32 protein-coding genes, 1 tRNA gene and 1 riboswitch (1 of these 34 cut by a window edge) are annotated in these 44,133 nt (G+C 46.9%); of the genes, 26 read left to right on the top strand and 7 right to left on the bottom strand.

What is annotated here, in order from left to right:
• The first annotated feature begins 65 nt into the window (after positions 1 to 65).
• The 18 genes from KTG12_RS05295 (at position 66) to KTG12_RS05210 (ending at position 22,741) form a co-directional block, all read left to right on the top strand.
• Positions 66 to 1,589, top strand: coding sequence for a S41 family peptidase (locus KTG12_RS05295; RefSeq protein ID WP_005641563.1), 1,524 nt, complete (start codon positions 66 to 68; stop codon positions 1,587 to 1,589).
• 139 nt (positions 1,590 to 1,728) lie between these two features.
• A complete protein-coding gene (locus KTG12_RS05290; RefSeq protein WP_173022561.1) occupies positions 1,729 to 3,195 on the top strand; it encodes a glycosyltransferase family A protein in 1,467 nt (488 codons plus the stop codon).
• A 100-nt stretch (positions 3,196 to 3,295) separates the two neighbouring features.
• The gene (locus tag KTG12_RS05285) at positions 3,296 to 4,231 is read left to right on the top strand and encodes a DUF4922 domain-containing protein (RefSeq protein WP_046452542.1); all 936 of its coding nucleotides are present in this window, start codon (positions 3,296 to 3,298) and stop codon (positions 4,229 to 4,231) included.
• Positions 4,228 to 5,535 (top strand): MFS transporter, encoded by a 1,308-nt coding sequence (locus KTG12_RS05280; protein ID WP_155144123.1) that lies wholly within the window; start codon positions 4,228 to 4,230, stop codon positions 5,533 to 5,535. The genes KTG12_RS05285 and KTG12_RS05280 overlap by 4 nt, the downstream gene beginning before the upstream one ends.
• Before the next feature lie 15 nt (positions 5,536 to 5,550).
• Positions 5,551 to 6,402 carry an ATPase gene (locus KTG12_RS05275; protein WP_046452540.1) on the top strand — a complete coding sequence of 284 codons (852 nt, stop codon included), beginning with the start codon at positions 5,551 to 5,553 and terminating at the stop codon, positions 6,400 to 6,402.
• Between the two features lie 29 nt (positions 6,403 to 6,431).
• Positions 6,432 to 7,712: an acetylxylan esterase gene (locus KTG12_RS05270; protein ID WP_022322763.1), complete on the top strand. Its 1,281-nt coding sequence runs from the start codon at positions 6,432 to 6,434 to the stop codon at positions 7,710 to 7,712.
• An 87-nt stretch (positions 7,713 to 7,799) separates the two neighbouring features.
• Positions 7,800 to 8,861, top strand: coding sequence for a lactonase family protein (locus tag KTG12_RS05265; RefSeq protein WP_227225991.1), 1,062 nt, complete (start codon positions 7,800 to 7,802; stop codon positions 8,859 to 8,861).
• 46 nt (positions 8,862 to 8,907) lie between these two features.
• Positions 8,908 to 9,723 (top strand): N-acetylmuramic acid 6-phosphate etherase, encoded by an 816-nt coding sequence (gene murQ / locus KTG12_RS05260; RefSeq protein WP_005641542.1) that lies wholly within the window; start codon positions 8,908 to 8,910, stop codon positions 9,721 to 9,723.
• A 63-nt stretch (positions 9,724 to 9,786) separates the two neighbouring features.
• Positions 9,787 to 9,984: riboswitch (cobalamin riboswitch) on the top strand.
• 282 nt (positions 9,985 to 10,266) lie between these two features.
• Positions 10,267 to 11,022 (top strand): hypothetical protein, encoded by a 756-nt coding sequence (locus tag KTG12_RS05255; RefSeq protein WP_036724676.1) that lies wholly within the window; start codon positions 10,267 to 10,269, stop codon positions 11,020 to 11,022.
• A gap of 31 nt (positions 11,023 to 11,053) precedes the next feature.
• On the top strand, positions 11,054 to 11,620 hold the full coding sequence (locus KTG12_RS05250) for a YIP1 family protein (RefSeq protein WP_005641535.1): 567 nt from the start codon (positions 11,054 to 11,056) through the stop codon (positions 11,618 to 11,620).
• 12 nt (positions 11,621 to 11,632) lie between these two features.
• Positions 11,633 to 12,094, top strand: coding sequence for an SsrA-binding protein (gene smpB / locus KTG12_RS05245; RefSeq protein WP_005641532.1), 462 nt, complete (start codon positions 11,633 to 11,635; stop codon positions 12,092 to 12,094).
• A gap of 9 nt (positions 12,095 to 12,103) precedes the next feature.
• The gene (metH, locus tag KTG12_RS05240) at positions 12,104 to 15,799 is read left to right on the top strand and encodes a methionine synthase (RefSeq protein WP_216945413.1); all 3,696 of its coding nucleotides are present in this window, start codon (positions 12,104 to 12,106) and stop codon (positions 15,797 to 15,799) included.
• Positions 15,800 to 15,852: 53 nt separating this feature from the next.
• Positions 15,853 to 16,833, top strand: coding sequence for a DUF3810 domain-containing protein (locus tag KTG12_RS05235; protein WP_371745253.1), 981 nt, complete (start codon positions 15,853 to 15,855; stop codon positions 16,831 to 16,833).
• A gap of 85 nt (positions 16,834 to 16,918) precedes the next feature.
• Entirely contained in the window at positions 16,919 to 20,344 is a 3,426-nt protein-coding gene (ileS, locus tag KTG12_RS05230; protein WP_022322767.1) for an isoleucine--tRNA ligase, read from the top strand.
• A gap of 140 nt (positions 20,345 to 20,484) precedes the next feature.
• Positions 20,485 to 20,865 (top strand): TraR/DksA C4-type zinc finger protein, encoded by a 381-nt coding sequence (locus KTG12_RS05225; RefSeq protein WP_005641525.1) that lies wholly within the window; start codon positions 20,485 to 20,487, stop codon positions 20,863 to 20,865.
• Positions 20,866 to 21,480 (top strand): lipoprotein signal peptidase, encoded by a 615-nt coding sequence (locus tag KTG12_RS05220; RefSeq protein WP_005641523.1) that lies wholly within the window; start codon positions 20,866 to 20,868, stop codon positions 21,478 to 21,480.
• Between the two features lie 8 nt (positions 21,481 to 21,488).
• Positions 21,489 to 22,298, top strand: coding sequence for a DUF4296 domain-containing protein (locus tag KTG12_RS05215; protein ID WP_005641521.1), 810 nt, complete (start codon positions 21,489 to 21,491; stop codon positions 22,296 to 22,298).
• Between the two features lie 8 nt (positions 22,299 to 22,306).
• Positions 22,307 to 22,741 carry a hypothetical protein gene (locus KTG12_RS05210; protein ID WP_005651096.1) on the top strand — a complete coding sequence of 145 codons (435 nt, stop codon included), beginning with the start codon at positions 22,307 to 22,309 and terminating at the stop codon, positions 22,739 to 22,741.
• Here the strand turns inward: KTG12_RS05210 and KTG12_RS05205 are convergent.
• A complete protein-coding gene (locus tag KTG12_RS05205) occupies positions 22,661 to 23,431 on the bottom strand; it encodes an RNA methyltransferase (RefSeq protein ID WP_005641520.1) in 771 nt (256 codons plus the stop codon). The two genes, KTG12_RS05210 and KTG12_RS05205, sit on opposite strands and share 81 nt — an antisense overlap.
• Before the next feature lie 141 nt (positions 23,432 to 23,572).
• Between KTG12_RS05205 and KTG12_RS05200 the strand changes: the two genes are divergently transcribed.
• The 3 genes from KTG12_RS05200 (at position 23,573) to speA (ending at position 28,399) form a co-directional block, all read left to right on the top strand.
• Positions 23,573 to 25,921, top strand: coding sequence for a BamA/TamA family outer membrane protein (locus KTG12_RS05200; protein ID WP_005641519.1), 2,349 nt, complete (start codon positions 23,573 to 23,575; stop codon positions 25,919 to 25,921).
• Positions 25,922 to 26,031: 110 nt separating this feature from the next.
• Positions 26,032 to 26,105: transfer RNA gene (locus KTG12_RS05195), tRNA-Arg, on the top strand.
• A 401-nt stretch (positions 26,106 to 26,506) separates the two neighbouring features.
• The gene (gene speA / locus KTG12_RS05190) at positions 26,507 to 28,399 is read left to right on the top strand and encodes a biosynthetic arginine decarboxylase (RefSeq protein WP_005641518.1); all 1,893 of its coding nucleotides are present in this window, start codon (positions 26,507 to 26,509) and stop codon (positions 28,397 to 28,399) included.
• On the opposite strand, the gene dinB is transcribed toward speA, so the two are convergent.
• From dinB to KTG12_RS05175, 3 genes are read right to left on the bottom strand one after another with little or no spacing between them, the layout of a single operon-like run.
• A complete protein-coding gene (gene dinB, locus KTG12_RS05185; RefSeq protein ID WP_005641516.1) occupies positions 28,387 to 29,481 on the bottom strand; it encodes a DNA polymerase IV in 1,095 nt (364 codons plus the stop codon). The two genes, speA and dinB, sit on opposite strands and share 13 nt — an antisense overlap.
• Positions 29,481 to 31,064 (bottom strand): YfcC family protein, encoded by a 1,584-nt coding sequence (locus KTG12_RS05180; protein WP_005641514.1) that lies wholly within the window; start codon positions 31,062 to 31,064, stop codon positions 29,481 to 29,483. The genes dinB and KTG12_RS05180 overlap by 1 nt, the downstream gene beginning before the upstream one ends.
• A complete protein-coding gene (locus KTG12_RS05175; RefSeq protein WP_122205716.1) occupies positions 31,061 to 32,335 on the bottom strand; it encodes a DNA recombination protein RmuC in 1,275 nt (424 codons plus the stop codon). The genes KTG12_RS05180 and KTG12_RS05175 overlap by 4 nt, the downstream gene beginning before the upstream one ends.
• Positions 32,336 to 32,495: 160 nt before the next feature.
• Here KTG12_RS05175 and tpx point away from each other — a divergent pair, with 160 nt between their 5' ends.
• Positions 32,496 to 32,999, top strand: coding sequence for a thiol peroxidase (gene tpx / locus KTG12_RS05170; protein ID WP_005641510.1), 504 nt, complete (start codon positions 32,496 to 32,498; stop codon positions 32,997 to 32,999).
• A gap of 269 nt (positions 33,000 to 33,268) precedes the next feature.
• Here the strand turns inward: tpx and KTG12_RS05165 are convergent, their stop codons facing one another.
• Positions 33,269 to 33,961, bottom strand: coding sequence for a response regulator transcription factor (locus KTG12_RS05165; RefSeq protein WP_005641507.1), 693 nt, complete (start codon positions 33,959 to 33,961; stop codon positions 33,269 to 33,271).
• Positions 33,930 to 35,447, bottom strand: coding sequence for a cell wall metabolism sensor histidine kinase WalK (locus KTG12_RS05160; protein ID WP_005641505.1), 1,518 nt, complete (start codon positions 35,445 to 35,447; stop codon positions 33,930 to 33,932). Before KTG12_RS05160 ends, KTG12_RS05165 begins: the two co-directional genes overlap by 32 nt.
• Before the next feature lie 152 nt (positions 35,448 to 35,599).
• Here KTG12_RS05160 and KTG12_RS05155 point away from each other — a divergent pair, with 152 nt between their 5' ends.
• The 4 genes from KTG12_RS05155 to KTG12_RS05140 all read left to right on the top strand — a co-directional run bounded on the left by KTG12_RS05155 (position 35,600) and on the right by KTG12_RS05140 (position 42,179).
• Positions 35,600 to 37,744: an outer membrane beta-barrel family protein gene (locus KTG12_RS05155; RefSeq protein ID WP_155144127.1), complete on the top strand. Its 2,145-nt coding sequence runs from the start codon at positions 35,600 to 35,602 to the stop codon at positions 37,742 to 37,744.
• A gap of 300 nt (positions 37,745 to 38,044) precedes the next feature.
• Positions 38,045 to 38,431: an HU family DNA-binding protein gene (locus tag KTG12_RS05150; protein WP_005641501.1), complete on the top strand. Its 387-nt coding sequence runs from the start codon at positions 38,045 to 38,047 to the stop codon at positions 38,429 to 38,431.
• 158 nt (positions 38,432 to 38,589) lie between these two features.
• The gene (locus KTG12_RS05145; RefSeq protein ID WP_046452549.1) at positions 38,590 to 40,665 is read left to right on the top strand and encodes a BT4734/BF3469 family protein; all 2,076 of its coding nucleotides are present in this window, start codon (positions 38,590 to 38,592) and stop codon (positions 40,663 to 40,665) included.
• A gap of 218 nt (positions 40,666 to 40,883) precedes the next feature.
• Entirely contained in the window at positions 40,884 to 42,179 is a 1,296-nt protein-coding gene (locus KTG12_RS05140) for an MATE family efflux transporter (protein ID WP_022322771.1), read from the top strand.
• Between the two features lie 527 nt (positions 42,180 to 42,706).
• Here KTG12_RS05140 and KTG12_RS05130 read toward each other — a convergent pair.
• A protein-coding gene (locus KTG12_RS05130; protein WP_022322773.1) for an acyl-CoA dehydrogenase family protein crosses the window boundary here: on the bottom strand, positions 42,707 to 44,133 show its 3' portion. The gene runs 280 nt beyond the window's last position; the window shows 1,427 of its 1,707 coding nt (coding positions 281-1,707); its start codon lies beyond the right edge, outside the window; it ends in the stop codon at positions 42,707 to 42,709.

Raw genomic sequence — 44,133 nt, 5'->3', positions numbered from 1 at the left:
ATGGGCCAAGTTTATTTAATTTTTAATTCGTCCCAATTTTAATGGGACACTAATGATAAGTAATAGTGAATAAAGCAAAAAAGGAAGAGTCGGATTTGGAAATCAGGAAAGAGATGGAGAGAAGGGTGTTGCAGGATAGGCCTATTCGCTTTGACTGGGTCATCAAACGTTTGTTGTACCGGAAGGCCAACTTCAATGTGCTCAATGGTTTTGCCGTCCTCGCGGGATTGCTGGCTATCCTTTTGCTTGTACCGTCTTGTACGACGGAGGATGAGGTTCCGGATCTCTCCGACGAGGGTACGAATGGTTGGATCTATAAGATTATGGCGGATTACTATTTGTGGAATGAGGATATGCCCGGCAAAGGAAATTTGAACTTCTCACAATCTCCAGATAAGTTCTTCGATTCATTGTTGTCTGATCAGGATGGCGTAAAATACGGAGACGGATGGCTCACTTTTTCCCGGATAGAGAAAAAGGAAGAGGAGACGAAATCTGTTTCGGAGTCCGATTCGTATGGTTTTGAGTTTGCATCATATAAAAACGGCAACCTTTATTATGCCTGGGTTTTATATGTCTTGCCTGGCTCTCCTGCTGCCGAGGCCGGATTGGAACGGGGGGACTGGATTATTGCTGTTGGTAGTGAGACTCCGAATGTGACGAACTTGTCTGCTTTTTATAGCGGAGGTGAAACTACTTTCTTATTGGCAGATGCGGTAAGAAAAGGCAATGAGGTCACTTTTTATAAAAGAAAAACTATTTCGGTTGCAGCTTCCCGTGCAGTGGAAGACACGCCTTTTCTGAAAGATTCTGTCTATACGGTGGGTGGCAAGAAGGTTGGTTATTTGGTTTACAACAGTTTTTCTTCCGGTCCGGACGATGAAAGTACAATCTATGACGACCGGATGAAACAGGTCTTTGCCGGGTTTAAGGTTGAAAATGTGGACGAGTTTATATTGGATTTGCGATATAATCAGGGAGGTTTGGTCACTTGTGCGCAGTTGATGACCTCTCTTCTGGCTCCGGCCGATGCTTTGGGTAAGACATTCTGTATTATGGAGCATAACGAAAAGCAATCAAAAAGTGATGAAACTTTGCTGTTGAGAAAAAATTCTGAAATAGGAAATGCTAATCTGGACTTAAAACGCATTTACGTGCTGACAGGAAGTGTGACCGCATCTGCTTCGGAGGCCGTGATCAATTGCCTGATCCCTTATCTTACCCGTAGTAACATTACGATCATAGGAGAAAAAACGATTGGCAAGCGGGTGGGCAGCAACACTTTCGGAACCAAAGAAAAATATGGCTGGCTGTTGCATCCGATTACATTACGCATTTATAATGCCGATCACGAAGCTGACTATGCAAATGGTTTTGAACCGGATGTAAAGATCGAGGAACTGGTTATAGGAAATGATTTGTTGCCCTTCGGAGATACGAACGAGAGGCTGCTGAGTGAGGCGCTTTCGCGGATAAGCGGATTGAAGAGCCTGCCGGTACATGCGGAAAGCGAAGGTCGTATTTTGCTCACCCCGTCATCTCTCGAAAGAAAACAAACGAAAGGTCTTATCTTCGAGGAGGGAAAATAAGGCCTCTTGTGCCGTCTATAATTGAAGGTCTTCTGCCAGCTTGGTTTTATTTTTGATATACTTACAAAGATATTTTTCTCTTCCGGCAAAAGCTCATATTTTATCCTTATTTTTGTTTCCGGTATCAACTAATTACGTTATGAAAATGATAAATTGTTTCATTCCGTTCCTTTCTTTACCCCAGGCCAGGCAAACCGTAAGAGCGTTGGGGTTATGTGACCGGATAAAGAATATCTACTTGTTAGCGACGGAAAAGATTCCCGATGAGGTCGAGGGTTGTGAGATGCTGATGATCGATTCGCCCGCCAGTACCGCTACTTTCCGGACGATTGCTTTACATGCAGATACGGCCTATACATTGTTATATACCAAATATACGGCATTCGAGCCGGGGCAGTTCGCCTTCGAACGCCTGTTGGCTATTGCCGGCGATACGAATGCCGGAATGCTTTATGCGGATCGTTACCTGTTAAAAAACGGCAACAGCCAACAGGCTCCTGTCATAGACTATCAGAAAGGAAGCTTGCGTGATGATTTTGATTTCGGCTCCCTGCTGTTTTTCCGTTCGTCCGTTTTGAAGCAGGCGGTCCGGGCGATGGATGCTGATTACCGTTTTGCCGGGCTGTATGACCTTCGCCTTCGTGTCTCGGAGCTGGCCGAACTGGTTCATGTCAATGAATATTTGTACTCGGAAGTGGAGACGGATATCCGCAAGAGCGGAGAGAAGTTGTTTGATTATGTTGATCCGAAAAACCGGGCGGTGCAGATCGAGCTGGAAGCTGTTTGTACGGCCTACCTGAAACGGGTCGGCGGTTATCTTGCCCCGGACTTTGAACCGGTCACCTTCGATGCCGGCGGTTTCGAGCAGGAAGCCTCCGTTATCATCCCGGTCCGCAACCGTATCCGTACGATAGAAGATGCTATCCGTTCCGTGCTGGCACAAAAAACGACCTTCCGTTTTAATCTGATTATTGTGGATAACCATTCGACAGACGGAACTTCCGAAGCAATCGGAAAATATACTGCAGACGGACGTGTGGTTCATTTGGTTCCGGAACGTTCCGATCTGGGGATCGGCGGTTGCTGGAACGTGGGTGTGCATCATCCGGCTTGTGGCAAGTTTGCCGTCCAGCTCGATAGCGACGATGTATATAGCGGTCCTGATACGTTGCAGAAGATCGTTGATGCTTTTTATGAACAGAACTGCGCGATGGTTGTCGGAACCTATCGGATGACCGATTTCAAGATGAACGAAATACCGCCCGGCATCATCGACCATCGGGAGTGGACGCTTGAAAACGGACGTAACAATGCGCTCCGCATCAACGGTCTGGGAGCTCCCCGTGCCTTTTATACACCTGTGCTCCGGAGGATCAACCTTCCGAATACAAGCTATGGAGAAGATTATGCTTTGGGACTGCGTATCTCCCGCACCTGGCGTATCGGGCGCATCTATGATGTCCTTTACCTCTGCCGCCGCTGGGAAGACAATTCGGATGCCGCGCTCGATGTCGTGAAAATGAACGGACATAATACCTACAAAGACCGTATTCGTACTTGGGAATTGCAGGCGCGGATTGCTTTGAACGCTCATTCGCCCAAATGATTTCTTCTTGGTCTTTTGGCCGTTTGCTCACTATGGATTCTTTTTTCACTACATTTGTGTTGCGGGACAAGTTGCCGGCAACCATGAAAACACGAAGCTTATGAATGATTTGGAACGAGAAATAGAATTCCTGCTGATAGACCAAAAGCAGGATTGGAAACTGGCAAGGGAGAATTATGGTTCTTTGACCAATGTGCAGACGCGTTATTTCCAGGATGATTACAGGACAACGATTCTTCAATTTAATCCGGAACGGATTCGTTCTTCCGCAGCTAAGATCGACAAGGCATCCTTGCTAGCGCGCCCCTGTTTTTTCTGCCATCGGCCGGAAGAACAAAAGGGAGTGATGTATAATGATGCGTTTGAAATACTGGTTAATCCATACCCTATTTTCGAGGACCATCTGACCGTTCCCCTGCGTTGGCATGAAAAGCAACAGATAAAGCCTTATTACGAGGATATGCTGGACATCGTTTCGGATTTATCTGACTATGCCTTGTTCTATAATGGTCCGAAATGCGGTGCTTCCGCTCCGGATCATATGCATTTCCAAGCTGGAAAGAAAGAGGAGTTTCCGGTTGTGAGAAATTGGCCGAACTTCCCGAAACAGGTCGTTTGGGAAAGTGAACGGACTGGTTTCTATGCTTCAGTCGATCTCCTTCCGGTCTGTTTTATCCTAGTGTCGAGGGATAAGGGTGAGGCGGCGGCCGTTTTCGAGTTGTTATACGACATGATGCCGATGGGACCGGATGATTACGAACCAATGATGAACCTGTTGGCCTGGAGGGAGGATGATGTTTGGATTACCTGTATCTTCCCCCGGCGGGAATTGCGTCCATCCTGCTATTATGCCGAGGGAGATGCCAATATTCTCATCAGCCCGGCGACGGTCGAGATGGCCGGTTTATTTGTCGTCCCTTTGGAAAAGGACTTTAAGAAAGTGACATTTGCAGATCTCGAAAAGGTCTGGGAAGAGGTAAGTATTACGGAGGATGAGGAGAATGAGCTCATCCGGAAAATAAGAGATGAAGTATGACATCATATAAGTCTATGTCTGATAAGCCATCTGTACGGTCTCCTTGGTTTTGGGTTCCTTCCCTGTATTTTGCGCAGGGAATACCTTATGTCGCGGTGATGATCGTCTCTGTCCTGATGTATAAGCGCCTGGGAGTTTCAAATACCGATATCGCCCTTTATACGAGTTGGCTGAATCTGCCCTGGGTGATCAAACCTTTTTGGAGTCCTTTTGTGGATTTGCTGAAGACCAAACGCTGGTGGGTGGTCACGATGCAGTTATTGATCGGGGCAGGACTTGCTGGAGTGGCGTTTACGATCCCAACGACGTTCTTTTTCCAGGCTTCATTGGCTGTATTCTGGTTGCTGGCTTTCAGTTCCGCCACACATGATATTGCGGCGGACGGCTTTTACATGCTGGCTCTCGATTCGCATGAACAGGCTTTCTTCGTCGGTATCCGGAGTACTTTTTACCGGATTGCGATTATTGCCGGACAGGGTGTGCTGGTCATGTTTGCCGGATTTCTGGAAAACAGTACGGGGAATATCCCGCTTGCCTGGTCTGTTACATTCTTTATTTTAGGCGGGCTGTTTTTGGCTTTGTTCCTGTATCACCGGTATATACTTCCTTTGCCGAAAGGGGATAAGCCATCGGCTACGGTGACTCCTTCCACAATCTTAAAAGAGTTTTTCGCGACTTTCGCCTCTTTTTTCAAAAAGAAACAAGCCTTTGTCGCGATTCTGTTTATGCTGTTATACCGTTTTCCGGAAGCCCAGTTGGCTAAATTGGTAACGCCTTTCCTGGTCGATCCCCGCGAAGTGGGTGGCTTGGGGCTTTCGACGGCTGAAATCGGACTGGTGTACGGGACGATCGGTACGATCGGTTTGACATTGGGCGGAATATTGGGAGGTATCGCCGCCTCGGCAGGAGGATTGAAGAAATGGATCTGGCCGATGGCGTTGGCAATTTCCCTTCCTGACGCTGTCTTTATTTATTTGAGCAGTGCGTCGCCTGATAATTTGTGGATAGTCAACATTTGCGTATTTATCGAACAGTTTGGATACGGCTTTGGCTTTACGGCCTATATGTTGTATCTGATTTATTATTCCGACGGAGAACATAAGACGGCACATTATGCGATCTGTACGGCTTTTATGGCTTTGGGCCTGATGCTTCCTGGAATGGCGGCCGGCTGGTTGCAGGAACAGATGGGTTACGAGAATTTCTTCTGGTGGGTGATGGGATGTTGCCTGGTGACGTTGCTTGTCACGGCCTGCCTGAAGATCGATCCCGAATTCGGGAAGAAGAAACAAGGAAATAACTAAATATATTTGCTTTGTATGGTGGCGAAAACGATATTGATAGCGGATGGCGGTTCCACGAAAACGGATTGGAGTATTGTGTCCGGCAATCGGGAGATAGACCGGATCAGGACAGGAGGAATTAATCCTTTTTTCCAGACGGAAGAGGAGATCTCGGCTGAGATAAGGGACAATCTGATTCCCCGGATAAGGGAGTCCGATTCTGTCGGGGCCGTTTACTTTTATGGTGCCGGATGTGCATTCACGGAAAAGAACGAGATTATACGCCGTTCTGTCACGCGCTATCTGCCGGTCCCGGTGGAGGTCGGCAGCGATTTGCTGGCAGCCGCCCGTGCCCTTTGTGGAGACAGCCCCGGCATTGCTTGTATTTTGGGGACCGGTTCCAACTCTTGTCTGTATGACGGAAAGGGTATTGTCAAGAGCATATCTCCGTTGGGCTTTGTCTTGGGTGATGAGGGGAGTGGCGCCGTACTTGGAAAATTGTTGGTTGGGGATGTGTTGAAGAACCAGTTGCCGGCAGCTTTGCAAGAGGCTTTTTGGGCGGAGTCCGGTTTGACACCGGCCATCATTATGGAAAAGGTTTATAAAGGGTCTTTCCCGAATCGTTTTTTGGCAAGCCTGTCTCCTTTTTTGCTCCGGCATATAGAAGAACCGGCAATACGTGATCTGGTGAGCAATAGCTTCCGGGCGTTCTTTACCCGCAATGTCATGCAGTATGATTACCGGGAGCATCCTGTCTATCTGACAGGCTCCATTGCTTGGTATTATCAGGATATATTGAAAGATGTTGCTCGTGAGTTCGAGCTTCGATTAGGAACGATCGTTCAAAGTCCGGTTCAAGGTCTGATCCACTATCACTGTGTTTTATAAATAATAAATTATCTAATTCGGTTTTTATCATGAAAAAATCTTTATTCTTATTGTGTTTGCTTCTGGGTATGTTGGGTAATTGTGCGTTGGTGTTGGCACAACCGGCCCAGAAGTTGGTCAATGTGGTGGTTTCGCCTGATCGTATCGATTGGAAATGCAAGGCGAAGGAAGAAGTCAAGTTTACGGTACAGGTTTTCAAGAATGAGAATTTGTTGAAAGATGTAGTTGTCGATTATGAGTTGGGACCGGAATATTTTCCGACGGTTGTAAAGAAAGACGTTCGTTTGGCGGATGGAAAAACAACGTTGAAAGCGAAGATGAATGAACCCGGATTCTTGCGTTGCAGGGTGACGGCCAAAGTGGACGGACGGAAGTATGAAGGGATGGCGACAGTTGGCGTGGATGAAACGAGGATTCGGCCGACGACGGTCAATCCGGAAGATTTTGATGCTTTCTGGACCGGTGCGATCGCTGAAGCCCGTAAGCAGCCGCTAGATCCCAAGATGACTTTGTTGCCGGAAAGATGCACTTCTACGCAGAATGTCTATCATGTCAGTTTCCAGAATGAACGCCCCGGTTCCCGTATATATGGCATTCTGATTGTACCGAAGAAAACTGGTAAATATCCGGCGGTCCTCCAGGTTCCAGGAGCGGGCATACGTCCTTATAACGGATTCAATTTGGGAGAAGATATCATTACGTTGGAGATTGGAATACATGGTGTTCCTGTGACGATGCCGCAGGAAGTGTATAACAACTTGGCTGCTGGAGCATTGAACGGATATAATGCAATGAACAAGAATAATCGCGATACGCATTACTACAAACGGGTCTATCTCGGTTGCGTGCGGGCTGTGGACTTCCTCTATTCTTTGCCTGAGTTTGATGGAAATACAGTCGGTGTGACCGGTGGAAGCCAGGGAGGAGCCTTGTCTATTGTCACGGCCGGACTAGACCCGCGTATCAAGTTTCTTGCTGCTTTCTATCCGGCCTTGTGCGATTATGCCGGCTATCTGCATAAACGTGCGGGAGGCTGGCCGCATTACTACCGGAATGCGCAGCCTGTGGCAAACGAAGTGGAAACGCTCGCTTACTTTGATGTCGTGAATTTTGCCCGCCGGGTGAACGCTCCGGGCTGGTATAGCTGGGGATATAATGATGTGACTTGTCCTCCGACATCCATGTATTCGGCCTACAATGTTATTCCGGGAGTGAAGGACTTGCATCTTTACCTCGAAACCGGTCACTGGACATATCCGGAACAGCAGTCGGAACGTATTGAATGGTTGAAAGATAAATGCGGAAAGTAAATATGTTTCCCGGTTAATAATAATGCATGTATGTCGAATTTAAAGTATTTTTTAGCGGGGGTGTTAATTATGGCAATAACATCGTGTATGCAAAAGGATAGTGAATTGTTTTTGTTTGTCGGATCGTATGCGGGTGCTACAGACCCTGGTATAAATCTGTTTCGCTTCGATGTGGAGAAAGGGACGGCTGTGCCGGTGAAAAGCCTGTCGGGCATTCAAGACCCTTCTTATCTGACAGTGAGTCGGGATGGCAAGTTTGTCTATTCGGTAAGTGAAACTGCTGTGCCGGACGCGAAAGTATGTGCCTATTCGTTTGACAAGCAAACCGGGACGCTTTCTTTGCTGAACGAGCAGCATACGGATGGGAGCGCTCCCTGCTATATCTGGGTGGACAGTAAACGCCGGATGGCTGTCACGGCCAACTACAACGGCGGAAGCATAAGTGTTTTCTCCATCTCGGCCGATGGAGCTTTGCTACCGGCTGAAGTATATGCGTATGAAGGAGGAAGCCCGGGGGCCGAACGCCAGGCGGTCCCGCATCTGCATTGCGTGTACGCTTCTCCGGATGAGAACTATCTGTATGCCAACGATCTGGGAACGGACCGGATTTATAAATACGAGATCGTTGCTTCCGATAAAGGCTTGAGTTTGCGGGAAGGGACGCCTTCCTCTTTTAGTTTGCCGGCGGGAGAAGGTCCGCGCCATACGGTTTTTCATCCGAACGGGAAATGGGCTTACCTGATTAGCGAGCTTTCGGGCCGCGTCGCTCTCATGTATTACGACAAGGGCAACCTGACCCCGGTCCGGTTTGTAGAAGCCGATACGTTACATGTCTCCGGTAGTGCCGATATACACATCACACCGGACGGTCGTTTCCTATATGCCTCTAACCGTCTGAAAGGTGACGGTATCGCGATTTTTTCTATCGATCTGGAAAACGGGCAATTGACAAAGATTGGTTATCAGCTGACCGGTATTCATCCGCGTAATTTCGTCATCACCCCCAACGGCAAGTTCCTGCTTTGCGCTTGTCGGGATAGTCATATCGTGCAGGTTTACGAAATAGACAAGCAAAGCGGTTTGTTGAAAGATACGGGAAAAGACATCCGAGTTAGTAAGCCTGTTTGCTTGAAGTTTACCGACATGTAAATGTGATATTTTTAGTAGCTTTGCAACGTGTAAATTGTAATAAGCTATGTCATTCATTAAGATAACGGAACAGAATTCTCTCTATAACGACCTGGAACGGAAGTCCGTCCGGGACTTGCTTGAAGATATCAATACGGAAGATCAGAAAGTGGCGTTGGCTGTCCGAGAGACAATCCCCAAAATAGAAGAATTGGTTTTGCAGATCGTTCCCCGCATGAAGCAGGGCGGACGGATCTTTTATCTGGGAGCTGGAACCAGCGGGCGGTTGGGAGTTTTGGATGCTTCCGAAATCCCCCCGACGTTCGGGATGCCTTCCACACTGATTGTCGGCTTGATAGCTGGTGGCGATACTGCCCTCCGGAATCCTGTGGAGAATGCCGAAGACGATGAGGAACGCGGCTGGCAGGAATTGTTGGAGCACCGGGTTAATACGAAGGATACCGTGATCGGCATTGCTGCTTCCGGGACGACTCCCTATGTGATCGGTGCCCTTCGCAAAGCACGTGAACAGGGCATCCTGACTGCCTCCATTTCCAGCAATCCAGATTCACCGATGGCGATGGAGGCCGATATCGCAATCGAAATGATTGTCGGGCCGGAGTTTGTCACTGGCAGTTCCCGTATGAAATCCGGCACGGGGCAGAAAATGATCCTGAACATGATCTCCACCTCCGTTATGATCCGATTGGGTAGGGTTAAAGGAAACCGGATGGTCAATATGCAGCTCACCAATCAGAAACTTATAGACCGTGGAACCCGCATGGTTGCCGAGGAATTGAATCTTCCCTATAACCAATCCCGCCATCTGCTGTTGATGTACGGCTCCGTTCAGGAAGCTGTCGAGGCTTACCGCAAAGCTTAACGGGTCTGGAGTCGGTTTCAGCTTTTTTCTGTAAGAAGATGAGAAATATATGGAAAATATCTTTATATTTGTCCCATGCATTGTTCCTGCTTCGCAATCTGCGGAAAAGGATTAAAAGGGAATCGGGTGCAAATCCCGGACAGTCCCGCTGCTGTAAGCTTCAAAACGGATTGGGCAATTCTTTTATGCCACTGACGCGAGTTGGGAAGGCGCTCATACCGGAAGTAAGTCAGAAGACCTGCAACGCATATTTTTTCGACGGCTTCGAGGATAGGCCGGAAGAGAACTGTGAAGCCGTAGGCTTTTGCCTTTCTTTATTTCCGTTTCCCGTAGCTATTTACTTGTTTTTAATTATTTTGCCATAATAATTAGGAAAAGAGGCATGAATCTGTGGGTGGGATGAGCTCCGCCTCGATTCATGCTTTCCTTTTATGAGTGTGATTAATCTTCCGGCTTTTGTCGTATAAACCTTTTTTTCGTACCTTTGTGCGTTTCCTCCATAAAGAGAGGAAGATAAATACGACTTCAAATTTGTATATGGAAATGAGAAAAACAGTATTATATGGCGTTTTGGCCTTTTGTTTGGTTGTGTTGAATTCTTGTTTGGGAGACCCGGCCACCCAATTGACGATGGCAAACCAGGCAGGGGTAGTGGTGACCGGTTACGGACCTGGTAAGGCTATTTATACCAAGGGGGACGTAGTGGTCTCTTCGGAAGACTTCCAGAATGCCAATGTGGAAAACGGAGAATGTATTTTGTTTGATTATTCCATCGATTACGGGGTCGCAAACAATATGGGGGCAGGGACGGATACCAGTTATACCGAGGCTATTATTTATGAAAATACGATCTCGGAGGTTAATCGTTGGAACTTCTATAATACGTTGACCGATACCTCTATTGTTGCAAAGGACGAACTGTTGCTTTCTTCCCTCCAGGCGCGTTCCGCTTATATCAGAGGCAATTTGTTCCTGTTCACGGAGATAAGCAATCACCCGGCAAACCAAGTGGACAGTTTCTCTTTGTCCTATAATTCGGATAAATTGTTGGGAGACGATAATATTTATAGCCTCTACCTCCGCACGATCAGAATCAAGGCGGACACGACAAGAGGCGAGGCGATGATTATTCCTTGTGCGTTCAATATCGAAGATCTGGTGAAAAAGGCGGAAAAGAATCATTCGGATGAACTGAAGTTCCGGATTAACTATGCATATTCGTTCGGGAAGGATTCTGCATCGATAAACTGGAAAAGTTCCGACGTGTTTACAATAGACTTGACAGGAAAAGGCAAATAAAATGATAAATAGCAAACGAGCGTATTGAAAAATGTATAAAGAGATATTTAAATTGGTTGTAGCCATCATCTCCCAGCCGGGAAAGGCGTGGGATATTCTGACGAGAAAAGAAGAAAAGGACGATGAGTTTTTATCCCGGTTTGTGTATCCTCTCATCGGATTCGTTACGGTTGCTGCTTTTTTAGGCGTGCTGTTCACTCGGAAGGAGTTTGATGTCGAACTGGCGTTGAAGTCGTCTATCCGGACATTAGTCGCTGCGTTCGGCGGCTTTTATCTGGCTTCCTATTTGCTGAATGAGATTTGGCAGGGATGGTTCAAACGGGAGAAGGATATGAAACTGTGTCAACGCTTTGTCGGCTATTCGTCTTCGTTGATGTTTGCATTGAACATCGTGTTGATGTTACTTCCGGAGTTTTTCTTTTTGCGTATATTTGTGTTATATACATTTTATATCGTATGGGAAGGGGCCGGCCCTTATATGCAGGTGGAGGAGAAGATACGCCTGAAGTTTGTCGGGACCGCGACCGGTCTGATTTTGCTGACGCCCTGGTTGATCGAGGTAATTCTTTCCATGCTGATGCCCGGTTTACGTTTTTGATAGGAGAATAAGATGAAAGAGAAGATTAGTAATAACATACAGATAAAGAACAAGCGGGCGACTTTCGATTATGAGTTGCTCGACACGTTTACGGCAGGGATCGTGCTGACCGGTACGGAGATCAAATCGATACGCTTGGGAAAGGCGAGTCTGGTTGATACGTTTTGTATTGTGGAGAAGGGGGAATTGTGGGTGAAGAATATGTATGTGGCAGAATATTTCTACGGGACATACAATAACCATACGGCTCGCCGTGACCGCAAGCTGTTGCTGACTAAAAAGGAATTGCGGAAGATTGAAAGCGCTGCCCGCAATAATGGCTTTACAATTATTCCGACACGTCTTTTTATTAATGATAAAGGACTGGCCAAAGTCGTTGTGGCTATTGCCAAAGGTAAGAAGGAATATGACAAACGCGACTCTATCAAGGAACGGGACGACCGCCGGGAGATGGATCGTGCATTTAAACGGTAACGAACCTTTATGGATAAAGAAATATTTTTGAATCTCCTGAAAGAACGCATTTTGATTCTGGACGGAGGAATGGGTACGATGGTCCAGGGATTTAAACTGACCGAGAAAGATTATCGCGGAAAACAGTTTGCCGATTGGATGAGCGACCTGAAAGGAAATAACGACCTGTTATGTATCACCCGGCCGGATGTGATCAAATCGATCCACCGTCAGTATCTGGATGCCGGTGCCGATATTTTTGCTACCAACACTTTCAATGCAAATGCTATCTCGATGGAGGATTACGGCATGCAAGGGCAGGTGAGAAATATCAATTTGGCTGCCGGAAAATTGGCGCGTGAGGTGGCCGATGGCTTTATGAAGGAGCATCCGGATCGCACGATCTTTGTAGCTGGTTCTGTCGGCCCAACTAATAAGACTGCTTCGATGAGCCCTGACGTGAGCGATCCGGCTTACCGTGCTGTCACCTACTTGGATTTGTATAGTGCCTATAAAGAACAGGTAGACGCTTTGGTAGACGGGGGCGTGGATATCGTTTTGTTTGAAACGACTTTCGACACGCTGAATGTGAAAGCCGGACTGGAAGCTGCCGAGGCTGTGTTGAAGGAAAAAGGCAAGGATTTACCGATTATGCTTTCTATGACGTTATCTGCCCAGGGAGGACGTACGTTTTCGGGGCAGACATTGCTTGCGTTTTTGGCTTCCGTGCAACATACCAATATTGTTAGTGTCGGTCTGAACTGCTCTTTCGGTGCTGCCGATATGAAGCCTTTTCTGGCTGAATTGGCAAAACATGCTCCCTATTATATAAGTGCTTATCCGAACGCCGGTCTGCCGAACAGTTTCGGTTCCTATGATGAGACGCCGGAAAAGATGGCTGTTCATGTAAAATCTTTTATTGACGAAGGGCTGGTGAATATATTGGGAGGCTGTTGTGGTACGACGCCGGCCCATATTACCAAATATCCCGAACTGGTGAAAGGGGCCAAGCCGCATGTACCGGCTCCGAGGCCCGATTGTCTTTGGTTGTCCGGTCTGGAGTTGCTGGAAGTAAAGCCGGAAAATAATTTCGTGAATGTCGGCGAACGATGTAATGTGGCCGGTTCACGTAAGTTCTTGCGCTTGATCAAGGAAGAAAATTATGAAGAGGCTTTGACAATTGCCCGCAAGCAGGTGGAAGACGGCGCGCAGGTGATCGATATCAATATGGATGACGGAATGTTGGATGCCGTGAAGGAGATGACGACTTTCTTGAACTTGATCGCATCCGAACCTGATATTTCCCGTGTTCCCGTGATGATTGACTCTTCTAAATGGGAGGTGATCGAAAAAGGTTTGATGTGCGTGCAGGGTAAAAGTATTGTGAATTCGATTTCTTTGAAAGAAGGAGAAGAGGTTTTCCTGCAACATGCCGCTCGCATCAAACAGTTGGGTGCAGCTACGGTCGTAATGGCTTTTGATGAAAAGGGGCAGGCAGACACGTTTGAACGGAAGATCGAGGTTTGCGGACGTGCTTACCGTCTCCTCCGGGAGAAAGTCGATTTCGATCCGAACGGAATTATTTTCGATCCGAATGTGCTGGCTATCGCTACCGGTATGGAAGAACATAACGGGTACGGACTTGACTTTATCCGTGCCGTGGAATGGATCAAGAAGAACCTGCCGGGGGCGAAGGTGAGCGGCGGTGTCAGCAATCTTTCCTTCTCTTTCCGTGGAAATAATTATGTGCGGGAGGCCATGCATTCCGTATTCCTGTATCATGCGATTAACAAAGGCATGGACATGGGGATCGTGAACCCGTCGTCGTCCGTACTCTATGAAGATATAGAACCTGCTTTCCGTATGTTGCTGGAAGACGTCATTTTGGCACGCCGTCCGGAAGCAGCTGAAGAACTGATTGCATATGCCCAGAACCTGCATGTAAAAGCGCAGGAGGGAGAAGGTGAAAAGCAGGAAGTCTGGCGTGAATATCCGTTGAAGGAACGTTTGGAAAACGCTCTGATAAAAGGAGTCGGCGATCATTTGGAAGAAGATTTAAAGGAAGCCTTGAAGGAATATCCGCGTGCGGTGGATATTATCGACGGACCGCTGATGGGTGGGATGAATAAGGTAGGCGAATTGTTTGGTGCTGGAAAAATGTTCCTACCGCAGGTTGTCAAGACTGCCCGTACGATGAAAAAGGCAGTCGCCATCTTGCAACCGGCGATCGAGGCAGAAAAGGTCTCTTCCGATTCTGCTAAGGCAGGAAAGGTTCTGTTTGCGACAGTGAAAGGTGACGTGCATGACATTGGAAAGAATATTGTTTCGATCGTCCTGGCTTGCAATAATTATGAGGTGATCGATTTGGGAGTGATGGTTCCGGCAGACGTGATTGTAAAAAAGGCAATTGAAGAAAAGCCCGACCTGGTCTGTCTTTCCGGTCTGATCACGCCTTCGCTCGAAGAGATGGTGCATGTGACGGACGAGATGCAGAAAGCCGGCCTGAGCATTCCCATAATGGTGGGCGGCGCCACGACTTCGAAGTTGCATACGGCCATTAAGATCGCTCCGCATTATGACTATCCGGTCATTCATGTGCTGGACGCCTCGCAAAACCCGTTGATTGCGGCCAAACTGTTGAACCCGGATACGCGCGATGCTTATATCGCCCAGCTGAACAGTGAGTATGAAGCTCTGCGTGCCTCTGTGAATAAGAAAAAAGAGATACTGGTCCCGTTGGCGGAAGCCCGGACGAATCGTCCGGTGATCGATTGGGCTTCTTATAACCCGGTTGTCCCGGCTCGGAACGGGGTACAGGTGATTCCTTCTATTCCTTTGGAAGAAATAATTCCATATATTCATTGGACCTTCTTTTTTAGTGCCTGGAAACTGAATGGGCGTTTCTCGGAAATTGCGCAGATCCACGGCTGTGACGCTTGTCGTGCCGCCTGGCTGGCCGAATTCTCGGAAGCGGACCGGACGAAGGCGTCGGAGGCTATGCAGTTATACAAGGATGCTGTTAAGTTGTTGGATCGCTTGGTTGAGATGAAAGCCGAGTATTGCAAGGCGGTTTATGGTTTCTTCCCGGCAAATGGTGATGGGGATAATATCCGTGTGGGTGAAGTCTTGCTTCCAGTTTTGCGTCAACAGGCGAAAAAAGAGGAAGGAATCTATAAGTCGTTAGCCGATTATGTGATGCCAGTATCGGAAGGGCGTACGGATTATGTCGGCGCTTTCGTGGTGACGGCCGGTACCGGCGCCGAATCTCTGAAAGAACGGTTCGAGCAGGAGGGAGATACCTATAATTCCATGTTGTTGCAAACCTTGACCGATCGTTTGGCCGAGGCTACGGCCGAATATCTCCATGAAAAGGTCCGTAAGGAATATTGGGGATATGCTCCGGATGAATCGCTTTCCATCTCCGACCTGTATAAAGTGAAATATCAGGGAATACGTCCGGCTATCGGTTATCCTTCATTGCCGGACCAGCTTTTGAACTACACGTTGGATAAGTTGTTAAATATGTCACAGATCGGTGTCCGGTTGACGGAAAACGGCGCTATGTATCCGACGGCGACGGTGAGCGGCATTTATATTGCACATCCGGATTCCCAATATTTCATGATTGGTAATATTGATGAAGAACAGATGAAAGATTATGCCTGTCGCCGGAATCTGTCGGAAGCGGAAGTGAAGAAGTTATTGAATAAAAACATTTCAAATTGAAATATATACGCTGGATAGTCTTGTCTCTCCTTCTGGCCGGTATCTGGTGCGCCATGCGTTCGCCGGATATGGGAGAGGCGTATGCCCGGAATGTATATCCTTATATATCGGGTGCTTTGTCCTGTTTTTCTTCTCTATTTTCTTTTTCGATAGGTGATTGCCTGATATACGGTAGTATGGCCGGTTTGCTTGCTTATCTGGTTTATGCCATTGTGAAGAAACGTTCCTGGCGGGCGACAGCCGGACGGATGATCGAATATTTGTTGTGGATATATGTCTGGTTTTATCTGGCTTGGGGATTGAATTATTTCAGGAAAGACTTTTTTACACGGACGGAAATCCCGTATGCGGCTTATTCAGCCGACGCTTTTCGTTCGTTCTTATCCACTTATACAGATTCGTTGAATGCGTCCTTTGTGCCTGTCGAAAAAATAGATAAGGCCCTCGTCGCAGAGGAAGTGAAAAAGGAATATCATGAAATTGCCGGGCGTTTCTCTTTAGTCAGTCCTGCCGGGTATTTGCATCCGAAGCCGATGTTAATGCCCTTTTTGATGAGTGGAGTGGGGGTATTGGGGTATATGGGACCGTTTTTTACCGAATATAATCTGAACCCTGATCTGCTCCCGGTCCAGTATCCGTTTACTTATGCACATGAAATGGCGCATGTGTTAGGAATATCCAGCGAGGCGGAAGCGAATTTGTATGGTTTTCTCGTCTGTTCCCGTTCCGGAGTGCCGGAAATCCGGTTTTCGGCTTATTTTGCTTTGTTGCCTTATGTGTTGAGCAATGCCTACGGCTTATTGTCGGAAGAGGAGTTTAATGAATGGAAAGAGACGATCTCCCCCGAGGTAAAAGATCTTTACAACCGGAAAGTCGCTTACTGGGAGAATTTGTACAGCCCATTTATAGGCGAGATCCAGAGTACCGTTTACAACTGGTTCTTGAAAGGAAACAACATTTCCTCCGGCCGGAAGAATTATTCGGAAGTGGTGGCATTATTGATGGCGCTGGGAAATACGTCCGGAGAGATTTGAGTCCTTGCTGTTTCCATATTGCCTAATTCGAATTAAATCACTACCTTTGCGGCAATTTTTGAGAAGATAGATAAATATAACGCATATGAGTAAGAAATTTGCCGAATACTCGAAACTTGACTTGTCGAACGTCAATAAAGAGGTGCTGAAGAAATGGCAGGATGGCGACATCTTCCATAAGAGTCTTGAAATCCGCGAAGGACATCCCTCGTTTGTCTTTTATGAAGGTCCTCCTTCTGCAAACGGTATGCCTGGTATTCACCATGTGATTGCCCGTTCGATTAAGGATATTTTCTGCCGTTATAAGACCATGAAAGGATATCTTGTCAACCGTAAGGCGGGATGGGATACACACGGACTTCCAGTAGAGCTGGGAGTTGAAAAAACATTGGGTATCACCAAAGAAGATATCGGCAAAAAGATCTCTGTGGCCGAATATAATGCCGCCTGCCGCCGCGACGTGATGAAGTTCACGAAGGAATGGACGGATCTGACACAGAAGATGGGATATTGGGTCGACCTTGAAAACCCGTATATCACTTACGACAATCGTTATATCGAAACATTGTGGTACCTGCTGAAGGAACTGTATAAGAAAGGATTGCTTTACAAAGGGTACACGATCCAGCCGTATTCGCCGGCTGCCGGAACGGGGCTTAGCTCGCATGAGTTGAACCAGCCGGGGTGTTATCGCGACGTGAAGGATACGACTTGTACGGCTCAGTTCCGCATTCTCGATCCGAAACCGGAGATGGCGGGATTTGGCGAACCGTTCTTCTTGGCATGGACCACTACTCCGTGGACTTTGCCTTCCAACACGGCTCTTTGTGTGGGTCCAAATTTCACTTATGTGGCTGTTCAGACCTATAATCCATATACAGGTATGCCGATGACGGCTGTTTTGGCTAAGGACTTGTTGAATGTGTATTTCAATCCGAAAGCCGCCGATCTGGCTCTGACCGATTATAAACTGGGCGATAAACTGGTGCCGTTCAAAGTGGTCGGCGAATGGAAAGGACCGGAACTGGCCGGCATGCATTACGAGCAGCTGATCCCGTGGGTCAATCCGGGAGAAGGTGCTTTCCGGGTAATCACCGGCGACTATGTGACGGTGGAAGATGGTACGGGTATCGTACATATCGCTCCGACTTTCGGTGCGGATGACGACCGTGTGGCAAAAGCAAGCGGCGTACCTCCTTTGATGATGATCGACAAAGATGGGAACCGCCGTCCGATGGTCGATATGACAGGTAAATTCTATCTGCTGGAAGACCTCGATCCCGAGTATGTTCAGGAGCATATGAATGCTGCCGACTATGATCCGTGGCAGGGCAAGTTCGTGAAGAACGCTTACGATGCGACAAAGGGAGAAAAAGACGAAACGCTGGATATCGAAATCTGCATGATGCTGAAAGCACAGAACCGTGTGTTCCGCATCGAGAAGCATGTGCACAACTATCCGCATTGTTGGCGTACGGACAAGCCTGTGTTGTACTATCCGCTGGATAGCTGGTTTATCCGCACGACCGCTTGCCGCGAACGGATGATTGAACTGAACAATACGATCAACTGGAAACCGCAGAGCACCGGCACGGGACGTTTCGGCAAATGGTTGGAAAATCTTCAGGACTGGAACTTGAGCCGTAGTCGCTACTGGGGAACGCCGTTGCCTATCTGGCGTACCGAAGACGGGGCGGAAGAAATCTGCATCGGTTCGGTTGAAGAACTGTACAATGAAATTGAGAAATCCGTAAAAGCCGGGCTGATGGAGTCCAACCCGTATAAGGAATTGAAATTCCAGCCGGGCGAATATACGAAGGAGAACTACGAAAAGATCGACCTTCACCGTCCGTATGTGGATGATGTGATTCTGGTTTCCGAAAGCGGTAAGCCGATGAAGCGCGAGACCGACCTGATCGACGTATGGTTCGATTCCGGCGCGATGCCTTATGCTCAGATTCATTATCCGTTCGAGAACAAGGAAATCTTCGACGACCGCAAGGTTTATCCGGCCGATTTCATCGCCGAAGGCGTCGACCAGACACGCGGATGGTTCTTTACTTTGCATGCGATTGCTACGATGGTATTCGATAGCGTGTCGTATAAAGCCGTCGTTTCGAACGGTTTGGTGTTGGACAAGAATGGCAACAAAATGTCCAAACGTCTGGGTAATGCCGTCGATCCGTTCGCCACGATTGAGCAGTACGGTTCCGATCCTTTGCGCTGGTACATGATTACGAATGCCTCTCCGTGGGATAACATCAAGTTTGATATCGACGGTATCGAAGAAGTTCGCCGCAAGTTCTTCGGTACATTATATAATACATATTCGTTCTTCGCCTTGTATGCGAATGTGGACGGTTTCGATTATTCCGAACCGGATGTGGATTGGAAAGAACGTCCCGAAATCGACCGTTGGATTCTGTCGTTGCTGAATTCGTTGGTAAAGGATGTGGATGGATTCCTGGATACATACGAACCGACCCGTGCCGGACGTGCGATCTCTGATTTCGTAAACGATAACCTGAGTAACTGGTATGTGCGCCTGAACCGCCGCCGTTTCTGGGGTGGAGGTATGACGACCGACAAGTTGTCTGCTTACCAGACTTTGTACACTTGTCTGGAAACGGTCGCCAAGTTGATGGCTCCGATCGCGCCGTTCTATGCAGACCGGTTGTTCTGTGACCTGATCGCCGCTACCGGACGCGAAAAGGTTGAATCTGTCCACCTGTCCGAATTCCCGGTTTGCAATGAGGCAATGATCGACAAGGACCTGGAAGAACGTATGCAGATGGCTCAGGATGTGTCTTCTATGGTGCTGGCTTTGCGCCGTAAGGTGAACATCAAGGTGCGTCAGCCGCTTCAAACCATCATGGTCCCGGTTGTGGATGCTCACCAGCAGGAAAGCATCGAAGCCGTGAAAGCGCTGATCTTGAACGAGGTCAATGTGAAGGAACTGAAGTTTGTCGATAATGCCGCCGGTATTTTGGTGAAGAAGATCAAGCCGGACTTCAAGAAGCTGGGCCCGCGTTACGGCAAGATCATGAAGGCATTGGCCGCCGCTATCCAGGCGATGAGCCAGGACGAAATCAATGCGTTCGAGAAAGTCGGAACATTCACGCTGACCGTTGAAGGACAGGAGGCGATGATCGAACGTGCAGACGTCGAAATCATCTCCGAAGACATACCGGGCTGGTTGGTTGCGAACGAAGGCCGCTTGACGGTGGCGCTGGATATCACCGTGACGGAAAACCTCCGCAAGGAAGGGCTGGCGCGTGAGTTGGTAAACCGTATCCAGAACCTGCGTAAGAGCAGCGGTTACGACATTACTGACAAAATATCCGTCACTGTCCTTTCGAACGATGGGATGGACGAGGCGATCAAGGACTTCAATTCCTATATCGCAAACCAGGTGTTGGCTGTATCAGTGGAAATTACGGATGTGATCAGCGACGCGACCGAGATGGATTTCGAAGACTTCAAGCTTTCGGTCCGGATCGAAAAAGCATAAATATTCAATGAATAATGAATAATTAATAATGAACAATGGAAGAATTGCTTATATTTGTGGGCAAGAGAAAAGGAAATCTTTCTCATTGTTGAATTATTCATTATTCATTCTTGATTGTTAATTATTAATTTAAATGAACCATGGCAGAAAAGACAAGATATTCGGATGCCGAACTCGAGGAGTTCCGCGCCATAATATTGGAAAAGCTGGAAAAGGCGAAAAAAGATTATGACCTGTTGAGATCCGGTGTCACCAATTCTGACGGCAATGATGTCGCCGATACATCTCCTACGTTTAAAGTATTGGAGGAAGGTGCTGCGACTTTATCGAAGGAAGAGGCCGGTCGTTTGGCACAACGCCAGATGAAGTTTATCCAGAACTTGCAGGCGGCATTGATCCGGATTGAGAATAAGACATACGGTATTTGCCGCGAGACCGGTAAATTGATCCCGAAAGAAAGATTACGTGCAGTACCTCACGCTACGTTGAGTATCGAAGCTAAACAGGGAGGTGCCAAGTAAATGAGATATTCCAAAGGTTGGGGAGCAGCGTTGATTGTGATGCTGCTCCTTATTCTTGACCAGGCTCTTAAAATATGGATTAAAACTCACATGCAGCTGCATGAGAGTATCGAAATTACTCCGTGGTTTTATTTGTACTTCACCGAGAATCCGGGAATGGCTTTCGGGATAGAAGTGATCGGTAAGTTGTTTTTATCGGTATTCCGTATTATAGCTGTCGGCTTTATCGGTTATTACCTGTATAAGCTGGTGAAACAGAATTATGCCTTTGGCTTTATCGCCTGTATCTCGTTGATCTTTGCAGGGGCTATTGGGAACATCATCGACTCTATATTCTATGGGGTGGTGTTCGATCATAGTTTTGGACAGGTAGCCTCATTTATGCCGGAGGGTGGAGGCTATGCCAGTTGGTTGCACGGGAAAGTGGTCGATATGTTCTATTTTCCTTTGATACAGACGGTGTTGCCCGAATGGATTCCGGTGTGGGGAGGAGAGGAGTTCATCTTTTTCCGTCCGATCTTTAACTTGGCCGATTCGGCGATTTGCGTAGGCGTCTTTTTGTTGTTGCTGTTCTACCGTCATACATTGTCGACAAGTCTCTCAAAAGAAAAATAAAAGAATTGATGCGGAACAGGCTGCATAGATATAGATATAATGTCGTTTTGTTGCTGGCAACCTGGTTGGTTGCCTGTAGCAAAGTACCGGATGACATTCTTTCGGAAAAGAAAATGCAAGCTGTACAGGTGGATATGCAATTGGCAGAAGCTATGATTAACCTGGACAGCAAGGCGTTTTCCGATAATGCCCGTAAGGAGGCTCTATATCAGTCCATCTTCCGCAAATACGATATCACACAAGCCGAGTACGACAGTTCGCTCATTTGGTATGGACGGCATCTGGATATTTATATGAAGGTGTATGACCGTGTGCTGGCCGATTTGAATAAACGGCAGAAAGCGTTAGGCGACGTACAGGCTTTGGCTGCACCTGTTTCCAAACAGGATTCGGTGGATATCTGGCCTCGTCGCACCTCTTTAAGGTTGGAGCCCGATGCTCTGTTTAACGGTGTGACGTTCGACATCAAACCGGAAACGAACTATTCGTCCGGCAGCACGTTTGTGTTGGGGATGAATGTCTGGGGTATCAATAAAGGGATGGTCTATAAACCGGAAATACGCATAAGTGCTGATCAGGGCGATACGATCGTGACTGTCAATGACAAGGTGCTTCGTGATGGTTATCATGAAACCGTTTTGAAGACAGTTCCGACTAAACAGGTCAAACGTGTGTACGGTTATATCTTTATGAACAATGCCGATTCTTCCTACTACAAAGTTTATTTGGACAGCCTGAACCTTATGAAATATAATTACGGTCGTCTGACCGATATGGCAAAAGATTCGTCTGCCGTAAAAATATCCACAGCGGAATAAAAAGTGTTATGCGCCGGATCGCTTCCCATTATATCTATTGGAGACAGTTCTACCGGCTGCACTATGTCGAGTTGAATGATAACGGCGTATTGGCCGGAATTTTCCCTTTGGAAGGGGAAATTGCGGGTACGGAGTTCTATGACGGCATCTTGATCCTTGTACCTATTCCCGCGCTTGACGCAGGGGTGCAGGAGAACAAGCGGTGTCATCAGGATTCTTATTCTGACACATCTTTTGTAATTCCGAGTCAAGCGCGGGAACAGGGCACTTTTGACATGCTGCCGGGAGAACAGTTGGCAGATGCCTTGGAACGTCAAGGTTTTACAGGTATTGCTGAAGCGGGTTCGCCTGTTTGTGTGCTGTTATTGGGCGGCATTCCCCTGGCAACGGCGAAATTCGGCGCAGATGACAGCCGTAGCGATGGCTACATTCAAAGACTCTGATGTTTCTCTTTCGGGTGGAAAGCTTGGAATATAAAGTTTTTGATTAATCAACTTTTCTATTTGCGGACGTATTCCGTTCCCTTCGTTCCCCATCACGATGATTCCGTTTGCCGACAATTCCTTTGTGTACATGTTTTCTCCGTCGAGGAATGTACCGAACAACGGAATTTGTCTTGCCGCCTGGGCTTTCAGGTAGTCTTCCAGTTCCGTGTAATGGACTTTTACATGTGCCAGTGCGCCCATTGTGGCCTGCACAGTCTTCGGACTGAAGACATCTGCGGTGTCGGGGCTGCAAACGATATGTTCGATGCCGAACCAGTCGGCAAGGCGTATGATGGTTCCGAGATTTCCAGGGTCCTGTATGCCGTCTAAAGCTAAAACGAGCGAGGTAGAAGGATCGGCTTCGTCGAGCGACCAGTCCGGGCGCTTGAACACGGCAAGTACATCCTGCGGGTTTTTCAAGAAACTGGCTTTACGGATGTCATCCCCTTCCGCTTCCAATAGTTCTTTCGCCGGGATGTTTCCCTGCATCGCCATCCAGGATGGTTTGGCGAGAATCAGTTCGCATTCGAAAGCAAACATCATGTCGGCAACCAGTTTGTTTCCTTCGGCAACGAATGCATTCAGTTCGTTCCGATATTTCTTCATTTCCAATGAATGGATGTACTTTACTTTCCCCTTGCTTAGCATCTTTACTCTTTTTATGCGGCAAAGGTAATTGGTTTTTACGATTTATGATTTATGATTTGTGATTTATGTGTCGTTGATAAATCATAAATCATAAATCATAAACCACATTTTATTTTTACATTTGCGTGCGTAAAAACTTGAATGATGAAGGGAATCCAAACACTATATTTCATTTGTTTCCTATTGTTGTTAATCTCCTGTAGCTCGACAAAATATGTAGGCGAAGGAGAATACCTGTTGGACAAAGTGGAGATTGTGTCGGATGGCAAGACTTATAAAAACAGCGATTTGAAGCCTTATTTGCGCCAGCAACCCAACTTTAAAGCATTCGGGCTGATGAAATGGCAGTTGTTCGTGTATGATTGGTCGGGCCGGAACGAGAAGAAATGGATCAATAAACAGCTTCGCCGGATGGGAGAGGCTCCCGTCATTCTGGATACGACGCTGGTAACGCAGTCGGTTGACGAGTTGAAACGTTTCTTTATCAATAAAGGATATATGAATGCCGAAGTCTCGGCTTCTATTGATACTTCACGAGTCAAAAAGGCTGTCGTGACCTATAGGATCGTCCCTAACACTCCTTACCGGATTCATAATTATTCGATGGATTTGAGCGATCCTAAGATCGATAGCATTGCTAAGCTCAAACCGCCTCACCGTTCCGTGCTGGCTTCGGCTTTTCGTACTTATTCCGACGATTATACTTCTCTGATAAAAGACAGTGCCTTGTTTGACCGCGATGTGCTGGACAAGGAGAGGCAACGCATTACGACTTTGCTTCGTCGGCGTGGTTATTATGCTTTCAACCGGGATTACCTGTCTTATATTGCCGATAGCTCTTTGAATCGGAATATCGTAGATTTGGATATGCTTCTGAAACCGTACCGTTTGCAGAAGCCTGACGGGACGGTGGTCGACACGTTACATCGTCAGTATTACATTAAAGACGTTTCGATTGTGACCGATTATGACCCGTTGACGTTAGAGGAAAACAACGCTATGCCTTACGATACGGTTCGAACTGACGGTATTGATATCCTATACGGCAAGAACGGCAGAAGTATCCGTCCGGGAGTCTTGCGCAAGAGCAATTATATCATGCCGGGACGCTTGTATAACGAGCGGACGGTGGAGCAGACCTATTCTTCGTTTGCCACGCTGCGTGCTTTGCGTAATGTAAATATCCGTTTTTCGGAGGTCGAAGAGAACGACACGATGAAGCTTAATTGTACGATCTTGACTTCTCCCGCAAAACTGCAAGGTTTTGGGGTCGATCTGGAAGGGACGAATTCGGCAGGGGATTTTGGATTTGCTTCCAGTTTGAGTTATCAGCACCGAAACTTGTTCAAGGGCTCGGAGGTTTTTTCTGCTAAAGTACGCGGTGCATACGAGGCGTTGACCGGCAGCCAGTCGGAAGGAAACAACTTTTGGGAATTCGGTGCGGAAGCATCTGTTTTGTTTCCCCGTTTCCTGTTCCCCTTCTTGCATGAAAATTTCCGTCGTAAGATTCGTGCAACGACCGAACTGAAGGTGAACTACAGCATACAAACACGTCCGGAATTCAAAAGAGCCATCGTCTCTGCAGGATGGAATTATATCTGGCAGGAGCGGAGCAATATGCAGGCGCGCCATGTGTTCAAGTTGTTGGACATTGACTATGTGCACTTGCCGAAGATAAGTCAGTCGTTTAAAGATTCGTTGCCTGAATCTACTTTGCTTTACAATTTTACCGACCAGTTTATTGTCGGTTCCGGTTATACCTATTCTTTTAATAATTATGATCCTCAGAATCGTTTGAGGAATACGCATTCCGTTCGCTTCTCCTTCGAGATGGCAGGCAACTTGCTGTATGGGCTTTCCCGTCTGACTGGTGCGGATAAGGATGACGAAGGGCGCTATAAATTGTTTGGGATTAATTATGCCCAGTTTGTGAAAGGGGATATAGATTTCAGTAAAAGTATCGTGTTGGACAATCGTAACAAGTTGGCTTTCCACATTGGTATCGGAGTCGGTTATCCGTATGGTAACTCGAAGATGCTACCGTTCGAACGCAGCTATTTCTCTGGAGGTGCAAATAGTGTCCGCGGTTGGTCCGTACGTTCGCTCGGTCCCGGTAGCATGCCGCTCGATTCGGTCAAGTCCTTTGCCCAGCAGATCGGTGATATCCGTCTGGATCTGAATTTGGAATACCGAACGAAACTATTTTGGAAATTCGAGATGGCGGCCTTTATTGATGCCGGTAATATCTGGACTTTCCATAAGGATGAGAGCCGTCCGAACGGTAACTTCGATTTTTCCCGTTTCTACAAAGAGATTGCCGTCTCTTATGGATTAGGTCTCCGCCTCGATTTCGATTTCTTCCTGATCCGTTTCGATACCGGTATGAAAGCCTATAACCCGCAGGAAAGTGGCAGAAGGAAATGGGCTATCCTGCATCCGAACTTTGGCAGTAACTTCGCGTGGCATTTTGCGGTGGGATATCCGTTCTGATTTTATTTCCTTCTTTATGTAGTTCGACTACATATGAATTTAGGAGGAAAAATAACAAAAATATTTGCTTGTTAAAATAATATTACTACCTTTGCACCGCAAATAAGGATGGTTCCGTAGCTCAGCTGGATAGAGCAACGCCCTTCTAAGGCGTGGGTCGAGCGTTCGAATCGCTCCGGAATCACATGATTTGAAAAAAATACCTGGTAGATTAAACATTTACCGGGTATTTTTTTGTATACTCAGTTGTGTTTTGTATGGATTACTTTTTACCGGACATATGTCTCGCACAGGCAATGGCAGTGAAAACTGTTTCGTAGAGATTTAAGTTATTGAACAATCGGTCAGGTCGATACCTAGTCAAATAAGGTGATAGAAAATAGCCGTTTGCGGGTTGAAACGGAACGATTATCCCTGTTAAGATGTTTTTCTTGATCAAATCTGCTATAATTATATATCTATTGCTTATATTTACAACCTTTTTGATAGATAAGCTTGTCGATAAATATATTGACTTGTAACGTCTGAACGATATCTATTTATTTATTCCAAATACAAAAATGTATTTTTTGCACTGAAGAAGAAATGAGAAAATGGCGTATTGAAGACTCAGAAGAACTCTACAACATCACAGGTTGGGGGACTTCGTACTTTGGTATCAATGACAAAGGTCATGTAGTGGTAACTCCTCGTAAAGACGGCGCCGGTGTAGATCTGAGAGAGCTGGTCGACGAACTGCAATTACGGGATGTGGAGGCTCCTGTACTGATCCGTTTCCCAGATATTCTGGATAACCGTATTGAAAAGATCGCGAACTGTTTCAAGCAGGCTTCTGATGAATATGGTTATAAGGCGCAGAATTTCATTATCTATCCGATTAAAGTAAATCAGATGCGTCCGGTAGTGGAAGAGATTATCGGTCATGGCAAGAAGTTCAACTTAGGGTTGGAAGCCGGTTCAAAGCCGGAACTCCATGCGGTGATTGCGGTCAATACAGATTCGGATTCTTTGATTATCTGCAACGGTTACAAGGATGAGAGTTATATCGAACTAGCTTTGCTGGCACAGAAAATGGGTAAACGCATTTTTCTGGTTGTCGAAAAGATCAACGAACTGACTTTGATCGCCAAGATGGCCAAGCAGTTGAATGTCCGTCCGAATATCGGCATCCGTATTAAACTGGCATCTTCCGGCAGTGGTAAATGGGAAGAGAGCGGTGGCGATGCCAGCAAGTTCGGCTTGACGTCCAGCGAATTGCTGGAAGCACTTGATTTTCTGGAAAAGAAAGATTTGACAGATTGTCTGAAGCTGATTCATTTCCACATTGGCAGTCAGGTGACCAAGATACGCCGTATTAAAACGGCTTTGCGCGAAGCATCACAATTTTATGTACAACTGCATGCGATGGGCTTCAATATCGAGTTTGTGGATATTGGTGGCGGACTGGGAGTCGATTATGATGGTACTCGTTCTTCCAATAGCGAGAGCAGCGTCAATTATTCCATCCAGGAATATGTAAACGACTCTATTTCTACAATGGTCGATGCCAGTGACAAGAACGGTATCCCGCATCCGAACATCATAACGGAAAGCGGGCGTTCGTTGACTGCCCATCATTCCGTTTTGATATTTGAAGTGCTGGAAACAGCTACGCTTCCCGAAATGGATGAAGACTTCGAGGTGAGCGAATCTGATCACGAGCTTGTGCATGAACTGTATGAGATTTGGGATAAGCTGAACCAAAGCCGTATGCTGGAAGCCTGGCACGATGCGCAGCAGATACGCGAGGAAGCGTTGGATTTGTTCAGTCATGGTATTGTCGATTTGAAGACCCGTGCCCAAATCGAACGCTTGTATTGGTCTGTGACGCGCGAAATCAGCCAAATTGCTTCTGGGTTGAAACATGCACCGGATGAGTTTAGAAAACTGGACAAACTATTGGCTGATAAGTATTTCTGTAATTTCTCGCTTTTCCAGTCCTTGCCTGACTCTTGGGCGATCGATCAGATTTTCCCGATCATGCCTATCCAGCGGTTGGATGAACGTCCGGACCGGACGGCGACTTTGCAGGACATAACCTGCGACTCGGATGGCAAGATTGCCAACTTTATTTCGACACGCAATGTTTCCCATGATCTGCCGGTACATTCGCTGAAAGGAAAAGATGCTTATTATATCGGTGTCTTTCTGGTTGGGGCCTATCAGGAAATTCTGGGAGATATGCACAATCTTTTCGGTGATACGAATGCAGTGCATGTAACGGTAGATGAAAAAGGTTACAATATCGAGCAAGTCATCGACGGGGAAACGGTTGCCGAAGTGCTTGATTATGTCCAGTATAATCCTAAAAAGTTGGTGAGGACACTGGAAACTTGGGTGACTAAGTCTGTAAAGGAAGGTAAGATTTCGGTTGAAGAAGGTAAAGAGTTCCTTTCCAACTATCGTTCCGGCTTGTATGGATATACTTATTTAGAGTAATCCCAGTCGCTGAATTCAAAACTTAGTTGTTCCCAGCGGGCTTTCTCTTCGTTCTTCTCGTAAGGATTGGAGACCGAAAGCCCGATCAGGCGAATCGGGTGAGTCGTATATTCGATGTCTTTCAACAGTCCTTTGGCTAAAGGTAGTATTTCGGCTAAAGTCGTCAGTTCGTGGCTTTGGGTGATGCTTCTTGTCTTTTGGTTGAAATCATGGAATTTAATTTTTAAAGTAAGGGTATTTCCTTTGAAACCGGTTCGTTGCAGCCGTTCGATCAGTTCGGTCGCAACATGATATAATTCGATGATAACGGACGATTGCTGCGAAATGTCTTTTTCAAGCGTATGTTCACAGCCTACGGATTTGCGGATTCGGACGGCTTCGACAGGGCGTAAGTCTATCCCTCTTGAAAATTCATAATATAAAATTCCTGCTTTTCCGAATTGTCGGGTGAGCATTTCTTGTGAACAAGCTCTCAACTGTTCTCCGTTATGGATGCCTAATGAGTGCATTCGTTGGGCGGTGACCGGACCGATCCCCCAGAAGGATTCGATCGGCAGACGTTTGATGAATTCTTCCGCCTGGGACGGATGGATGGTGCACAGTCCGTCCGGCTTGCGGTAGTCAGAGGCGATTTTAGCCAAAAACTTATTATACGATACCCCAGCCGAGGCAATCAGATGCAGCTCCTCCCGGATTTTTTGCTTGATTGCTTTGGCTATGTCGACGGCAAGCGGGATGTTTTGTTTATTCTCGGTAACATCCAGAAACGCCTCGTCCAGTGAAAGTGGCTCGACAATGTCCGTATATTCGTGGAAGATTTCGTGTATCTGGCGGGACACCGCTTTATAGACATCCATCCGTCCGGAAACAAATGTGAGCTGAGGGCATAGGCGTTTAGCCCTTTGTGACGACATGGCGGAGCGTACGCCGAACTTCCGGGCTTCGTAGCTTGCTGCCGCTACGACACCCCGTTCCTCCGCGTGGCCGACTGCAAGCGGAATTCCGCGAAGTTCCGGATTATCCCGCTGTTCCACAGAAGCGTAGAATGCGTCCATGTCGATATGTATGATCTTCCGTTCCATTAAAATCCGTTCATCGGAACCAATACTGTCGGTATGAGTAACAGGAATCCGACTATTACCAGAAGCAATATGAATTTCCATGCCCAGCGAAACCATTTATCGTAGGGGATACGGCTGACACCCAGAACGGCGATCAACACTCCCGATGTCGGGGTGATCATATTGGTGAATCCGTCTCCGAACTGGAAGGCCATCACAGTCGCTTGCTTTGACAATCCGATCAAGTCGGAGAAAGGAGCCATGATCGGCATGGTCAGGGCTGCTTTGGCACTTCCGGAAGGAATGATCAGGTTGATCAAGGTCTGGATCACGTACATCATGCCGACGGTCGCCACTTGTCCGAGCCCTTCCATCCCTTTCGCCAAGTTGTAGAGAATGGTGTCGATGACAAGCCCTTCTTTCAGTATCACGATAATACCGCCTGCAAGGCCGACTACCAAAGCTGCGCTCATAATGTCCTTGCATCCGTCCAGAAACAGTTTGACCAGTTCGTTGGGAGTCCGGTTGTTGGCGATGCCGGCTGCCAGTCCGAGGGCGAAGAACAGGGTGGCTATCTCCATGATATACCAGCCATATCCCATCACTCCCGTTATCAGATAAAAAATCGTGAAGAAGAGGAGGTTCAGGATATAAAGATGGACTGTCTTGCGTAGGGCGAACAGGGAAGTCAAGATAAAAGCAGCTGTTAGAATGGGGAGGAGAGGCAGTCCTTTGATAACGCTGTTCCCGATTTGTAAAGTTGTTGCAGGATAATAAGCTGCGAAAATGATTTGTATGACTGCCAATGTGCCAAAACTGATCCAGGCGGTACGTGGCGTATGATAGCTTACATCCAGCGAGTTGTTATTGTGTAGGTCCCGCCAATACTGATCTTCTTCGTAGACTAACGAAGCTTTCGGGTTTTTCTTTACTTTAGCAGCATAACGCAGTATCCAGGAGAAACCGATCATATTGATGACAATCCAGCAAAATATCCGGTATTCGATTCCGGAAAAGAGCGGAATACCGGCCAGCCCTTGCGCAATGCCGATTGTAAATGGGTTCAGTATCGCACCGGCAAATCCTAATCCGGCGGCGACAAAGACCATGCAAACGCCTGTAATGGAGTCATACCCCATCGAGATAGCCATCGGGACAAGCACCAGGCAAAATGCGATGGTCTCTTCACTCATCCCGAAGACGGCCCCGAATATGCTGAATAGTAGCATGATGGATGTCAGTAAGAAATTCTCCACTCCGATCTTGCGCAGGAAACGGTTGTTCTCCATTTTACGGGCGCGGCCGAGGAAACTGACGGTTCCGATATCGAAAGCCTTACTGTCGTTGACGATCCAGAACGCCCCTCCGATAATCAGGATGAAGACGATGATATCTGCCTTGTCGACAAATCCTTTGTAAAAAGCCGAGAACACCTGCCAAGTTTGCGGAACATGTTCTACCGCTTCGTAGACAACCGTTTTTTCTCCGGCGGCATTGATACTCTCTTTGTATTGTCCGCCCGGAATGATCCAGGTGAGGGCGGCACAGAAAAGAATGATATAAAATATGATGGCGTATGTATGTGGAATCTGTCTCTTTTTCATAATCCGTTTTCGTTTTCTTCATCCGTTAATGGACCTATTTCGGGAAGGATGGCACGTGCCTCCCTGTCGCTGAGGGTGTCTACATCTTTCAGTTTGCGCTGGATCACGCGTGTGCGTGTCCCTAATACCTCTTCGATCTGTCCGCTGGCCGTCTGCAAGTTCTTCTGTGCTTTTTCCAGCATGCCGCCTACCTTCTCGAATTCTTTCTTTACCGCCCCCAAGATGGTCCATACCTCGCCGGAGTGTTTCTGGATAGCGAGCGTGCGGAATCCCATTTGCAGGCTGTTCAGGATGGCGGCAAGCGTTGTCGGACCGGTGACGACTACTTTATAGTTGCGCTGTAGTTCTTCCAGCAGGGAAGAACGGCGTACGACCTCCGCATAGATTCCTTCGAAAGGCAGGAACATGATGCCGAAGTCGGTGGTGGCGGGGGGAGCCAGATACTTGTCGGAAATATCCTTTGCCATCTTTTTAATAGTTGTTTCCAATAGCTTTCCGGCTGCTTCTATAGCCTGTGTGTCGGCATGATCGTATGCATCGAGCAGCTGTTCGTAGACGTCTTTGGGAAATTTTGCATCTATCGGCAGATAGACGAATTCGCGGACATCGTCACGCCCCGGAAGTTTGACGGCAAACTCCACGACGGCATCCGATCCTTTGCGGGTGTGCACATTCGCCTCGTATTGCTCCGGCGCCAGGATTTGTTCGAGAAGCATGCTTAATTGGATTTCCCCGATGTTGCCGCGTGTCTTCACATTGCTGAGGACACGTTTCAAACCACCTACGTCTTGTGCCAGCGTTTGCATTTCTCCAAGTCCTTTCTGTACGCTTTCCAGTTGTTCCGTCACAAGCCGGAATGATTGGCCGATCCGGTCATTCAGTGTCTTTTGCAATTTCTCGTCTACGGTCAGGCGGATTTCTTCCAACCGTTTTTCCGTGTTGGCGACAAGCAGGCGTTGCTGTTCGTCCAGATTGGCAAACTTTTCCCGTTGCAGGGCATTGAAGGAAGTGATCCCCCGGTCGAAAGCATCCCGGAATTCGTTCATGGAGCGCGTCAGTTCTTCCCGGTTATCCCTGGCGACGATGCGGCCTTCTTCCCGGTTCAGACGAAAATCTTCCCGAAAGTTTTTTTCGATACGTTCAAATGAACGTTGCATTTCGTCGAGCAGCCGTTTCAATTCGCCTGCGATGTCCGAATGGTCTTTCCGGGGGCGGAAAAAGACCTGTAAAGCAATGATTACAACAAGTAAGCAAATAATCAACCCATCCATTTCTTTCTATTTTGGGTCAAAGATAGAAAAAGAGTTATCGAGAGCAGTAATTAAAAAGAGTTAAAAGGAAAAACATTATTCAGATTCCTTTGTTTAAGTTATACAAAGCAGCTTATATTTGTAAGCCGCTTTTGATAAAGAACATAAAATACAACAAAAGATGGCAAAGATAACATTTAAAGGTAATGAAGTCAATACGAACGGTTCATTGCCCGCAGTTGGAGCAGAGGCTCCTGATTTTAAGGGTGTAAAGAGCGATTTATCCGAATTGCATCTGAAAGATTTAAAAGGAAAGAAAGTCGTGATTAACGTGTTCCCAAGTTTGGACACTGCCGTGTGTGCCGCATCGGTAAGACGTTTTAATAAAGAAGCCGCTTCTCTTCCTAATACTGTGGTGCTTGCCGTATCAAAAGACTTGCCTTTTGCGCAAGGACGTTTCTGTACCACGGAAGGTATCGATAAAGTGATCCCACTTTCTGCATTCCGTTGTTCTTGTTTTGAAAACGGGTACGGGATGTTGATGGTCGATGGTCCGCTGAAGGGTTTGTTAGCCCGTGGCGTGATAGTTGTCGACGAAGCCGGTAAAGTTGTTTATGAGGAACTGGTTTCCGAAATAACGAACGAACCGAATTACGAAGCCGCAATCGCTTCATTAAAAAACTAATAAAGTAGATTATTGTTTTTCATTGGTTAAAGTTAAGGGTTAGTGTAGAAGGCCGCCGGATGTGAATCCCGCGGCCTTCGTTTTTTATAATCCTGACCAGCTCATCGTTAATTTGGCAATTGTCTTATGGCTTAGTTTTGAAACAAAATCGGCGGAGGTATTGGTTTGGGTTACTATCATGGCTATGCATTCCCAATCTTTATCCGCTTACGACGCCTTTCAATCGAAGATTTGAGGAAAATAGAATATATGTACCAGTATCAAAGATATTAAAGTGGTTCACAGATTAACTTGTAACCGATTCCTCTTACGTTCAAGATCTTGATGCGAGAGTCTTTGTCCAATTTGTGGCGCAGCTTGGTGATGAAAACATGCAGGCTGCGTGCATTATAAAAGCTGTCGTCTCCCCATAGGCTCAGCAGAATGTCCTTGCTGTAGATCGGCTGGTTCTCGTTTTCGCATAGGCGTTTCAATATTTCGGATTCTTTGTAGGAGAGTTTGTCGCTTTCTCCGGCTATCAGCAAGGTCTGGACTTTCGGGTAGAAAGTGTAAAGCCCGATCTCGTAGAATTCGGTTCTTCCCTCCTCCTGTTTATATTTGATCAGGAGGGCTTTAGCGCGAACGACCAATTCACGCAGACTGAACGGTTTGCGAACATAGTCGTTGGCTCCTAATTCGAAGCCGAAGACGATGTCATCTGTTGAAGAACGGGCACTCAGGAAGAGTACAGGCACTTCTTTATTCTCCTTCCGTATCCGCCGGATCATTTCGAACCCGTCTATTTCCGGCATCATGACATCCGCGATAATCAGGTCGGGAGCATACTTGTAGAAACGATCGATCCCCTGCAGGCCGTTTCCTGCCGTTATGACTTGGAAGTCTTCTTCTTCCAGTGCATCTTTGATGATCATGGACAGGCTCGCTTCGTCTTCAACCAATAATATCGATTTCTTGTCTTTCATGTGTTTGCGGTAATGTGATTATGAAGCAACTTCCCTTTCCGGGCTGGCTTTCTACCCGGATCGTACCGTTGTGCATGTGTATCATTGTCTTGACATAAAACAGCCCGATGCCGTACCCTCTTACGGGAGGTCGCTTGCTGTTGGAAACCCGGTAGAATTTATCGAAGATATGTGCCAGGTGTTCTTCTTCTATTCCGATGCCGTTGTCGGTAATGCGGATGATGACCGAACCGTTGCGCTCTTCTGCCGTTATCTGGATGTGCGGACTATCACCGGAATATTTGATGGCATTGTCCAGAATGTTGCTCAAGATGTTGTAAAGATGTGTTCTGTCGGCTTCCAGTATAATCCTGTCCGGCATGGATTCCAGCCCGACATGAAAGGGTTTGGAGGATTTGATGCTCTGTTGTTCGACGATTTTATCGAGCAACCCGTTCAGGTCTACTCTTTCGTATTTAAGTTTGAAATCCTTTTTACGTTCCAGGCCGAGTGAAAGAATTTGCTCGACCATATTGCCGAGACGTAGCACTTCCTCGTGACAGATATGCAAGTATTTGTTTGTCTTTTCTTTGTTTCCGGTTATGTTGTAATGGATCATGGCTTCGATTGCTGCATAGGTGATTGCTATCGGGGTTTTCAATTCATGCGTGACATTGTGCGTAAAGTCATCTTTCAGTTGTTCCACTGTCTTTTGGTGGATCAGGAACCAGAACATATAAGCGAAAGAGAGGATCAGGATCAACAGGATCAGGAATGAAGAGAATAGGATGCCCGACATCATCCGGATCGTATCCCACCGGGTTGGTTCGGTATAAACCAGATAAGCCCTTTTATGATAGGTCGTGTATTCCCATTTGTGTAGGTCGTATTCTGTCTTGTCCAGGTCTGCCGGAACGGATGAGGCGATGATCGAACTGTCTTCCAGATTCCACATTTCGGTATGATGGCGAATATCCAGCCCCCTCTTTTGCAGGTGGGAGGACAGGATGCTGTCGAACTTTGCAAGGTCGACCGGTTTGACCGAATCGATCACTTCATGTAGAGCTTGCTGCATCTGTAAGCCTAACTCTCCTAACGACCTGAAATCGTTACCGACCTCCACTGCCGTGCTTTTTAGCATTTTACCCGCTTCGTTACGGAGTGTCTGGCTCCGGTATCGGGGATGATAGATATTCGTATCTAAAGGCTGCACGCTCAGTTCGGGAATAACCGAATCCTTGTCAGGAAACCGGGTACTGAGAGCCGCACCGCCTTTCGTATCGGCAATGGCGGATGTCTCTCTTTGCCTGTGCGTGACCCTGCTGAGGAAATCGGCCCGATTGAACAGTTCGATATGATCTGCATTTTTGATCGCCATCCGGATCTCTTCCTGGTTCTGCTTTTGCCGTGAGTGGTAGAGGCCGGTTATCCAGAATAGCTGATAGATGAAGAGGCCGGACAACGACAGGATGACCAGAACGATTACATATTTGAACGAAGATTTCATGTAAACAAATGTAGGGAAAGTTTATCTGATCCGGTTTATTTGGTAAGACTAAATAACATTCGTGCGGGGGGATGTTATATAGTCTTACCAAAAAGAGGCAAAGTTTGGAACTCTCGTTTCCGAATATAACCTTTACAAGAAAAAATAATACGATGAAGCATTTCTATCATTATTTGTTGACCGTTTTTCTGGCAGGGCAAGTACCTGGATGGGGGCAGAACGCAACGGAAAAGAAACACATCTTCGTGAACGACAGTATAACCGTAGATCTTCCGGAGGTGTTTGTAAAAGCGGAACGGCCGCTGGTGAAAGTGTCGGAAGGCAAGTTGCAGTACGACATTCCGAACCTGGTAAAAGATAAACCGGTCGATAACGCTTTTGATGTGATAGGCGAATTGCCCGGTATACAAAAAGATGGGGATAAGGTGTCGATTATCGGAACCCCTTCGACCTCGATCCTGATCAACGGACGCAAAAGTTCGATGACAGCGGAACAATTGGCTGGCTTATTGAAATCCACATCTTCATCCAAAGTAAAACAAATAGATGTGATGTATAGCACGCCTCCCCGGTTTGGCGTGAAAGGTGCATCCATCAATGTCGTAATAGAAAATGACAAATCTTTGAAAGACGTGCTGAAGGGGGAAATCTCTTTGGCGGGTAAGCAAGGTTATTTCTTTTCTCCATCCGGTCAGGCGAACCTTTCGTATATCGGGAAGAATTACTCGGCTGATATCTCTTATTCGGCCGCTTATGATCATGGACGCCAGGAAGAGGAAATGATTGCCCGACCGACTGTAAACGATCGCCCGTACGATATTAGGCAGGATGACTGGTATAATAATGTAAGCCTTTCTCACAATATACGGGGAGCTTTCGATTTCGATTTGAAAAGTAAAGACCGCTTGTCACTTTCCTATACCGGCCGTTTTTACGACCCGGATAAAGTATCGAGAAGAGGCGCGTTGACCGAGTTTGTCGATATCCGGCGGGTAGAGACGGAGCTGGAATTGTCCGGCGCTTCGAATCTGCATAATGCCCGGATGGATTATATCGGTCATAAAGGGTTCAGAGCCGGGATGGATTATACTTTTTATAAGAATGACGACAAGCAACATTTGGTTAATGACTTTGAAAAAGAGGAAGAGCAGACAATCTCAACTCTGTCTTCCCAGCAGGTACAACGTGTTGATCTTTATATGAACGACAGTCGTAAATTGAAAAAAGAATGGATGTTGGATTACGGAGTAGATGCTTCTTTTTCCGATACCCGTAACGAGTCCGGTCAGTCGATCAATGGTGGAAATGCTCCTGAAGGAACTTTCCGCCTTAAACAAAAAGATTATTCAATGGGTGCTTTTGCCGGTTTTACGAAACAATTCGGGAAAAAGGTTTCATTGAATGCATCCCTTTCCTTGCAGTATTATAAAGCATCCGTCGATTCGGCAGGAAAGAAAAAGACATTATGGAACAGGGCCGGCCTTTTCCCTCAATTGAATTTTACTTACAAGGTGGCTCCGTCCGGTATGCTGATGTTTTCCTTTTCGAGTGATAAAACCTATCCGTCCTATTGGATGACTACTCCTACTACCTATTATATGAATGTCTACAGTTCTATAATCGGGAACCCGGACCTGAAGCCGCAGCTCTCTTATTCGATGCAACTGAATTATGTCCTGAAGAGCAAGTATGTATTCGGCTTATTTACAAATATACAGCCCGATAAAATACAACAGATGACGTACCAGCGCCACGATGAGTTGAGGTCCGTATTCCAGACAGTGAATATGGATATCTACAATATGTACGGAGCGGTCGCCGTCATCCCTTTCAGGCCTTTTGATTTTATGAGTTCCAGGCTGACGCTGATGGGCTGTGCCATTCATAACAAAGGGACGCTTTATGATGTCTTTTTCGACCGTAAAAAACTGTTTGGCCGGGCCGAATTGAACAATACCTTCTACCTGACCGAAGACCGGAACTTGTTGTTGGAGTTGCGGGGCTATTGTATATCTCCGGTCATACAGGGATTGTATGATGTCGATCTGATATACAACGTGTCGGCCGGTCTGACCTGGACATTCGCGAAAAAGAAGATGCGCCTGACGGTTCGGGGTAATGATTTGTTCGAGGGAGGCAATCCCGTTACCCGTGTGGATGAACAGGGGCAGAAAAGCCGCATGAAACTGTGGCAGGATAGCCGGAATGTGACACTGACATTACGGTATAGTTTCGGTGGCTACAAAGAGAAAAAGGCAAAAGAGGTAGACACTTCACGTTTGGGGACGGGGATTTGATATGCTTGCTGTCCAAATACCGGGATGAATCAACTGATGGCGGAAATGTTGGGAGGTATAGTAAATAAGTCTTGAAGAACAATTGTTTGTGTTATTATATTTTATACCTTTAGCGCTGACTTGCTAATGCTATCCTGTACCTCTTAGTTAGTTATCCTGTACACCCTGGTAAACCATCCTGTACACCTTGACCGATTATCCTGTACAGGCTGTTGTTACTGAGTGGTTACTAATAAGATAGAGGATGGTAACCTTTGAGATAAATCGTGTTAATGTTAAATCTAATAGAAAGATAATAGTATGGCGGTAAGATACAAGCTGACAAAAATCAATGACAATATTACTGATAATAAGACGGTAAAGTATTCGGTAACGACGGTAAGCTATGACAATGTGAATTTGGATGCTTTAGCCGAGCAAATAGCCGGATCCAGTACATTTTCCTACGGCGAAGTGAAAGGACTTGTGGAAAATCTGACTATTCTGATTGCGGAAGCTCTGGAAGGCGGCAATACCGTGACGATCGACGGTTTGGGAACATTTTCCGTAACTGCCCGACCCAACCGTGAAGTGGAAGATCCGTTGAAAATCCGTGCCGAGTCTATTAAGCTGAAAGGAATTGGCTTCAAACCCAGCCCGAAACTGAAGGAGAGGCTGAGAAGTATTGAGTTTACGAGGATGAAATAGGTTTTATACATAAAGTTTACGGGAAGTATTTGCCATTTGCAATCTTACCAGGTAATAATTTGTATAATAGTTTGTTATTCCATTGCAAATATCTTTTTGAGTTTGCAATGGAGTTTGTCATTAGTCATAAAACAAAAGTTGCACAAATGAGTCCGGATATGAAAATAACACAAGTGAAGAGTAATGGTAAGTCTTTGAAAAATATAGAGTTGCCAGATGTGATGACTGCGATAAGATCCGGCGAACAAGCCAGGGTGGTGAATGAACATCGGGGGATATTATCCTCTTCAATGCCTGGCGATCGGAACATTCATGCGACGGATATTCCTGTTTTGCTTTTTGCCGCCCGGTTCAGGAAGAAAGAAAGCAGGATAGAGTATCAGGCGTATAACGGGCTGGTGCTGATGGATGTCGGCAATCTGGCGGATAGGGAAGAGGCCGTGGAGGTGAAGCGACTCGCTTCCTTAGCCCCGCAGACAGTGGCAGCCTTTGTCGGTTCGAGCGGGAAGAGCGTGAAAATACTGGTTCCTTTTGTGTTGCCCGATGGTTCCCTTCCGGAAAAGAGGGAGTTGGCCGAGTTGTTTCATGCGGTGGCCTACAGGCGTGCAGTGGCCTTTTATCAGGCTCATCTGCAACGTCATATAGAGATGGGGGAGGAGGCATCGTTGGAAAGAGGATGCCGCCATTCTTTTGATCCTGGTTTATATTATAATCCGTCGGCCACACCGTTGATTCAGGAGCAACCGATGCAGATGCCTGCCGAACCGACCTATCGGGAGGTGGTGGCCAAAGAGGAAGATCCGCTTTTGCGCATGATGCCCGGATATGACCGCAGTCGTATCGTTTCCCGTTTTTATAATGCCTGTATGTTGGACGCCCTCGAAAAGACGGGTGGCTTGGATGAAGGAAAAGAGGTCAGGCCTTTCCTGACAAGGTTGGCTGAAAATTGTTTTCGCTCCGGTATTCCGGAAGAGGATGTGGTTCGCTGGACAAAGATTAGCCGGAATCTCGAACTGTTTGAAGAGGAGATCCGGGAGACGATTCACATGGTGTACCAACTGTCGAAGTGTTTCGGGAAGAAGCCGGTGATGCCTGCCGAGCAACTGCTTTCGATAAAGACGGACGAGTTTATGAAACGGCGGTATGAGTTCCGGCGGAATATGCTGGCAGGCGAAGTGGAGTTCCGGGCAAGAGGTTCGTACTATATCCATTTTGCCCCGGTTACCGAAACGGTTCTAAATAGCATCGGTCTGAATGCGCAGGCCGAAGGGCTGGCTCTTTGGGATCGCGATGTGAAGCGGTATGTCTATTCCGACAGGGTTCCGGTCTTTTATCCGTTGGAAGATTATCTGGAATATTTGCCGGAGTGGGACGGTAAGGATCATATACGTGCACTGGCCGATACGCTGCCGACCGCTAATGCCCAGTGGCGCAATCTGTTTTATATCTGGTTCCTGAGTATGACTGCCCATTGGTACAGGCGCGAGCATTTGTATGCGAACAGCTCGTTGCCTTTGCTGGTCGGCCCGCAGGGATGTGGCAAGTCCACCTGGTGTCGGAATTTGTTGCCGCCTTCGCTTCGTATGTATTATACGGATAGCATTGATTTCAGTAACAAACGGGATGCCGAACTGATGCTGACTCGTTTTGCCTTGATCAATATCGATGAATTCGATTCGGTCAGTTCCGCTTACCAGAGCTTTTTAAAGAATGTCCTGCAAAAGCCGGTTGTCAACGCCCGCCAGCCTTATAAGCGAAGTATTCAGGCATTGCACCGGTATGCCTCTTTTATCGCGACCTGCAACAATTACGATCTGTTGACCGATCCGACCGGAAGCCGGCGTTTTATCTGTATCGAGATCTCCGGTACGATAGATAATTCAACATCGATAGACTATGAACAGTTGTATGCCCAGGCAGTGGCTGCTTTAAAGAATGGCGAACGTTATTGGTTTACTTCCGAAGAGGAGTTCTCGACAACTCGTAACAATGAAGTATTCCAGCAACTGCCTGTCGAAGAACAGTTGTTTCTTCAGTACTTTCGTGCCGCCCGGCCAGGAGAGGAGAGTCTGGAATTATCCGCCATTGAAATTCTCCAGTATCTGCAAAGTGAAAGTGGCATTAAGTTGGGCAATAAACGGTTGACCTACTTCGGCCGCCTGCTCCAGAAGAACAAGATCCCTTCACGCCGCACGATGAAAGGAACTTGCTATTCGGTGGTGAAGGTGGGATAATGTAGGGTGAATAACAAATGTTATTGCAAATGAAAAAGAGTTTGCAATGAAGTAATGGGTTATTATATAGTTACTTATAGGTCGCTATTGCAAATGGCGAATGGATAGCGGAAAATTGTTGTATGATTGAAGCATAAGCGTAATCATGTTGTTTATAAAGTAATCTGTAACTTTGTCGCCAAAGTTAGGAATAAGCTTTTTAATATAGATGATGAATAATGAATAAAAAGATACTTCAGTTAGCGCTTCCTTCTATTGTTTCCAATATAACGGTTCCTTTGTTGGGATTGGTCGATGTGGCGATTGTCGGACATTTGGGGGCCGCTTCCTATATCGGGGCGATTGCGGTAGGGGGGATGCTGTTCAATATTATTTACTGGTTGTTCGGTTTCTTGCGGATGGGAACGAGTGGGATGACTTCACAGGCTCTGGGGAGACGGGATCTCCTGGAAGTAACGAGGGTTTTGTTCCGGTCGGTTGGTGTCGGGATTCTGATTTCTCTGGCTCTGCTTCTGCTCCAGTATCCGATACGGGAAATAGCTTTCTTACTATTGGATACGACGGATGAGGTAGAACGGTTGGCTTCCTTATATTTCAATATTTGTATTTGGGGAGCGCCGGCTGTGTTGGGATTGTATGGTTTCTCCGGTTGGTTTATCGGAATGCAGAATTCCCGTTTCCCGATGTTTATTGCGATCACCCAGAATGTCGTGAATATCGTGGCGAGCCTGATCTTCGTCTTTGTGTTCGGCATGAAGGTGCAAGGGGTTGCGACGGGAACACTGATCGCTCAATATGGAGGCTTCGGGATGGCTGTATTCCTGTGGTTCGTATTCTATCGGAAGCGGTTGAATATTCGTGTTTGCTGGCATGAGATCATGGATAAGGTCGCTATGCGTCGCTTCTTCCAGGTGAATGGCGATATTTTCTTTCGTACGCTTTGTTTGGTGGCGGTTACTACATTTTTTACTTCTACAGGTGCGAGACAGGGCGATATCGTTTTGGCCGTTAATACATTGCTGATGCAGTTGTTTACGCTCTTTTCCTATATCATGGACGGTTTTGCCTATGCGGGCGAGGCTTTGGCGGGACGTTATATCGGTGCTCGGAACAAAACAGCCCTTAGTCGGATGATCCGTTTGCTGTTTGGCTGGGGAATCGGGTTGTCCCTTTCGTTTACCTTGCTTTATGGAGTAGGCGGGAAAGGTTTTCTCTCCCTCCTGACGAATGACTCTGTTGTCATACAAGAGGCCGGAACCTATTTCTATTGGGTGCTGGCTGTCCCGCTTGCCGGCTTTGCCGCCTTCTTGTGGGATGGAATCTTGATCGGTGCGACAGCTACTCGCCTGATGCTTTATTCGATGTTGGTCGCTTCCGGCACTTTCTTTTTGATCTATTACCTCTTTTTCGGAATGATGGGAAATCATGCATTGTGGATGGCATTTCTGATATATCTGTTGCTTCGTGGTAGTATGCAATGGGTATTATGGAATCGCCACAATGAATTAGCGTAATCGGTCGTATGCCCATTGTGCCGGATTGTTTAATATATAATTGGATATATTATGATACGCCTTTTCATCCTGTATGATATGTTCATAATAATTACGTTGCCATAATTTTTGACCGTGTAGATTAATCATTTTTGTCGATTGATATTTAAAATATCCCACAATATGCCCCAGTGTCACCACGTAGGGGCGGGGTTTGCCCGCCCTAAATGCATCCCGATCGATTTTTATAATCGCATGGAAATGATTTGGCATAATAACATATTCGCAACATTCGATATTGGGGTATTTATGTTCCAAATCCCAATAACATTGTTGGATTATTTCACCATATGGGTTTAATATCATTTATAACCCTTCCTGTGAATAATCATATCCTTTCAAACGGATACTGTGACGATGGTGGATGTCTGGATTGTACTGTTTCATAGTCGATGGTTGTCTTATTGGCTTAATACGAGTCTAAATATAAGGAAAAAGCCGGAAATCAAGAGAAGATATCCGGCTTTTATGAAATTAGATACGCTCTATTATTGTCTGTAGCTTGCTAATTCGTCGGCATTGAATTTCAAGATAAAGCTGCTGTGTTTTTCCACTTCCGCTTCGACATAATTCAAGTATACGACAGCTGATTTGGCAAACATTTCAGGAGCCTTTGTCGCGTCTTGGATCAGCAGGTGAGCCATGATGCAGTCGGCTGCCATTTCATAAAGGCGACGGGCAACAAAATCCTGCAATTCCTGGTTCTGGGCTTCCTTCACCTTGTTCATGCAGGCTTCGAACTTATTGGCCATTTCAACCAGGCGGCCTTTCAGCGGTTCCATTTCAGGAGAACACGGGATTGTTTCGAATTCTCGGATGGTAGCCAGATAGGAACCGTTGGTCACGTAACGGATGGCTGCAACTGTCTGCAACTGCGTCGTCCCCTCGTAGATGGAGGTGATGCGGGCATCCCGGTAGATACGTTGACAAGCATATTCCAGCATGAAGCCTGAACCACCATGAATTTGGATACAGTCGTATGCGTTCTGGTTGGCATATTCGGAGTTCATACCTTTTGCCAGCGGGGTGAAAGAGTCGGCTAGTTTGGCATATTTTTTCTGTTCCTGACGTTCTTCCGGAGTCAGCTTGCGTTCACGGGCGATGTCGTCCAGTGCTTTGTAGATATCTACATAGCGGGAAGTCTGATACAGTAAGGCACGGCCGGCATCCAGCTTCGCTTTCATGATAGACAGCATGTCGTAAACAGCCGGGAATTCGATAATTGCTTTGCCGAACTGTTTGCGTTCCTTTGCGTAAGCTAACCCTTCGTTGTAGGCGGCTTGGCTCAGACCGACAGACTGTGCGGCGATACCCAGACGGGCACCGTTCATCAGCGCCATCACATATTTGATCAAACCTAATTTGCGGTCTCCGCAAAGTTCGGCTTTCGCATTCTTGTAAACCAATTCGCAGGTAGGAGAACCGTGAATACCCAACTTGTTTTCGATTCGGCGGACATCTACGCCACCTTGGCGTTTGTCATAGATGAACATAGACAGTCCACGCCCGTCTTTCGTCCCTTCTTCCGAACGGGCCAAGACCAGATGAAGGTCGGCGTCTCCGTTTGTGATGAAACGTTTTACACCGTTCAGACGCCAGCAATTTTCTTTTTCGTCGAAAGTCGCTTTCAGCATCACGGATTGCAAGTCGGAACCGGCATCCGGCTCTGTCAAGTCCATAGACATCGTTTCACCGGCGCAGATACGCGGAATGAAACGGCTGTGCTGGTCTTCGTTTCCAAATTCATATAATGTCTCAATACAATCTTGCAACGACCAGATGTTTCCGAATCCAGCATCGGCAGCGGCCACGATTTCGGCGCACATGGTGTACGGCGTGATCGGGAAGTTCAAACCACCGAAACGGCGCGGCATCGTCATACCGTTCAGGCCGGCTTTCACCATTGCATCCAGAT

The sequence above is a fragment of the Parabacteroides sp. MSK.9.14 genome (genome assembly GCF_019041495.1).
GTDB classification, from domain to species: Bacteria; Bacteroidota; Bacteroidia; order Bacteroidales; family Tannerellaceae; genus Parabacteroides; species Parabacteroides merdae.
The sequence above is the reverse complement of the archived record's forward strand: the minus strand, read 5'-3'. Positions and strand labels throughout refer to the sequence as shown.

Coding starts and splice junctions, on each gene's coding strand:
- KTG12_RS05290 (WP_173022561.1), top strand. CDS start 1,729: ATGAAAATGATAAATTGTTTCATTCCGTTCCTTTCTTTACCCCAGGCC.
- KTG12_RS05285 (WP_046452542.1), top strand. CDS start 3,296: ATGAATGATTTGGAACGAGAAATAGAATTCCTGCTGATAGACCAAAAG.
- KTG12_RS05280 (WP_155144123.1), top strand. CDS start 4,228: ATGACATCATATAAGTCTATGTCTGATAAGCCATCTGTACGGTCTCCT.
- KTG12_RS05275 (WP_046452540.1), top strand. CDS start 5,551: ATGGTGGCGAAAACGATATTGATAGCGGATGGCGGTTCCACGAAAACG.
- KTG12_RS05270 (WP_022322763.1), top strand. CDS start 6,432: ATGAAAAAATCTTTATTCTTATTGTGTTTGCTTCTGGGTATGTTGGGT.
- KTG12_RS05265 (WP_227225991.1), top strand. CDS start 7,800: ATGCAAAAGGATAGTGAATTGTTTTTGTTTGTCGGATCGTATGCGGGT.
- murQ (WP_005641542.1), top strand. CDS start 8,908: ATGTCATTCATTAAGATAACGGAACAGAATTCTCTCTATAACGACCTG.
- KTG12_RS05255 (WP_036724676.1), top strand. CDS start 10,267: ATGAGAAAAACAGTATTATATGGCGTTTTGGCCTTTTGTTTGGTTGTG.
- KTG12_RS05250 (WP_005641535.1), top strand. CDS start 11,054: ATGTATAAAGAGATATTTAAATTGGTTGTAGCCATCATCTCCCAGCCG.
- smpB (WP_005641532.1), top strand. CDS start 11,633: ATGAAAGAGAAGATTAGTAATAACATACAGATAAAGAACAAGCGGGCG.
- metH (WP_216945413.1), top strand. CDS start 12,104: ATGGATAAAGAAATATTTTTGAATCTCCTGAAAGAACGCATTTTGATT.
- KTG12_RS05235 (WP_371745253.1), top strand. CDS start 15,853: ATGCGTTCGCCGGATATGGGAGAGGCGTATGCCCGGAATGTATATCCT.
- ileS (WP_022322767.1), top strand. CDS start 16,919: ATGAGTAAGAAATTTGCCGAATACTCGAAACTTGACTTGTCGAACGTC.
- KTG12_RS05225 (WP_005641525.1), top strand. CDS start 20,485: ATGGCAGAAAAGACAAGATATTCGGATGCCGAACTCGAGGAGTTCCGC.
- KTG12_RS05220 (WP_005641523.1), top strand. CDS start 20,866: ATGAGATATTCCAAAGGTTGGGGAGCAGCGTTGATTGTGATGCTGCTC.
- KTG12_RS05215 (WP_005641521.1), top strand. CDS start 21,489: ATGCGGAACAGGCTGCATAGATATAGATATAATGTCGTTTTGTTGCTG.
- KTG12_RS05210 (WP_005651096.1), top strand. CDS start 22,307: ATGCGCCGGATCGCTTCCCATTATATCTATTGGAGACAGTTCTACCGG.
- KTG12_RS05205 (WP_005641520.1), bottom strand. CDS start 23,431: ATGCTAAGCAAGGGGAAAGTAAAGTACATCCATTCATTGGAAATGAAG.
- KTG12_RS05200 (WP_005641519.1), top strand. CDS start 23,573: ATGATGAAGGGAATCCAAACACTATATTTCATTTGTTTCCTATTGTTG.
- speA (WP_005641518.1), top strand. CDS start 26,507: ATGAGAAAATGGCGTATTGAAGACTCAGAAGAACTCTACAACATCACA.
- dinB (WP_005641516.1), bottom strand. CDS start 29,481: ATGGAACGGAAGATCATACATATCGACATGGACGCATTCTACGCTTCT.
- KTG12_RS05180 (WP_005641514.1), bottom strand. CDS start 31,064: ATGAAAAAGAGACAGATTCCACATACATACGCCATCATATTTTATATC.
- KTG12_RS05175 (WP_122205716.1), bottom strand. CDS start 32,335: ATGGATGGGTTGATTATTTGCTTACTTGTTGTAATCATTGCTTTACAG.
- tpx (WP_005641510.1), top strand. CDS start 32,496: ATGGCAAAGATAACATTTAAAGGTAATGAAGTCAATACGAACGGTTCA.
- KTG12_RS05165 (WP_005641507.1), bottom strand. CDS start 33,961: ATGAAAGACAAGAAATCGATATTATTGGTTGAAGACGAAGCGAGCCTG.
- KTG12_RS05160 (WP_005641505.1), bottom strand. CDS start 35,447: ATGAAATCTTCGTTCAAATATGTAATCGTTCTGGTCATCCTGTCGTTG.
- KTG12_RS05155 (WP_155144127.1), top strand. CDS start 35,600: ATGAAGCATTTCTATCATTATTTGTTGACCGTTTTTCTGGCAGGGCAA.
- KTG12_RS05150 (WP_005641501.1), top strand. CDS start 38,045: ATGGCGGTAAGATACAAGCTGACAAAAATCAATGACAATATTACTGAT.
- KTG12_RS05145 (WP_046452549.1), top strand. CDS start 38,590: ATGAAAATAACACAAGTGAAGAGTAATGGTAAGTCTTTGAAAAATATA.
- KTG12_RS05140 (WP_022322771.1), top strand. CDS start 40,884: ATGAATAAAAAGATACTTCAGTTAGCGCTTCCTTCTATTGTTTCCAAT.